The sequence below is a fragment of the Saccharopolyspora mangrovi genome, from assembly GCF_035320975.1.
GTDB lineage: Bacteria > Actinomycetota > Actinomycetes > Mycobacteriales > Pseudonocardiaceae > Saccharopolyspora > Saccharopolyspora mangrovi.
Genome location: NZ_JAWLNX010000001.1, coordinates 463038 through 519739, shown reverse-complemented (window position 1 = coordinate 519739; position 56702 = coordinate 463038). Strand labels below are relative to the sequence as shown.

The following is a 56702-nucleotide window of genomic DNA, read 5'->3' as shown; positions in this document are numbered from 1 at the left end:
CCAGCAGGACCAGCTGCATGGCGGGTTCGTGCTGGGTGTCGTGCTTGATCACGAACGCGGCGAACAGCGTCAGGAACCCGGTGAGCACCCGGATCCCGCCGTTGCCCCACAGGGCCACCACGACGTGGTCGCTCAGCGGCACCTTGCGCGAGCGCCCCGGATCGCCGATGGAGGTCTGGACCTCGCCCTCGGTGCTCTCCACCCAGCCCGGGATGCGCAGGCACAACCACACCCCGCCCGCGGCCATCGCGGCCATGAACCACAAGGCCCCTTCGGAACCCCACAGCCAGGCGAAACCGGACGCGATCGCGCCGAAGACGCCACCGGCCGCCAGCCCGAACGCGGTGAGCCGCGAGTTGGCTTTGGTCAGCGTGATCTGGTTCGGCAGCACCCGTGGCGTCATCGCCGCCTTGAGCACGCCGAAGGACTTCGACAGCACCATGCAGCCCAGCGCGGCCGGGTAGAGCAGCCAGCTGTTGAAGTTCAGCGCCATCACCGCGGCCAGCACGACGCGCACCGCGAAGGACGCGGCCAGCGCCAGCCGCCTGCCCTGCTGCAGCCGGTCCAGGGCCGGGCCGATCACCGGCGCGATCACCGCGAACGGCGCGACCGTGATCAGCAGGTACAGCGCGACCTTGTCCTTGCTCTCGGCCGTGGCGGCCGAGAAGAACAGCGTGTTGGCCAGCGCGACCGCCATCGCCGCGTCGACCGCGTAGTTGCCCATCCACGCGTAGGTGAACTTGGCCAGCCCGGAGCGGTCGGCGCCGTCGGCGTGCGCCAGCGAGAAGAACAGCCGGATCATCCGCTGGGTCAGGTCCCGGCTGCGCCACGCGGCGACCCGGGTGACCGTCAGCTTCTTCGGCGGCGTCGTCCCCCGCGGCTGCTCGGGCTCGGGCTCCTCGGCCTCCGGTGCGCCGGGGTGGTCCTCGGGCAGCGGCGGCAAGGGGCCCGTTCCGCCGCGCGTGCGCTCGTAGTCGGGATCGTCCTGCCAGGGATAGCGCCGCTGGTCGGCGTCGCTAGGCGGCGGCTCGAACCGCTGCCCGGACCGCTGCTGATCGGCGTACCAACCGCGCTTTCCGCGCTGCCCGGCGCCCCAGCCCGGACGGCCCTGCGGCTCGTCCGACTGCTGGTCACGTCCCCGCGTCCCCATGTCCGCCATCCTGCCCCACCTCCTCTCGCCGAGTCCGGCCCGCGTCGAAGTCCGATCCGGGCCCGCTTCGCAACGCCCTCACGAACAAGGAGGCGGAAACCCCGCCGAGAAATACAGCTGGACACGATCAGGCGACAAAATAGAGGCAGAGATCACTCCGCCGAGCGGTCTTCAGCTCATGCGGGCACGAAGCGCACCCGGAACATCGACGGCCAGTTCTTCCCGGTGATCAGGAACTCGTCGGTCCCGGGCACGGCCGCGATGCCGTTGAGCACGTCCGCCCCCGCCCGCTGCTCCGGCGGCAGCAGGCCTTCGGCGTCCACGACGGCCGTGACCTGCCCGTTCGTCGGATCGATCCGCACGATCTCGTCGCTGCCCCACACGTTCGCCCACACCTGGCCACCGGCGCACTCCAGCTCGTTGAGCTCGTCGACCGACGAGCCCTCGCGCGTCACCTCGACCTCGCCGAGCGGCGCGAACGTCACCGGATCGCGGAAGGTCAGCCGGTCGCTGCCGTCGCTCATCACCAGCCGCCGCCCGTCGAAGCACAACCCCCAGCCCTCGCCCGGGTACTCCACTCGGCGCAGCTCGCGCAGGCTCGCGCGGTCGCGCTCGAACGCAACCCCTTCCTGCCAGGTGAGCTGCCAGATACGGTCACCCGTGACGGTGATCCCCTCACCGAAGAACTCGGCAGGCAGCCGCACCTCGTGCCGCCCCGCGCCGCTGGCCGGATCGGCGGCGCGCAGCAGCGAGGAGCCGCGCAGGCCGGTGCCTTCGTAGAGGGTGCCGCCGGCGATTTCCAGGCCCTGAGTGAACGAGGAGCGGTCGTGCGGGAGCACGTTGATCACCTCGATTCGAAGGTGTGGCAGGCTTCCCGCGTGCCCTACGCCCTGATCGGTTTGCTCGCGGTCGCCCTGGCCGTCGTGCTGCGCTGGCACCTGCGCCGTGCACGCAACGCCGAGTCCGACGGTGAGCAGCACCGCGCACAAGAGACGTCCAGTCTGAGCAAGTCGCACCCCGAAAGCTTGACACGCCCGATCACTCCGAGTGCCGCTCCGCTCCGGATCAGCGGTTCGACCGCCGCGGCGGAGGCACAGCCGACTGCGGCGCGGAGCACGTACGGCACAATCGAGCATGTGACGCCTATGCCTGCTCCGATGACCAGCCCAGGCGCGGGTGCCCCGTACGACGATGCCGGGCAGCCTGCGGCCGAGCCGTTGAACCCGGAGCTCGCGGCGGCCGAGGAAGTCGCCCGAGCCGCGGCGGAGGACGAGGCTCGCCCCGGCGGCGACCCGATCGGCTCGCCGGTGCTGACCCTGGACACCACCACGGGTGATGTCTCCGACTCCACGACGTCGCCGGTCGGCGCGCACGTCGGTGTCGAGGCCGAGGGGCCGCACGCGGTCACGCACTTCTTCGAGTCGAACTACCCCGGCTACGTCGGCTGGCGCTGGGCCGTGACGGTCGCCAGCGTCGGTCGGGGCGAGCCGGTGACGGTCAGCGAGGTCGTGCTGCTGCCCGGACCGACGGCGTTGACGGCCCCGGACTGGGTCCCGTGGCGCGACCGCGTCCAGCCCGGCGACCTCGGTGCCGGTGACCTGCTGCCGACCAGCCCGGACGACCCCCGGTTGGCTCCCGGCCACCTGACCGCCGACGACGAGCAGTTCGGCGACGTGGCGAAGGACGTCGGCCTCGGCCGCAAACGGGTGCTGAGCTTCGAGGGCCGCTCCGAGGCCGCCGAGCGCTGGCACGCCGGTGACTTCGGCCCGGGCGCCGATGCCGCCAAGCTCGCTCCGGCAGCCTGCGGTACCTGCGGTTTCTTCCTGAAGCTGGCGGGTTCGATGGGCGGTGCTTTCGGCGTCTGCGCCAACGAGTACGCCCCCGCCGACGGCCGCGTGGTCAGCGTCGAGTTCGGCTGCGGCGCGCACTCCGAGGTCGACGTGGACGTCTCGTCCACGGTCCCGGTCGCCGAGATCGTCTACGACGACGCCACGCTGGAGTTCGAGCCGCGCGGCACGGAGCGCGGGTGAGCGAGCCGGACCGCTTCGGCGCGGTTGGACTGCGGCGCGCAGTGGTGCAGTCTTGGGAGACCTCGCCGACCCGGTTCCGGGAGGATGCCAACGCCGAAGAGGACCTGCGCCTCGGCGGCTACCGCGATCGGCTGCTGGTCGAGCTCGCCCAGAACGCCGCCGACGCCGCCGGTTCCGACGGCGTGCTCAGCGTCGAGCTCGTCGACGACGAGCTGCGGGTGGCCAACACCGGTTCCCCGCTGACCGCCGAGGGCGTGGCCGGGCTGGCCTCGCTGCGCGCGTCGGCCAAGCGCGAAGGCGCCTCGGTCGGCCGCTTCGGCGTCGGTTTCGCCGCCGTGCTCTCGGTGTCGGAGGAACCCAGCGTGCTGTCGACGTCGGGCGGTGTGGCGTTCTCCGCGCAGCGCACCCGGCAGGCCGCCGCGCAGCTGTCCGGTCCCGCGGAGGAGCTGGCCCGCCGCGAAGGCGCGGTGCCGGTGCTGCGGCTGCCGTGGGAGGTCGACGGGACTCCGCCGGAGGGCTTCACCACAGAGGTCCGGCTGCCGCTGCGCTCCGAAGTGGACGCCGCCGGGCTGCTGGACTCCTGCGCCGACCAGGCCCCCGGGCTGCTGCTGGCGCTGCCCGCGCTGAGCGAGATCAGGATCGGCCGCCAGACCTGGCGGCGGGTCGACGAGGACATCGACCGCGTCGTGGTGCACGGGCCGGTGCGCAGCGACCGCTGGCTGGTGCACCGCGCGTCGGGCGCGCTGAGCCACTCGGTGCTGGCCGGACTGGGCGCGGAGAGCCGCTCGGCGGCGCACTGGCAGGTCACGTGGGCGGTGCCGCTGGATTCCGAGGGCACGCCGATCCCGCTGGCCGAGGACGTGCTGCACACCCCGACCCCGACCGAGGAACGGCTGTCGTTGCCGGCCCGGTTGCTGGCGAGCGTTCCGGTCGAGGCCGACCGGCGCCGCGCGGCGGCGTCGCCAGCGACCGACGAGGTGCTGACCTTCGCCGCCGAGTGCTACCCGGCGCTGGTCGACAAGCTGCCCGGCGAGCACCGCACCGCGCTGGTGCCGCTGCCCGGGTTCCCGCTGTCCGATGTGGACGACAAGCTGCGCCAGGAGGTCAACGACCGGTTGCGGGTCTCGGCCTGGTTGCCCGGGGCGGGGGACAAGCCGGTCGCGCCGCTGGAAGCCCGCGCGCTGGAGCACTTCTCGCCGGAGCTGGTGGAACTGCTCGACGACGTGGTGCCCGATCTGCTGGCCCCGGAGTTCTCCGACGCCCGCCACCGCCGTTCGCTGCACGCCCTGGAGGTCCGCAGGCTCGGTGCCGCCGAGATCGTCGAGGCGGTGACCGGGCTGAGCCGCGAACCCAGCTGGTGGTACCGGCTCTACAGCGCCTTGGCGCCGGTGGAGGAGGCCGACCCGCAAGCCCGCGAGGAGTTCACCGCGCTACCGGTTCCGCTGGCCGACGGCCGCACCGTCAGCGGCGTGCGGGACGTGCTGCTCAGCCACCCGGACAGCGACCTCGACCCGGCCGCGCTGCTGTCCACGCTGGACATCTCCGGGCTGCGCATCGCGCATCCCGATGCCACCCACCCGCTGCTGGAGAAGCTCGGCGCGCACCCGGCCGGACCGGCCGAGCTGCTCGACGCGCCGCCGCTGGCGGAAGCCGTGCGCAGCAGCGTTTCCGACGCCTTGGCGGGCGTCGACGTGCGACCGCTGGCGGATGCGGTGCTGCGACTGGTCGAGGAGTCCCGACCGCGCGGCTGGTTGGGCGCGCTGGCTCTGCCCGACGACGAGGGAGACTTCCGCCGCGCGGACGAACTGCTGCTGCCCGAGGCCGCCCTGCTGTCGGTCATCGACACCGAGCACCTCGGCGAGGGCGCCCCGCTGTCGGTGCTCGACGCCGAGGTCGCCCAGCGCTGGCCCACCGAGCTGCTGACCTCGATCGGCGTCCTGGACGGTTTCGGCGTGCACGTCGAGGACGACCCGGTGGAGCCCGACGAGCGGTTCCCGGACGCGCGGCAGTGGTGGGCCGAGCAGGAGGCCGACCGGCCCGAGGAGTGGCCGCCCGCGAGGTTCGTCGGCATCCGCGACCTCGACCTGGTTGCCGACGACGCGTGGCCCGCCGCGATCAGCCTGCTCACCCGGGACCCGGAGACGTTGCGCGCGCTGCGCGAACCGCACGGCTACTCGGCCTGGTGGATCGCCCGCGCCGCGCTGATCGAAGGTCACCCGCCGCGGCACTGGCGGCTGCCCGGTGCCGAAGAGCTGACAGGCCTCTACGACCCGGTGCCGGACGTCGAGCTCGACGGGGAGGCGCTGCGGCTGGCCGGTGTTCGCGCCGAGCTGCGCATCGACGACGGCGAGGACGCCGAGGACCTGCTGGAGCGCCTCGGTGACCCGGACCGCGCGATCCGCGCGGGAACGGCCCTGCGCGCCCACCAGGTGCTGGGTGAGGCGGTGGCGGCAGGAGTGGTCGATCCGTCCGAGATGGACCCGCCGGAGATGGTGCGATCGGTGTCCGGCGCGGTGGTCAGCACTGCGCGGGCGGTCGTGCTCGACGAGCCGTGGATGCTCGGCGTTCTGGAGGCTCCGCTGGTCATCGCCGGTGGCAGCCCGGAGCAGTTCGACGCCGAAGCGCTCGCAGAACTCCTGGACCTGCCGCTGGCGTCGGAGGAGAACACGCTGCGCGTCCCGGATCCGGGGCGCAGCCAGCGCTGGTCGGAGGTCGCCAGGGTCTCCTCGAGCTGCGAGCTGCTGGGCATCGAGGTCCCGGACGGGGAGATCGCGCTCCACGACAAGCTGCGCGTCCAGGCCTCGACGGGTGATCACCAGGTCCACTGGTGGGTCGAGCCCACCGGCAAGGTCCACTCCGAGCGCACCCCGGACGGTCTCGCCAGAGCGCTGGCGTGGGCCACGGGCGCTTGGCCCCACCGCTTCGCCCTCGCGGCCCTGCTGGCGGACCCGGAAGCCACGACCCTGCTGCGCTAGTCCTGCTCGCCGGTGAGGGGCCGCGAGAAGCGGTTCCGTCCCCCGCTAGGGGTCAGGTGTCGAGGCCGGAGAGGCCTTGCCAGGAGCCTCGGGAACCCCGGCGGGCGGCGCTGCGCTGCCAGCGGAAGACGCCGTAGCCGATGATCCCGAGCGTCGTTCCGGCGATGCAGCTGAAGAACTGGATGTCGAAGGTGCCGTCGGCGAGGTCGCGCCAGCCGAACGCCACCACACCCGCGAACCACAGCGCCGTGCCGAACAGCACCACCGGCGTCGGGTCCGCGAGCCTGCGGGGCAGCGGGGGGACCGATCGGTGAGCAGCTGCGTCGGAGGGGGTGCGTTCGCCGTCTTGTGCCACGTCAGGCAGGCTACTCCCGGTAACAACGGCCCGCGCGCAGGCCACCGTGATTGGAAAGTTCGAATGGTGGAGAGAACCGAGAGCAAGACTTCGCTGCTGGACCGCTACTTCAAGATCAGTGAGCGCGGATCCAGCGTGGGCCGAGAACTTCGAGGTGGGCTGGTCACCTTCGTGACCGTCGCCTACATCATCGTGCTCAACCCGCTGATCCTCGGCAGTGCTTCGCCGACCGACGCCGGTGCCAAGCACGACGTGCTGGGCAACATCCTGCCGATCCCGCAGGTGGCAGCGGCCACCGCGCTGGTCGCGGGTGTGATGACGATCCTGTTCGGACTGATCGCCAACTACCCCTTCGCCATCGCCACCGGCCTGGGCATCAACACCCTGCTGGCGGTGACGATCGCGCCGCAGATGACCTGGCCCGAGGCGATGGGCCTGGTCGTCGTCGACGGCATCGTGATCCTGATCCTGGTCGCCACCGGGTTCCGCACCGCCGTGTTCAACGCGGTGCCGGCCGATCTCAAGGCCGCGATCGCGGTCGGCATCGGCCTGTTCATCACCTTCGTCGGCCTGGTCGACGCCGGTTTCGTGCGGCGCCTGCCGGATTCCGCGGACACGACCGTCCCGGTCGGCCTGGGCATCGACGGCTCGATCGGCTCCTGGCCGACCGCGGTGTTCGTCTTCGGCCTGGTGCTGACCTCGATCATGGTCGCCCGCAAGGTGCGCGGCGGAATCCTGATCAGCGTCGTGGTCACCACGATCCTGTCGATCATCGTCGAGTCGGTCTTCCACGCCGGTTCCTCCAGCGACTCCGGTCCGACCGGCTGGAACCTGGGCTACCCGGCGCTGCCGGAGCAGATCGCCGGCCTGCCGGACCTGTCGCTGGTCGGTGACATCTCCTTCGGCGCCTTCACCCGGCTGCCCGCGCTGGCCGCCGCGATGCTGGTGTTCACGCTGGTGCTGGCCAACTTCTTCGACGCGATGGGCACGATGACCGGCCTCGGCAAGGAAGCCAACCTCACCGACGAGGACGGGAACCTCCCCGGCATCGGCAAGGCGCTGGCCGTCGAGGGCCTGGGCGCGGTCGCCGGTGGTGCCGGTTCGGCGAGCTCCAACACCGTCTTCGTGGAGTCGGCCTCGGGCATCGCCGAGGGCGCCCGCACGGGTCTGGCCAACGTGGTCACCGGTGTGCTGTTCCTGGCCGCGATGTTCCTGACCCCGCTCTACCAGGTGGTTCCGGTGGAGGCCGCCGCTCCCGCGCTGGTCGTGGTGGGTGCGATGATGCTGGCGCAGATCCGGCAGATCGACCTGTCGGACTTCACCGTCGCGCTGCCGGCTTTCCTGACCATCGCGGTCATGCCGTTCACGTACTCGATCGCCAACGGCATCGGCGCCGGGTTCGTCAGCTACGTGCTGCTGCGCACCTCCACCGGCAAGGCCCGCGAGGTGCACCCGCTGATGTGGGTCGTGGCGGCCGCCTTCGTGCTGTACTTCGCCTCCGGCCCGTTGAGCGACCTGCTCGGCATCTGATCTCGCGCGAAGAGGCACCCGCGTCCAGGAATTGTTGGACGCGGGTGCCTCTTTTCGCGTTCCCAGGAGGGGAATTGTCCTAGACCTCTTGGTCTGACCAGTCACTTTGGTCCCAAATGCGCCCTGCCGGGGTCGGGGCTGGTTAAGGTATGCGACCACTGGTCCTGGGATCAGTTTGTCCGAATTCCCGAGATAGTTTGGTAGACTAACGACGTGTCCGATATCGCGGAGCGCGAGCGCACCCTGGCAAGCCGCCTGCGGCTTGCGGTCGTTCGCCTGAACCGGCGGTTGCGCGCGCAGCGGGCCGATTCGGCCCTCACGCTGTCCCAGCTGTCGGCCCTCTCGTGCCTGCACAAGGCCGGCTCGATGACGCCAGGTGAGCTGGCGGCCAAGGAAGGTGTCCAGCCACCGTCGATGACCAGGGTCATCGCGGCGCTGGAGGAGAACGGGCTGGTGGTCCGGCGGGCTCACCCCACCGACGGCCGGCAGGCCATCGTCGAGGTGACCGAGTCCGGCAAGGCCCGCGTGGAAGAAGAGGTCACGATCCGCGAGCGCTGGCTCGACCAGCACCTCGCGGAACTGGACGCGGAAGAGCTGGCGGTGCTGTCGCGCGCCGCCGAGATCATCGACCGGCTGGCCAGTCGATGACGGAGTGCTGAGAGGCGGTACGCGGAAGCGTGGCTGATCGGAGGTCTGCGGGGAGCGAAGGGACCGAAGGCCAGGTCGACCGCCACGCGCGCTCCGCAGATCGGAAGGTGGGCACCGGCGGAGGGATGTTCCGCTCGCTGCGCGAGCGCAACTACCGCTACTACGCCTCCGGCCAGGTCGTCTCGCTGACCGGGACGTGGATGCAACGGGCCGCGCAGGACTGGCTCGTGCTCGAACTCTCCGGCGGCAGCCCGGCCGCGCTCGGCGTGGCCGTCGCGCTGCAGTTCCTGCCGACCCTCGCGCTCACGCTGTGGGCGGGGGTGTTCGCCGACCGGTTCGACAAGCGCAAGATCCTGATCGTCACGCAAAGCGCCCTGGGCCTGTGCGGCTTCGCGCTGGGGACGCTCGACGTGACCGGGATCGTCGCCCTCTGGCACGTCTACGCGCTGTGCTTCGTGCTCGGCTGCTTCTCGGCGGTGGACGCGCCGGTGCGGCAGTCCTTCGTGGTGGAGATGGTCGGTCCCGCGCAGCTGACCAACGCCGTCGCGCTGAACTCCATGACCTTCAACCTGGCCCGCATCGTCGGGCCTGCGATCGCCGGCGTGGCCATCACCGCCATCGGCACCGGGTGGGTGTTCCTGGCCAACGGGCTGAGCTCGGTGGCCGTGGTGGCCGGTCTGCTGCTGATGGACGCCTCGCTGCTGCAGAAGGCCAAGGCGGTGGGCAGGGAGCGCGGTCAACTCCGGGCGGGCCTGCGGTACGTGCGCGGACGCCCGGACCTGGTCGTGGTGATGGTGCTGATGTTCTCCGTCAGCACCTTCGGGATGAACTTCGAGAGCACCTTCGCGGTGATCGCCCGCAACGTCTTCCACCACGACGCCGACGGCTACGGAATCCTCATCACGATGCTCGCGGTGGGCACGCTGACCGGCGCGACGCTGGCCGCGCGCCGCAGCGCCAAACCCGGCTCCCGGCTGCGGCTGATGCTCATCGGCGCGGGCGTGTTCGGAGCGCTGGAGGCGGTCGCCGGGGTGATGCCGTCCTACTGGCTGTTCGCGGTCGTGCTGATCCCGGTCGGCATCGCGGTGATGACCTTCACGACCAGCGCCAACTCCACCGTGCAGCTGGCCGTCGACCCGACGATGCGCGGCCGCGTGATGGGCCTCTACATGCTGCTGTTCATGGGCGGCAAGCCGCTCGGCGGGCTGGCCTCGGGCTGGCTGGCGGAGGTGTTCGGGCCGCGCTGGCCGGTCCTGCTCGGCGGCCTGCTCTCGCTCGCCGCCGCGGTGGGCGGTGCCGTGGCGCTGTCGCAGCAGCGCAAGAGGGGGTTGATCCAACCACTAGGTTAGGCTAACCTAATACTCGTCCGCTTCGTGGTGGGAGCGGTAGTCAGTTCGGGAACAGATCGAGCCCCGGCCTCCTTCGGGAGACCGGGGCTCGATCATTTCCGGCGGCGAGAAGCTTTGTCGGAGCACCCACCGCCGAGCTGGGAGTTCACGATTTCAATGGAAATCTTCGACTTCCATTGAGATCCGGTCAGGCCGTGGGCAGGCGCAGGCCGTTGAGGCCCTTGCGGGCGTCGTCGAAGCGCTGGGCGACCTCGTCCCAGTTGACGACGTTCCACAGCTGCTTGACGTAGTCCGCCTTCACGTTGCGGTACTGCAGGTAGTACGCGTGCTCCCAGATGTCGAACACCAGCAGGGGAGTGGTGGCGATCGACAGGTTGGAGTGGTGGTCGCGCAGCTGCTGGGTGATCAGCCGCTGACCGACCGGGTCCCACGCGAGCACGCCCCAGCCGTTGCCCTGGATCGTGGTGGACACCGCTTCCATCTGGGTGCGGAACTTGTCGAACGAGCCGAAGTCCTGGTCGATGGCCGCGGCCAGCTCGCCCGTCGGCTTGTCGCCGCCGTTCGGGGACAGGATCTTCCACCACACCAGGTGCATCGAGTGCCCGGCGAGGTTGAACGCCAGCGTGGTCTCCAGGCCGACGATCGAGGAGAAGTCGCCCTTGTCGCGGGCCTCGGCGATCTTGTCGATCGTGTCGTTCGCGCCCTTGACGTAGGTGGCGTGGTGCTTGCTGTGGTGCAGCTCGTTGATCTCCCCGGAGATCGCCGGCTCCAGCGCCGCGTAGTCGTAGTCCAACTCCGGCAGCACGTACTCGGGCACCGAAGTCTCCCTCCGTAGTCGACACCATCTGGTTGTTGCCACTCTATTGCAATTGCTCAAGGGTGGCTACAGGTGTCCGCAGTGGAGGATCAACCGGCGGGCCAGCTGTGCACCGGATCGCCGTTGTCGGCCAGCTCGATGTAGCGGCGCAGCATCCCCGCCAGGGCTGCGTGGCGGTCGGCGCCATCGGCCTCCAGTCGAGCGACCGCGTCCCGCTGCCAGGACGCTCCGTTGCGCCTGGCCAGGCAGCGCTGCTCGATCACGCCGAGGTAGCGGGAGCGCGCCTCGTCGGAGACGCCGCACGCCCGCAGGCCCTCGTGGGCCATCGGCAGCAGGCGGCGCAGGACCAGCTCGTCGGGAGTGACCCAGCCCGCGCCGGGCCAGTAGAGGTGGGAGTCGAAACCGTGCCGGGCGCCCGCGTAGAAGTTCTCCTCCGCGGCGGCGAACGACATCTGCGTCCAGAGTGGACGGTCTTGCTCGGTCAGCGCGCGCTGCGCGCCGTAGAAGAACATCGCGTTCGCGACGATGTCGACCACCGACGGCCCGGCGGGCAGGACGCGGTTCTCGATCCTGAGGTGGGGCACGCCCTCCACCAGGTCGTAGACCGGCCGGTTCCAGCGCCAGATCGTGCCGTTGTGCAGGCGCAGCTCGTTGAGCTTCGGGGCGCGGCCGTTGTCCAGCGCGGCCACCGGGTCCTCTTCCTCCGGCTCCGGCAGCAGGGCCGGGAAGTAGCGGACGTTCTCCTCGAACAGGTCGAAGATCGAGGTGATCCAGCGCTCGCCGAACCACACCCTCGGCCGCACTCCCTGGTTGCGCAGCTCCGTCGGGCGGGTGTCGGTGGCCTGCAGGAACAGCGGGATCCGGGTCTCGTGCCAGAGCGCCTTGCCGAGCAGGAACGGGGAGTTCGCGCCGATCGCGACCTGCACGCCGGCCAGGCACTGCGCGGCGTTCCAGTGCGCCGCGAAGTCCTCCGGCGCCACCTGCAGGTGCAGCTGCACCGACGTGCACGCTGACTCCGGCGCGATCGAGTCCGCGTAGGAGCGCAGCCGTTCCGGGCCGCCATCGGCCAGCGGGATCCCCTCCATGTCCAGCAGCATCTCTTCGCCGCGGGCCAGGATGATCTGGTCGTTGAGCACCGAGTAGCGCGGATTGCTCGTCAGCGTGGATGGGTCGAAGTGCAGGCTCCGCAGCGTGGGTAACGAGCCGATCATCGCGATCTTCGCGCCCACGTCGTGCGCCCCGGCGTCGGCTCTGCGCAGCGCGGCCCGCAGGCCTTCCTCCAGGCGCAGCGCGCTGTCGCCGGCCAGCACTCGCGGTTCGACGTTGAGCTCGATGTTCTGCTGCCCCAGCTCGGTGGTGAAAATCTCCTCGCTGATTTTCTCCAGCACCACCGTGTTGTTCATCGACGGCCGCATGTGCTCGTCCACCAAGCACAATTCCATCTCCAGCCCCATCTGTTGATGCGGGAAGGAGAATTCGCCATCGGCGAGCATCCGGGCCAAGGCGTCGAGGCCGCGTTGCATCTTGTTCCGATAGCGTTGGCGATCAATCGGTTTGAAGGATCGATCGTCCACGTGCCGTCCCATGCCGTCTCCCCTTAATCGGCAGCACGTCAGCGCCCAGCGCTGGGGGAACCACCGTGACACATCCCCACCAGGTGGGCCAGCGGCCAATACGGTGTCAGCCACCACCGCGCTCCCGGCCATGAAGCGGAAGCGGCATTCAGCCTTTCCGGCTCGGCTGAAGTGCGCGGAAATCGTCCGCCGGGAGCAGGGGCGAGAGCTGTTCGGTGTTGCGCGCACGGGCAATCGGGGCAGTCGTGATGAGAAGCGGACGACAACCAGTCCAATGCGATCGAGGACGTTCCAGCATCACGCAGCGTCGCCCTCTCGTCTGTTGGGGCGAGAACTTTCCCACGATTTTTCCTTCGAGCAGTCGCTAACACCACGGCGCGCACTCCCGGGGAGGTCTGAACAAATCGTTCACGCGAATCCGAAATCGTGCACAACGACACGAACTTTCCCCATTCCCGCCCACCCGAAACCGCGAGCCGGAGGAAGGGAACCTTCCTGCCGCCGGGACGACGTGCGCGTGGGAAGCTTCCTTCACTTCGGCCCGGGGCGGCGTGCGCGTGGGAACCTTCCTGTCATCGGGTGCCCCGGCGCGGATGGGAGAATGCCGGTGTGGCGCAGATGGTCGAGATCAGCGACGTCGACGATCCCCGGGTCGACGACTTCCGCGATCTGTCCCGCGCGGATCGCCGGCCGGACCGGCCGGGCGGGCGCGGGTTGGTGATCGCTGAGGGCGTGGTCGTGGTCGAGCGGTTGCTCGCCTCGCCGTACCCGGTGCGGGCGCTGTTCGGCGTTCGCCGCCGAGTCGAGGACCTGGCCGAGGCGACCGCCGGGCTGGACGTGCCCGCCTACGTCACCGACGCCGACGTGATGGCCCGGGTCGTCGGGTTCCACCTCAACCGCGGGGTGCTGGCCGTGGCCGACCGCGCGCCTGTCGTCGACCCGGCGGAGCTGATCGGGCGCTCGCGGCGGCTGGCCGTGCTGGAGGGGATCGGGGACCACGAGAACCTCGGGGCGCTGTTCCGCAACGCCGCCGCGCTCGGCGTGGATGGGGTGCTGCTGGGCGCCGGGTGCCCGGACCCGCTCTACCGGCGCAGCGTGCGGGTGTCCATGGGGCACGTGCTCAGGGTTCCCTTCGCGCACCTCGAGTCCTGGCCAGGTGATCTGAAACTGCTGCGCGACGAGGGCTTCCGCGTCGCCGCGCTCACCCCGCGAGGGGACTCCCGGCCGCTCCGCGAGGCCGGGCTGGATCAGGGCAAGGTGGCCGTTCTGCTGGGTTCGGAAGGCCCAGGACTGACCGATGGGGCCATCGAGGCCGCCGATGTGGCGGTGCGGATCCCGATGGCGGGAGGGGTCGATTCGCTCAACGTCGCCACGGCCGGGGCCATCACCTTCCACGCGCTGAGCGGGACCTGATGGACACCGGCTGGGAGTTGCACGCGCGGTCCGGGCGGGCCGTGCTGGTGCGCGGCGGCGGGCCCGAGCACGATCCGGCGCGACTGCGGCTGCCCGAGGCGCTGGTCACGGCGCTGCACGAGTGGGCGGGCGTCGCTGAGCTGGTGCAGACCGGCGAGTCCGCGCAGACCGGCGAGATCGTCTCCCGACGTGGGCGGCAGCTGGCGATGCGCCTCGCCGCCGAGACCGGCGGCCGCATCGGCTACGTCGACCCGGTCAGCGGCGAGCTCGCCCAGATCGGGCGGCCCCGCTCGGCGCACGCGGTGCAGCGAGGCGGAAAACCGGTCGCACCGGTGCACCCGACGCCGTGGGGGACCGGGCTGACGATCAGCGCAGTCGTCGCCGTGATCGTGACAGTCACCGTCAGCGTGGTGTCGCAGGGGCTGGCCGACGTCAGCGGATTCCTCGCCGTGTTCGTCAACATCGCCATCGCCGCCGGGTTCGCGCCCTCGATCTGGCTGGGCCGCAACGTCCCGGTCTGGCGCTGGGTCGCCTTCGGCACCGCGGCGGGGCTCGCCGCCTCCTGGCTGGCCGGGCTCCTCAGCCTGCTCGGACCGGGCTAGAACGACGAAGAACGGCCAGGCCGCAGCGGGCCTGGCCGTTCTCGGTCGGATCTGCTCAGCGGTGCGAGCGGACTCCCAGCAGCACGTCTTCCCACGAGGGCACTATCGGGTGGCTCTTGCGGGCGTTGCGCTTGGGTTCGGTCTTGGTGTCCTCAGCGGACTCGGTCTCCGGCTTGGCCGGGTCCTCGGCGGGCTCCGGGGTCTCCAGGTCCAGCGTCGGCTCGGCCGGTTCGACGGGCTCGGGCTCCGGCGGCTCGACCCGCTGCAGGGTCGGTTCGGCGCGGGCCACCGGGGGCTCGGGCAGCACCGGCTCCGGCTCGGGCTCGACCTGCTCCGGAGCGACCTGCTGATCGAGCTCCAGCGCCTCGCGGGCCAGCTCGGTCACCGGGCGGACCGTGCGCAGCGGCCGGTTCGGCGACGGGTCGAGCAGGTCCACCGCGTGCTCGTCGATCGAGGCGACCGTGCCGCCGTGCGCGCCCGGGTGGAACACCCAGTGCGCGTTGTTCTCCGAGCGGCCGGCCTGCCAGGCCAGCTGCACGACCCACTTGTTGTCGTCGCCGCGCCAGGCGTCCCAGTTGGCCTCGGCGTAATCGTGGCCGCGCATCCCGAAGGTGTGCGCGATGACCTCGCCGAGCGTCTGCACGTCCGGCCCGTCCTCGCGGACCGGGTGGGCGCGCTGCGCCATCTCCGCGATCTGGGCGCGTTCGAGCAGCACCGGGTACGCGTAGCGCTCGATGCGGTGCTCGGGCAGGCCCGAGGTGGCCGCTATCTGCGCGACGGACGCTCCCGATCGGATGCGGGCCTGGATCTCGCGCGGCCGCATCTGCTGTTCCATCTCGATCTGCACCTGGCCCAGCCGGGTGAGGTCGCCGCGGGAAGCCGCACGCAACCGCTCGTCGGCGGGCACGGTGAATCGCTCACCGTTCTCCGGGTCCTCGCAGATGACGGATTCACCGTCCTCGTCGAGCCCGACCACTCGCAGCGCTCGCATAACGCCAGCCTCCCGCCGACCTACATGTCACCAAGCTGTGACAGTAACCCGGCGCGCCGCCTTGACGCGGGAGGCACGCCGGGTACTCGTGTCGTTTGTTGGTCGCCCTGTCGGCTTCGATCTTGCCCTACGCGGGCGGGTCGCGCGAATGAGTTGAACTACTCAACTCCTGCGAGTATCACCCAATGTGATCAACTTCGTCGCGGATCGCGACCGCGAAACGGCAACGGCCGCCGAGAAAACCCGCAGGTCGCGGATCTGTCTCGGCGGCCGCATACCGCGATCAGGAGAGCTGCGAAACCACCCAGTCGATGGACTTGGTCAACTGGGTGATGTCATCCGGCTCGATCGCCGGGAACATGCCGATCCGAAGCTGGTTGCGGCCCAGCTTGCGGTACGGCTCGGTGTCGACGATGCCGTTGGCGCGCAGCGCCTTGGCAATCGCGGCGGCGTCGATCGAGTCGTCGAAGTCGATGGTGCCGACGACCTGCGAGCGCTTGGCCGGGTCGGTGACGAACGGCTTCGCGTACTCCGAGGCCTCGGCCCAGCCGTAGAGGCGCTGCGAGGACTCCTTGGTGCGGGAGTCGCACCAGGACAGACCGCCCTGGCCGTTCATCCACTCGATCTGGTCGGCCAGCATGAACAGCGTGGCCACCGCGGGGGTGTTGTAGGTCTGGTCCTTGCGCGAGTTGTCCAGCGCGGTCGGCAGCGACAGGAACTCCGGGACCCAGCGGTCCGAAGCGCCGATCTCGTTGATCCGCTCGATCGCGGCCGGGCTCATCGCGGCCAGCCACAGCCCGCCGTCGGAGGCGAAGGACTTCTGCGGCGCGAAGTAGTAGACGTCCACATCGGCGGCGTTGAACGCCAGGCCGCCGGCTCCCGAGGTGGCGTCCACCGCGATCAGCGCGTTCTCCGAGCCCGCCGGGCGGGACGGCGGCAGCATGACGCCGGTGGAGGTCTCGTTGTGCGCCCAGCCGATCAGGTCGACGCTCGGGTCCGACACCGGCTCCGGGGCGTCACCCGGGTCGGAGGAGACCACGACCGGCTCACCGATGAAGGGAGCCGTCTTGGCGGCCTTGGCGAACTTCGAGGAGAACTCGCCGTAGGTCAGGTGCAGCGAGCGCTCGCGGATCAGGCCGAACGTCGCCGCGTCCCAGAAAGCGGTGGTGCCGCCGACGCCGAGCACGACCTCGTAGCCCTCGGGCAGCGAGTACAGCTCCCGCAGTCCCTCGCGAACCCGTCCGACCAGGGACTTCACCGGCTTCTGCCGGTGGGAGGTGCCCATCACCGCGGCACCCTCGTTCGCCAGCCGGGCCAGCTGCTCCGGGCGGACCTTGGAAGGTCCGCAACCGAAGCGACCGTCCGCGGGCTGGAGTTCGGCGGGCAGCTTCAAGGTGGTCGGGTCGGTGGTCTCGGCCTGCGTCATTCCGGCGCCTCCGGGCGTTGTTGTGGTGACTGTGCGGGGTGAGGAGGTTCGAACCCGTCCCCGCGCGCCAGTGGCCAGGTCCGCCGGCGCCATTGCCGGCTCGGCTCAAGTGTTGCAGCAGGGTTACCGCTCGGTGTCCGGCGGCCGCTGCCGCACCGCAACTTACTGCCGTTCGCGTCCCCGGCCAACACCACTGTGGCCCAGAAGGCCCGTTCGAGTCGGTGCGATCAGGCGAACCCGGGCGCTCCGCAGCACTTCTTGTACTTGCGTCCCGACCCGCACCAGCAGGCGTCGTTCCGGCCCGGTGGCCAGGGCAGATACCGGCTCGCGTGGGCCTCCTCGAACGCGTAGTCGGCCGGGATCTCGGGGTCGTCGGACCGGTGCCCGACCGCCTCGGCGAACTCCTCCACCGCGGCGACCGTGGTGGGGACCAAGCACGCGCCGGTCGCGACCTCGCCGAGCTCCCGCTGAACCCCGCGCCGGTAGTCGTCGTGGGTGGTGCCCTCCTCCCACCACTCGGGGTGCCGGCGCTTCGAGAGGGCGAACTCCTCGGCGGTCCACAGCGGGACCGCGTAGCGGGTGAGCGAGAGGTTCCCGTCCTCGTCCACGAGATCGGCGATGTCGTCCTCGCCGCGGCGGCCCTGGAGCTGGCTGGCGAGCTCCTCGCCGTGCTCCGCGCACTTGTCGAAGAACTCGTCCATCGCGTCGGCCGGCAGTCCCGCCTCGGACCTCGCGTGCCGTCGCTCCAGCAGCAGGTCGTAGCCCGGATCGGCGGGGCTCAGGGGCTCGTCGAGCGAGGGGATGAGGTGGTTCGCGCCCGCGTTGAGCCAGCGCAGGCCTTCGAAGACGTCACCGGTGGTGGAGTAGCCGAAGTGGACGTCCATGTAGGTCATCGCGACCTTGCTCGGGTTCCGGCGCAGCTCGTCGAGCAGCGGCGCGGCCTCGTCAGCGCGGCCGTGGGTGAGCAGGTAGGCGAGGTAGGCGCCGCGGCCGCTGAGCGGTCCGGAGTCGTCGTCCAGTTCGAGCGCCCTGGTCACCGCCGCGAGCTCGCGCTCGTGCTCGTCGGCCTTGTGCCAGTGCTCCGAGGCCTCCACCAGCTCCGAGCACGGGCTCTCGCTGCCCGCGGCGTCCTCCTCGAGGGCCTCGGCGTACTGGACGTGCAACTTCGCCGAATCTGTCACGCGGCCCAAACTATCCCCTGGTGGGCCGGCCGCGCGGCCGACCCACCAGCGGGCTCACACCGGGGCGATGATCTGGGTGACGGTGTCCCAACCGGCCACGTCCTGCGGCGAGCGCGGGGCCGGGCCGATGTACTGCGCCGACGGTCGGACCAGGCGTCCGGTCCGCTTCTGCTCCAGGACGTGCGCCGACCAGCCGGCGAGCCGTGCGGCGGTGAACATCGAGGGCATCATGGCCGTCGGGACCGCGGCGAAGTCCAGGATCACGGCGGCCCAGAACTCCACGTTGGTCTCGATCTGGCGATCGGGTCGCCTTTCGCGCAGTTCCGCCAGCGCCGCCTGCTCCAGCTCGCGGGCCACCTCGAAGCGCGGGGCCTTGAGCTGGTCGCAGGTGTTGCGCAGGACGCGGGCGCGCGGGTCCTCGGCGCGGTAGACGCGGTGGCCGAAGCCCATCAGCCGGTCGCCGCGGTCGAGGATGTCGGCCACCACGCGGCGAGCGTCTCCGGTGCGCTCGACCTCCTCGATCATCGGCAGCACGCGAGCCGGGGCACCGCCGTGCAGCGGGCCGGACATCGCGCCGACCGCGCCCGACAGGCAGGCGCCCACGTCGGCGCCGGTGGACGCGACGACCCGGGCGGTGAAGGTGGAGGCGTTCAGCCCGTGCTCGGCGGCGGAGGTCCAGTAGGCGTCCAGCGCCTGCACGTGGGCGGGATCCGGTTCACCGCGCCACCGGGTGAGGAACTGCTCGGTGGTGGTCGTGGCCTCGGCGATGCGCGCGTGCGGTACCGGCGCCTGGTCACCGCGCGCGGACTGGGCGATGTAGGACAGGCCCAGCGAGCAGGCCCGGGCGAGCTGCTCGCGCACCTGCTCGGCCTCGATGTCCAGCACCGGCTGGAAGCCGAAGGCGGGCGCGGTCATGGCCAGCGCGGCCTGCGCGTCCGCCCGCACGTCGCCGGTGCGCACCGGCAGCGGGAGGTCCTCGGCGAGCGGCAGTCCGCCACCGAACTTCCCGTCCACCAGCAGCGTCCAGACATCGCCGAAGGAGACCGTGCCCACGAGGTCCTCGATGTCCACGCCCCGGTAGCGCAGGGCGCCACCGTCGCGGTCGGGTTCGGCGATTTCGGTCTGGAAGGCGACGACACCTTCCAAGCCGGGGCGGAATTCGCTCATAGCTGCCTCGTCTCCTGGTCGTAGGGGGTTGCGCGCGTGCGCGTGGGCTGGGCGACGTGGCGGGGTTTCGGAGCCAACAGTGCACCCCGAGGGGAAGAAAGGGCAATGGCGGCTCGATGGAAAAAATTCCGAGATGAGTTGACGTGCGGTGAATGGGGGCTTTTGCCGTCTCGTGAAAAATCCAGGAAAAATTGTTGTTTCGCAACCGGGCAGTCCGGTTAAAACCGGCGTTCGAGCAGGGGCTGAAGCCGCACCCGTGTGTTAAGGAAAAACCATGCACCTCGCCCCGCACGAGCGCGACAAGCTGCTCGTCTACGTCGCAGCGCAGCTGGCCCGCGAACGGATGGACCGCGGCCTCAAGCTCAACTACCCCGAAGCGGTCGCGCTGATCACCCACCACGTCACCGAGGGCGCCCGCGACGGCCGCACCGTCGCGGAGCTGATGCGCAGCGGCCGCGAGGTGCTGCGGGCCGACCAGGTGCTCGACGGGGTGCCCGCGATGATCCACGACGTGCAGGTCGAGGCCACCTTCCCGGACGGGACCAAGCTCGTCACCGTCCACGACCCCATCACCTGAGCAGGAGCCCGCATGCTTCCCGGCGAGATCATCACCGCCGACGAGCCGATCCCGCTGAACCCCGGCAGGCAGCGCGTCCGGCTCACCGTCGTCAACCGCGCCGACCGGGCCGTGCAGGTCGGTTCCCACTACCACTTCGCCGCGGTCAACCCGGGCCTGGAGTTCGACCGGGCCGCCGCGTGGGGCCACCGGCTCGACGTGCCCTCGGGCACCGCCGTCCGCTTCGAGCCGGGCGTGGAACGCGAGGTCGACCTGGTGCCCGTCGGCGGTGCCCGGTTGGTGCGCGGCCTGCGCCCGGAGTTCGCCGGTGAGCTCGACCAGCGCGACCACCGGGCCAGCGAGTTCGCCTACGGCGAGGAAGGCGAGGGGACCCGTTGAGCACGCCCTCCATCGACCGGTCCCGGTACGTCGAGCTGTTCGGCCCCACCACCGGCGACCGCATCCGGCTGGCCGACACCGACCTGCTCGTCGAGATCACCGAGGACCGCAGCCAAGGCCCCACCGGCTCCGGTGAGGAGGCCGTCTTCGGCGGCGGCAAGGTCATCCGCGAGTCGATGGGGCAGGCGGTGGCCACCCGCGCCGAGGGAACCCCCGACGTGGTGATCACCGGAGCGGTGATCCTGGACCACTGGGGCGTGGTCAAGGCCGACGTCGGCATCCGCGACGGACGCATCGTCGGCATCGGCAAGGCCGGCAACCCCGACGTCACCGACGGGGTCGACCCGGCGCTGGTCATCGGCCCGTCCACCGAGATCGTCGCGGGCAACGGGCGGATCCTCACCGCCGGCGGCATCGACTGCCACGTGCACTTCATCTGCCCGCAGGAGGCCGACACCGCGCTGGCCAGCGGCATCACCACGCTCATCGGCGGCGGCACCGGACCGGCCGAGGGGAGCAAGGCCACCACGGTCACGCCCGGCGCCTGGAACCTGGCGCGGATGCTGCAGTCGATGGACCACGTGCCGGTCAACGTGCTGCTGCTCGGCAAGGGCAACACCACGCGCGGCGAAGCACTGCTGGAGCAGCTGCGCGCCGGGGCGGGCGGGCTGAAGATCCACGAGGACTGGGGCGCGACCCCGGCCGTCATCGACGCCTCGCTGCGCGCGGCCGAGGAGACGGGCGCGCAGGTCGCCATCCACACCGACACGCTCAACGAGACCGGTTTCCTGGAGTCGACGCTGGCGGCCATCAACGGCCGGTCGATCAACGCCTACCACGCCGAAGGCGCAGGTGGCGGGCACGCTCCGGACATCATCAAGGTCGCCGCGGCCGCGAACGTGCTGCCCTCGTCGACGAACCCGACCCGGCCGCACACGGTCAACACCATCGACGAGCACCTGGACATGCTCATGGTGTGCCACCACCTCAACCCGTCGGTGCCCGAGGACCTGGCCTTCGCCGAGAGCCGCATCCGGCCCTCGACGATCGCGGCCGAGGACGTGCTGCACGACATGGGCGCGATCTCGATGATCAGCTCGGACGCGCAGGCGATGGGCCGCATCGGCGAGGTGGTGCTGCGCACCTGGCAGACCGCGCACGCTATGAAGCGGCGCAGGGGAGCCCTCGACGGCGACGGCCGCGCGGACAACAACCGGGCGCAGCGCTACGTCGCGAAGTACACGATCAACCCGGCGTTGGCGCACGGCATCGCCGGCGAGGTCGGTTCGGTGGAGGTCGGCAAGCTCGCGGACCTGGTGCTGTGGGAGCCGCAGTTCTTCGGCGTCCGGCCGCACGTCGTGCTCAAGGGCGGGTTCGCCGCGTGGGCGGCGATGGGCGACGCGAACGCGTCCATCCCGACCCCGCAGCCCTACGTCGCCCGGCCGAGCTTCGGCGCCTCGCCGCGCGCGGCGGCCGCGAGCAGCGCGTGCTTCGTGGCCCCGGCGTCGTTGGAGGACGGCCTGGCCGAGCGGCTGGAGCTGAGCTCGCGGATGCTGGCGATCGAGAGCACCCGGGGCGTCACCAAGGCCGACATGGTGCGCAACTCGGCAACCCCGGACATCCAGGTCGATCCCGACAGCTTCGCCGTGCACGTCGACGGCGACCTCGTCGAGCCCGACCCGGTCACCGAGCTGCCGATGGCGCAGCGCTACTTCCTGTTCTGATGGGGCTCGCGGTACTGGCGCTGGCCGACTCCCGGTTCCCCGGGGGCGGTCACGTGCACTCCGGAGGCGTCGAGGAAGCCGCCTCGATGGGACTCATCAGCAGCACCGCCGACCTGCGAGAATTTCTGCACGGCAGGCTCTTCGGCGCGGGCTCGCTGCAGGCGGTCTTCGCCGCCGCGGCGGCCCACGCCGCGCTGCGCGGAGTCCACTGCGGACACTGGCAGGACCTGGACGTCGAGCTCGACGCCCGAACCCCGTCCCCGGCGCAGCGGGAGGCCTCGCGCGCGCAGGGGAAGGGGATGATCCGCGCCGGACGGGCAGCGTGGCCCTCGCCGGTGCTCACCGAACTGGTGGCCGCGACGACGCGACCACACCACCCGATCGTGCTGGGCGTGCTGGCGGCGACCGCCGGTTCGCAGCCCCGGGAGGCCGCGCTGACCGCCGGATACCTGGCGATCAGCGGTCCTGCCTCCGCCGGGGTCCGGTTGCTCGGGCTCGACCCGTTCGCGGTCAACGCGGCCCTCGTCGAACTCTCCGCGGAGCTCGACGAGATCGCCGACGGAGCCGCCCGGGTCGCCGGCCTCGCACCGGCGGAGCTGCCCGCACCGGGTGCCCCGGCGCTGGACCTGCTCGCCGAGGCCCACGATCGTCATCACCGGGAAGAGGTGCGTCTCTTTGCCTCCTGAACACGGCCACGGACACGGCCACACGCATCCGGTCGGCTTCGACCCGACCGCCGCCGGACCCGACCCGCACGCGGCCGCACCGCAGCGGGGCCGGCCGTTCCGGCTGGGGATCGGCGGCCCGGTGGGGAGCGGGAAGACGGCCCTCACCGCCGCGCTGTGCCGGGCGCTCGGCCAGGAGATCGACCTGGCGGTGGTCACCAACGACATCTACACCACCGAGGACGCCGACTTCCTGCGCAAGGCGGGCGTCCTCGACGTCGACCGGATCGAGGCGGTGCAGACGGGAGCCTGCCCGCACACCGCGATCCGCGACGACATCACCGCCAACCTCGACGCGGTGGACCGGCTGACCGACGAGCACCCCGGTCTGGAGCTGGTCATCGTCGAGAGCGGTGGCGACAACCTGACGGCCGTGTTCAGCCGGGGCTTGGCCGACCGGCAGATCTTCGTCGTCGACGTCGCCGGTGGCGACAAGGTCCCGCGCAAGGGCGGCCCCGGTGTCACCACGGCCGACCTGCTGGTCATCAACAAGATCGACCTCGCCGAGCTCGTCGGCGCGGACATGGCGGTGATGACCTCCGACGCCCACCGCATGCGTGGGAACCTTCCTGTCATCACCCAGTCCCTGACCCGCACCCCGAACGCCCCGGACGTCGCGGCGTGGGTGCGCGAGCAGGTGAAGGTCGGCCTCGGTGCGTGAGAAGTCGGCAGCAGGGCGGTTCTCACCCGAACCGCCCGGGGGCGAAGTCCATTTCGTCCGGTCGGTTCCGGCCCCGTGCCGGGGTGGACGAGCATGAAGGCCACTGCTGCGCTGACCGTCGAGCTCTCCGGCGGGCGCAGCGTCGTGCGGGAACTGCGCTCGCAGGCCCCCATGACGCTGGTGCCTCGCCGGACCTCGACCGCCAGCGACGGGACCGCCGTCGTGCACCTGGTGAGCTCAGCTGCCGGGCCGATCGGCGGTGACCTCGTCGACCTGCGGGTGCGCGTCGGAGCCGGGGCCAGGCTCCGGCTCTCCGGGACGGCGGCGACCGTCGCGCTGCCCGGCCGCGGGAGCAGCCGTTCCAGCGTGCGCATCGAGGTCGACGAGGGCGGCACGGTCGAATACCTGCCGGAGGCCAGCGTGATCAGCTCGCGGGCCGATCACGCCGCGGACCTGGCGGTCGAGCTGGCGGCCGGTGCGCGGGCCCGGTGCAGGGAGACTTTGGTGCTCGGTCGATGCGGGGAACCTTCCGGTCAGCTGACCGCGACGACGCAGGTCACGAGGTCCGGGAGGGCGCTGCTGCGGCAGCGTCTCGACCTCGGCGATGCGCGGATGGCGGCCAGCACCGCCTATCTCGCGGGCGCGCGCGTGCTGGCGACCGAGGTGGTCGCGTGGGACCGGGATCCGTCCGACCCCGCCAGCGGCCAGTGGTGGTCGCTGGCCCCGCTGGCCTCCGGGGGAGCGCTGGCCACCGCGCTCGCCGACGACGCCGTGACGGCCGGGCACCGTCTCGCGGAGGCCCTCTCCCACCATCCGGACGTCGAGTACCTGCTCCTGCCGACGTGGTGAACTGGGGTGAGCGAAAGGCTCCCACGCTCTTCTCGCAGCGCAACGGCTGATCGGGTGACGTGCCGGCGGTGTGGGAACGATCACTGCATCGGTTGCGGAATCGATCGTGACCTATCGTCGATTCGGCTCCCGTTCTGATCCCGTTTACCGTCGTAACGAATGGCCGGCCGCATCGCGCGCGTCGGCCTCGTCCAACCCGTACCGTCCGGCGCTGGGCCGGAATGTCGAAGTCGAGTCGTGCCGTTCGCCGGGCGAGTCAGGGAGGAAGAGGATGTCGGAGGCCAAGGTCGCGTTGCCGTCCATGCGCGTTTCCTACGAAGCCGGGGCGCTGCACGAGGACTCGCTCGCCGGCACCTGGCACGAGCAGCTGCAGCTGTGGTTCGACGAGGCCATCGCGGCCGAGCTGGTCGAACCCAACGCGATGGTGCTGGCCACCGCCGACCCGGAGGGCTTCCCGTCCTCGCGGACCGTGCTGTGCAAGGGCTTCGACGAGCGTGGTGTGGTGTTTTTCACCAACTACACGTCCAACAAGAGCCACGACCTGAAGTCGACGCGCGTTGCGGCGGCGACGTTCCCGTGGCTGGGGCTGCAGCGCCAGGTCAACGTGCGCGGTGAGGTGGAGAAGGTCAGCTCCGCCGAGACCGCCGAGTACTGGGCCGAGCGCCCGCGCGGCTCGCAGCTGGGCGCCTGGGCCTCGCCGCAGTCGCGGGTGGTCAACGGGCGTGAGGCGCTGGAGAACTCGCTCAACGGCATCGAGCGCCGCTTCGGCGAGGCCGAGAAGGTCCCGGTCCCGCCGCACTGGGGCGGTTGGCGGATCCGCCCGGACTTCGTCGAGTTCTGGCAGGGCCGTCCCGACCGGCTGCACGACCGGCTCCGCTTCCGCCGCAACGACGACCGCTGGACCGTCGAGCGACTGGCTCCGTGAGCGACCGCCGGGGAATGGCGTAGACCTCCGTCACACGGGCGGAAAACGAGTGGTCCATTAGCTTCGCGAAGGACTAGGCTGCTGCTCTCGTGCGGCAGACCAGCGGAACCATTCCCCGGCGCAGCTTCAAGTCCTTGCTCGGCAAGGTCTTCATCGACACGCGTCCGCTGCAGTACCCCGCGTACCGCCGCCTGTGGGTGTCCAACATCGTCACCGCCGTCGGCGCGCAGTTCTCCGCCGTGGCCGTGCCCAAGCAGCTCTACGACATCACCGGATCCTCGTTCTACGTCGGGCTCGCGGGCATCTTCGGCCTGGTCCCGCTGCTGGTGTTCGGCCTGTGGGGCGGTGCGATCGCCGACGCCGTCGACCGGCGCAAGCTGCTGATCATCACCAACGGCGGGCTCGCCGGAACCTCCGTGCTGCTGTGGCTGGTCGCCTTCGCAGGCATCCCCTCGGTGTGGCTGGTGCTGGTGCTGTTCGCGCTCCAGCAGACGTTCTTCGCGGTCAACTCGCCGACCCGCGGCGCCGCCATCGCCCGGCTGATCCCCACCCACCTGCTGCCGTCCGCGCAGGCCTTGGGCGCCACCGTCTTCCAGCTCGGATCGATCGTCGGGCCGCTGCTGGCGGGCGTGCTGCTGCCGCTGCTGGGCCTGTCCGTGCTGTACCTGGTGGACGCGATCGCGCTGTGCCTGGCGCTGTGGGCGGTCTTCCGGCTGCCCGCGCTGCCGCCGCAGGACGGTGCGCCGAAGAAGGCCGGTCTGCGCTCGGTCCTCGACGGCTTCCGCTACCTCGGCCTGCACGCGGTGCTGCTGGCCTCGTTCCTGCTGGACATCATCGCGATGGTCTTCGGCATGCCGCGCGCGCTGTTCCCGGAGATGGCCGAGCGCACCTTCGGCGACCCGCCCGGTGGTGGTGCCGCGCTGGGCTGGCTGTACGCCGCGATCCCGCTGGGCGCCTTCTGCTTCGGGCTGTTCTCCGGCTGGCTGCACCGCATCACCCGGCACGGCGTGGGCGTCACGCTCGCCGTGGTGGCCTGGGGCGTGGCGATCATCGGTTTCGGCTTCGCCGACTCGCTGTGGCTCGCGGTGGTCTTCCTGGCGCTCGGTGGCGGTGCCGACCTGGTCAGCATGGTCTACCGGAGTTCGATCCTGCAGGCCGCCGCCACCGACGAGATGCGCGGCCGGATCCAGGGCGTGTTCACCGTCGTCGTCGCGGGCGGGCCGAGGCTGGCCGACACCCTGCACGGCCTGGCCGGTGCCGCGCTGGGCACCGGGACGGCGGTGTTGATCGGCGGAGTGCTCGTCGTGCTCGCCGCCGGGCTGTCGGCGGCGTGCCTGCCGGCGTTCTGGAAGTACAAGGCGCCCAGCGGTAACGGCATGTGATCTGATCTGTGCGGATCGTGCGGATTGGGCACTCCGCCACGCTTGCGACACTCGTCGGAGTGCGTTTCGACCAGGGGTGGGCAGACAGCCGCCGGAGCCACCCTGCACACTTCTCCACTATGGCCAACGAAACGACCGACATTGCGCCCGGCGGTGCGCAGGAGCCTGGCCTCAAGAAGGTGATGGGCCCGAAACTGCTGCTGTTCTTCGTGGTGGGAGACATCCTCGGGACCACGATCTACTCGCTGACCGGGAAGGTCGCCGGCAAGGTCGGCGGAGCGCTCTGGGTTCCGTTCCTGGTCGCTTTCGTGGTCGCCTTCCTGACCGCGTTCAGCTACCTGGAACTGGTCGGCAAGTACCCCAAGGCCGGGGGCGCACCGCTGTACGTGCACAAGGCCTTCGGCATCCACTTCGTGACGTTCCTGATCGCCTTCGCGGTGATGTGCTCCGGCATCACCTCGGCCTCCTCGGCCGCGCAGGCGTTCAGCGGTGACTACCTGACGGGCATCTTCGGCGACGGCGTCGAGCCCTACTCGTGGCTGGTCGCCCTCGGCTTCCTGCTGCTGCTCGCCGCGATCAACTTCCGCGGCGTCGGCGAGTCGGTCAAGATGAACGTCGTCCTGACGTGCGTGGAGCTGACCGGTCTGGCGATCGTGATCGTGTTCGGCCTGATCGCCATCTTCGGCGGCAGCCACAGCGCCGACATCGCCCCGGACCCGAGCCGGTTGACGCAGTTCGACGCCGACACCTCGCCGCTGCTGGCGATCACCTCGGCCACCGCGCTCGCGTTCTTCGCGATGGTCGGCTTCGAGGACTCGGTGAACATGGCCGAGGAGACCAAGGACCCGGCGAAGAACTTCCCGCGCGCACTGCTGCTGGGCCTGGTCATCACCGCGACGATCTACCTGGTCATCGCGCTGATCACCTCGACGCTGGTGCCCACCGCGGAGCTGGCCGAGTCCGACGGCCCGCTGCTGTTGGTGGTCAAGGCCGCCGCCCCGTGGTTCCCGCCGATCCTGTTCTCGCTGATCGCGCTGTTCGCGGTGACCAACACCGCGCTGATCAACATGCTGATGGCGAGCCGGTTGGTCTACGGCATGGCCAACGAGGGCGTCGTGCCGGGCGTGTTCGGCAAGGTGCACCAGGCCCGTCGCACCCCGTGGGTGTCGATCCTGTTCACCAGCATCATCGCGGTCATCCTGGTGAGCTCGCTGGAGATCTCCGACCTGGGCAGCACCACCTCGCTGCTGCTGCTCGTGGTGTTCGCGGTGGTCAACGTCGCGGTGCTGGTGCTGCGCAAGGACGAGGTCGAGCACGAGCACTTCCGGGCCCCCACCTGGGTCCCGGTGCTGGGTGCGCTGACCTGCGCGTTCTTCGCCAGCCCGCTGTCCGGGCGGCCGGCGACGGAGTACATCATCGCCGGGATCCTGCTGGGCATCGGCGTGATCTTCTGGCTGATCAACTACTTCCTGAAGGGCAAGACGGACTTCGAGGCCGAAGCCCTGAGCAAGTAGGTCGTTCGCCGATCGGGAGGCGGTCCGGGGCGCTGTTCGCGGTGTCCGGGGCCGCCTCCTGGTCGTAGAGTGGCGGCGTGCATGATCCTCTTCCCGCCACCGGCCGGCAGTTCGAGATCACCTCGGGGACCGCGAAGGCGGTCATCACCGAGTTCGGCGCCGCGCTGCGCGCGTTCACCGTCGACGGGGTGCCCTTCACCGAGACCTTCGACGCCGACCGGCTCCCGCCGTCCGCCGCGGGGGCGGTGCTGGTGCCGTGGCCGAACCGGGTCGCCGACGGGCGCTGGGCGCTCGACGGCGAGCCGCAGCAGCTCGCGCTGACCGAGCCCGACCGCCACAACGCCATCCACGGCCTGCTGCGGCACGAGCCGTGGGCGATCGTCGAGCACACCGACTCCGCCGTGGTGCTGCAGGCGACCGCCTCGCCGCGGCCGGGCTGGCCGGTGCCGCTGCTGACCTCGATCGGCTACGCGCTCGACGGTGATGGCCTCACCGTGACCCACACCGTGGAGAACCTGGGCGGGCGCGCAGTTCCGTTCGGCGTCGGGGTGCACCCGTACCCGCGCGCGGGCAACGTCGAGACCGACGAGTGCACGCTGCGCCTGGCCGCCTCCTCGGTGCTGCCGGTGGACGCCGACCGGCTGCTGCCGGTGCGGCCGCCGCGCGCGCTGGAGGGCGACGAGGTCGACTTCCGCACCGGCCGCCGCCTGGCAGGCGTGTGGCTCGACACGGCCTTTGGCGGCGCGGCTCCGGCGCCCGACGACCCGGCCGGCCTGGTCCGCCACTCGCTGACCGGCCCCGACGGCCACGGCGTGCAGCTGTGGGCGGATCCGGTGTTCAAGTGGGTCCAGGTCTACACGGCCGAGGAGTTCCCCGAGCGCGGCCGCGCGATCGCCATCGAACCGATGACCTGCCCGCCGGACGCCCTCAACTCCGGCACCGACCTCATCACCCTCCAACCGGGCGAGGCCTGGACGGCCCACTGGGGCCTCACACCACTCTGACTTGCGGTGTCCCATGTGGCACCGGGTTTCCATGGAAGTCGCGTTCCCGATTTCAATGAAAATCAGGAACCCGACTTCCATGGAAATCGCGTGCACTCCCCGCGGGACGGGTGGAGGGGAAGCAGGACCGGTCGGGTGGGGTCAGCGCTGGGTGAGGTGGCGGGCGATGACCAGTCGCTGGATCTGGTTGGTGCCCTCGAAGATCTGCAGGACCTTGGCCTCGCGCATGTACCGCTCGGCGGGGAAGTCGCGGGTGTAGCCGGCACCGCCGAGGACCTGGACCGCGTCGGTGGTGACCTTCATGGCTGCGTCGGTGGCCACCAGCTTCGCCACCGACGCCTGCTCGCCGAAGGGCAGACCGGCGTCGCGGCGGCGGGCGCCGTCGAGGTACATCGCGCGGGCCGAGTGCACGGCGGCGGCCATGTCGGCCAGCAGGAACTCGATGCCCTGGAACTCGATGATCGGCTGCCCGAACTGCTTGCGCTGCTGCGCGTAGTCGACCGCGAGGTCCAGCGCCGCCTGGGCCAGCCCCACCGCGCACGCGGCGATGCCGAGCCGGCCGGAGTCCAGCGCGCACAGCGCGATCTTGAGTCCGTCGCCCTCCTCGCCGATCAGCCGCTCGGCCGGGACTCGGGCGTCCTCGAAGTACAGCGGGGTCGTGGGTGACCCGGTGAGCCCCATCTTGTGCTCGGGCGGTCCCGCCGTCAGACCGGAGGTGGTCGAGTCGGCGAGCAGGCAGCTGATGCCGCGCGCGCCGTCGCCGGTGCGGGCCATCAGCGTGTAGAAGTCGGCTTCGCTGCCGTGGGTGATCCACGCCTTCTGCCCGTTGATCACGTACTCGTCGCCGCCGCGCTCCGCCCGGGTGCTCAGCGCGGCTGCGTCGGAGCCCGCGTGCGGTTCGGACAGCGCGTAGGCGCCCAGCAGCGAGCCGCCGATCATCTCGGGCAGCCACCGCTCGCGCTGCTCGGCGGTGCCGAAGTGGGCGAGCGGGAAGCAGCTCATGGTGTGCACCGACAGGCTCACGCCGACGGTCATCCAGGCGCTGCTGATCTCCTCCAGCACCTGCAGGTACACCTCGTAGGGCTGCGCCCCGCCGCCGTGTTCCTCGGGGTAGGGCAGGCCGAGCAGCCCGGCCTCGCCGAGCAGGCGGAACGCGTCGCGCGGGAACTTCGCGGCGGCCTCGTCCTCGGCGGCACGGCCGGCGAGCTCGTCGCGGGCGATCTCGCGGGTCAACGCGAGCAGATCGGTGGCTTCCTCGGTCGGAAGCAGGCGGTGAACGGTCATGTCGCGCTCCCACGGTCCAGTGTGCGCAGCGGGCTGCTGTACTGCAATCAGTACTATAAGCGGTACTACAGTACTGTGAACAGGTCTGCTCGGACGATTCAGAATCCTGTGGCAGGCTTCTTCCGATGAGCACCTCCCGAGCCGAGCGGACGCTGAACCCCAGACGAGCCGAACTCCTGGACCGCCTGCGCGATCTGTTCCTGGCCGAGGGGTTCGCCCACTTCACCCTCGACGAGCTGGCGGGCAGGCTGCACTGCTCGAAGTCGACGCTCTACACGCTGGCCGGCAGCAAGGACCAGCTCGCGGTCCGCGTCGTCGCGCACTACTTCAAGAGCGCCACCGAGGACATCGAGCGCCGCACCGAGGCAGCCGAGGACGCCCGGGAGAAGGTGCGCGCCTACCTCGACGCCGCCGCCGAAGCGCTGCAACCGGCGTCGCGGGAGTTCATCAACGACATGGGTGCCAACCTCGCGACCCGCGCCACCTACGAGGCCAACGCCCACGCCGCCGCCGACCGGCTGCGCGGGTTCATCTCCGAGGGCGTGCGCCAAGGCGTGTTCCGCGAGGTCCACGCGGGGTTCGTCGGGGAGATGGTCGGTCGCACCATCGCCGGCATCCAGCGCGGCGAGGTCGGCGAGCGCACCGGGTTGTCCGACGCCGCCGCGTTCGCCGCGCTGTCGCAGTTCCTGCTGGGCGGTCTGGCCCAGGATGAGAAGTCCAATTCGGACACAGTGGAGGAAAATTGATCGTCATCGGCGGTGAGGCCCTGGTCGACCTCGTGCCGGATCCGTCCACCCCGGACGGAGAGCTCGGTCCGCTGCACCCGCTGCTCGGCGGTGGCCCCTACAACGTGGCCATCGCGCTGGGCAGGCTCGGCGTGCCCGCCGCGTTCTACGCGAAGCTGTCCACCGACCAGTTCGGCGACCGCATGCTGCAGCGGCTCGCCGAGTCCGAAGTGGACACCTCCCTGGTCCAGCGCGGCCCGGAGCCGACGACGCTCGCCGTGGTCGGGCTGGAGGCGGGCGGCTCGGCCCGCTACAGCTTCCACACCGAGGGCACCGCCGCGCGCTTCGTCGCCGACCAGCCGCTGCCGGCCGAGACCACCGCGTTGTGCCTGGGCACGCTGGGCATGGTGCTCGAACCCGGTGCCTCGACCTACGAGAAGGCGCTGTTCCGGGAATCCGAGCGGGGCGTGTTCGTCGCGCTGGACCCCAACATCCGGGCCGACCTGATCGCCGACCCGGACGCCTACCGCGCGCGCTTCGAGTCCTGGCTCCCCTCGGTCGGGCTGCTCAAGGTCTCCGACGACGACGCCGAGTGGCTGGCCCCCGGTCGCGACGTCGTCGAGGCCGCTCGCGAGTGGCTCTCGCGCGGACCGGCCGCGGTGGTGCTGACCAGGGGAGCCGACGGGCTCACCGCGGTCACCGCCGACGGCGAGATCACCGTGCCCGGCCGGGAGGTCGAGGTCGCCGACACCATCGGCGCCGGCGACACCGTGCAGGCCGCGCTGCTGGCCTGGCTGCACCGCCACGACGCCCTGTCGCCGGAGGCGGTTCGCGCCCTCGACGCCTCGCGGTGGGAGCAGGCGCTCGCGTTCGCCGCCTCCGCCGCGGCGGTCACGGTTTCCCGTCCCGGCGCCGAGCCCCCGTGGTCAGCGGAGCTCGACGGGTGACCGGAATCCATTCGGTGGTGTCCGAACACGCCCTGTGAGCGCAGAAGCCTGACTGCGGAAGAAGGAATCCGGATTAGACCGATCGGATTTCACTCGTGGTCACGATGGTGGTGTCAGACGGTGGCGGAGCGTCGACAATGGCGCTCGCGCTACCGGTAAGTGTGATGTGATCGTGGTCCCACCTGCAAAAAAGAGGAAACGCGATTGCTGCGCGGGGACCCTCTTGCGGTCTAGCGTGACTACTGACAGGACCCCAACGGGGTGGTGCTGCGACGGTTCGGACACCCCGACCGGAGCGCGGGCGACACGGAGCCCTGCCGCTTGGCTGGGCAATCGCGGTCGTCACCACGCACCCCTTGACGAGCGCGAGAGGTTCCCGAATGCCCGACGACGTGACCGCCAAACGTACCGTCGCGCTGCGCTATGACGCCGGCGAGCACGAAATGCAGGTGACGCAGCCGACCGAGGGTGCGCCTGGCGTCGATCTCGGCAAGTTGCTGGCTCAGACCGGTTTGGTGACGTTGGACCCGGGCTTCGTCAACACCGCAGCCTGCAACTCCGACATCACCTACATCGACGGCGACGCCGGAATCCTCCGGTACCGCGGCTACCCGATCGAGGAGCTCGCGGCGAAGTCGAACTTCATCGAGGTCAGCTACCTGCTGATCTACGGTGAGCTGCCGACCCAGCAGGAGTACGACGAGTTCTCCGAGCGCATCCGCCGGCACACCCTGCTGCACGAAGACCTCAAGCAGTTCTTCGACGGATTCCCCCGCGACGCGCACCCGATGCCGGTGCTGTCGTCCGCGGTCTCGGCGCTGTCGACCTTCTACCAGGACAGCCTCAACCCGTTCGACAAGGACCAGGTCGAGCTGTCCACGGTCCGCCTGCTGGCCAAGCTGCCCACCATCGCGGCTTACGCCTACAAGAAGTCGGTCGGCCAGCCGTTCCTGTACCCGGACAACTCGCTGGGCCTGGTGGAGAACTTCCTCCGGATGACCTTCGGCTTCCCCGCCGAGCCCTACGAGGTCGACCCGACCCTGGCCCGCGCGCTGGACCTGCTGTTCATCCTGCACGCCGACCACGAGCAGAACTGCTCGACCTCGACGGTCCGCATGGTCGGCTCGTCCGAGGCCAACATGTTCGCCAGCGTCTCGGCCGGCATCAACGCCCTGTTCGGCCCGCTGCACGGCGGCGCCAACAGCGCGGTGCTGGAGATGCTGGAGGGCATCAAGAACAACGGCGGCGACGTCGACGCGTTCGTCGAGCGCGTGAAGAACAAGGAGCCCGGCGTTCGCCTGATGGGCTTCGGCCACCGGGTCTACAAGAACTACGACCCGCGCGCGGCGATCATCAAGAAGACCGCCGACGAGGTGCTGTCCAAGCTGGGCGCCAACGACCCGCTGCTGGACATCGCGCTGCGGCTGGAGGAGCGGGCGCTGTCCGACGACTACTTCGTCTCGCGCAAGCTCTACCCGAACGTGGACTTCTACACCGGTCTGATCTACAAGGCGATGGGCTTCCCGACGAAGTTCTTCACCGTGCTGTTCGCGCTCGGCCGGCTTCCCGGCTGGATCGCGCACTGGCGCGAGATGATCGAGGACCCGGCCCGCAAGATCAGCCGTCCGCGCCAGGTCTACACCGGTGCCGCCGAGCGTCCCTACACGCCGATGGACCAGCGCTGATCTGAATCGTTACCTGAATCAAGTCGGAGGCCACGGCCTCGGACCACGCATTGGGCCCCGGAGAGCCCGGCCGAAAAGGCCGGCCCCCGGGGCCTTTCTGCGCCCACCCCACCGCCACTGAAACCCGAGCATCACCACCCCAACCAAGACGCGGACCACCACCCCAACCCGGACCACCGCCGTATTCCGCACCCCGATCACCGCCGCAATCGGGGCACGGACCACCGACGGACCCGGATTACCGCGGTATTCCGAACCCGGAATACCGCCGTAATCGGGGTGCGGGGCGCCGCTGGACCCGGATTACCGCCGTAGTCGGGGTGCGGATTACCGCCGTAATCGGGCGACTTCGTGATGGGGGCGTCAGGGGTCGATTCCGGCGAGGGCTCGGTTGACGAGGTTCTCGACCTGGGGGAGTGCTGCGGCCCGGTCGTCGGGGTTGAGGCCGAGGCGGGTTCTGCGGTCGAGGACGTCGTCGGCGTCGAGGGCGCCTTCGTGGCGGACGGCCCAGAGGACTTCGGCGGCGGTGACGTGAAGGCCTTCTGCCACCGGCTCGGCCAGGTCCGGGTCGAACTCGGTCAGGGCGGCCACGCGGGCGGCTTCGGTGCCGTACTTGCCGATGAGGGTGGCGGGAGCCTCGATGTCGGTGAGGTGGCGTCGAGGGGCCGCCCCGACCAGCGCGATCTCGGTGGTGCGGGACGGTCCGGCGGCCAGTCCGCAGGTGCGCACAGCGGTGTCCACGGCGTCGGCGGCCATCTTCCGGTAGGTCGTGAGCTTGCCGCCGACGACCGTGATGACCCCTTCACCGGAGGTGAGCACCGCGTGGTGGCGGGACAGATCGGCCGAGCTCTTGCCGTCCTGCTGCAGCAGCGGCCGGAGGCCCGCGAACGATCCGAACACGTGCTCGCGGGTCAGCGGTGCGCCGAGCACGTCGCGGATGCCCGCGAGCAGGAAGTCCACATCGGACTCCGGGACCTCCGGGACTCGCGGGATCGGGCCGGGAGTCGGCTCGTCGGTCAGGCCGAGGATCGCGCGGCCGTCGGGCAGCGGGATGAGCAGCAGGAACCGCCCCGACTCGCCCGGCATCGGCGCCACGACGGCGGTTCCCGCCACCCCGGCCGCATCGGCGTCGACGACCAGGTGCGATCCGCGCGAGGGGCTCAGCCGGACCTCCGGCACCAGCTCTCCGGCCCAGACGCCGGCGGCGTTGACCACCGAGCGCGCCCGGATCCGCAGCGACTCGCCGCTGCGCGCGTCCACCACGTCGGCACCGCCACCGTCGAGGGATCGGACCTGGCATCGGGTGAGGACGCGCGCGCCGAAACCGGCCGCCGTGCGCGCCAGCGCCACCACCAGCCGCGCGTCGTCCACCAGCTGGCCGTCGAAGCTCAGCAGCCCGCCGCGGAGCCCCGCCGGGCGAAGGCCGGGAACGAGCGCGAGCGCTTCGGCTGAAGGGATCCTCTTCGGCGGTGGCAGGACGTCGGAAGGGGTCCGCGCCGCCCGCCGGAGCACGTCACCGGCCCGCAGGCCCGCGTGCAGGACGACTTCCTGCCGCCGGGACGTGCCCTCGTGCAGCGGGATGAGCTGCGGCAGCGGGCGCACCAGGTGCGGCGCCGTGCGGGTCATGAGCACGTTGCGCTCGACCGCGCTCTCCCGGGCCAGGGCGACGTCGCCGTGCGCGAGGTAGCGCAGTCCGCCGTGCACGAGCTTGCTGGACCAGCGGGACGTTCCCCACGCGAGGTCCTCGGCCTCCACCAGCGCCACGGACAGCCCCCTCGCCGCCGCGTCGAGGGCGACCCCGGTGCCGGTGACGCCGCCGCCGACGACGAGGAGGTCGACTTCCTGCTCCGCCGCCGCGTGCAGGTCGGTTCGCAGCCGCGCGGAGTTCAGCGAGGTGGCGCGCAGCGAGCCGGCGGGAAGCGGTGTGGTGATCATGAAGGGCTCCTTGGCTTCAGGGCGCCGTCGAGGAGGAGGGCCAGTTCGTCCGTCAGTGCGTTGAGGTCGAGGTCCTTGGCCGCTGGGCCCGCCGAGATGACGAAGGACTGGGTCAGCAGCAGCAGCGAGCGGGCCTGCACCGCCACGTCGCCGGGGCGGATCGACCCGTCGGCGTGCCCGGCGGCCAGATACTCGCGAAGGAACCCGTCGGCCGCCACCTGGGTGCTGCCGAGCCGTTCCACCAGGTAGGGCAGCAGCAGTTCGGCGTCGGTTTCCAGGACGCGTTGCAGCAGGGGTGCCTCGTGCAGCAGTCTGATGCCGCGCACCATCCCGGTCACCAGCCGTTGCCGCGCATCGCCGTTTCCCTCGGCCTCGCGGGCCTGGTGCAGGACTTCGCCGAACTCGACCGTGACGAGGGTGGTCACCATGCTGCCGACGTCGGGGAAGCGCCGGTAGAGCGTCATGCGGCTGACCCCGGCGGTGCGGGCGACCTCGGTGAGCGTGGTGCGCCGGACGCCGTTGACCAGCACGCATTCCCGCGCCGCGCGCAGCAGGGCGGCGTCGTCGACCCGGTTGGCGGCCGGGCGCCTGCCGGGTCCGGCCACCCGCTCAATGCTGTGACAATCCAACTCCATGTGTCACACTCTAGCCGTGACCGGCCAGATCGAACACACCCTCCGCGGCAGCTGGACCCCTTCGGGGGCCGCCGCCGCGCAACTGTCCCCGGCCGCGCTGCGCTGGCTGCGGCAACGCATCGGGCTCGCCGAGACGACCACCCCGGCGGTGCCCTCGTCCCTGCTCGACGTACCCGAGAGCACGCTCGCCGACACCCCGCGCGCGGAACTCGAGGCGCTGCTCGGCGAACGGCACGTGCTCGTCGACGCCGCCGCACGCCTGGGCCGCGCGGGCGGGATGTCCTACAACGACCTGATGCGCCGCCGCGAGGGCTCCGAGCTCGCCGTGCCCGACGCCGTGCTGCTGCCCGCGGAACCGGAACTGGTGCAGGGCGTGCTGGAGATCTGCGCCCGCCACGACATCGCGGTCGTCCCCTTCGGCGGCGGCACCTCCGTGGTGGGCGGGGTCGACGCGCTGCGCGGCGGCAAGCGCGCGGTGGTCGCCCTCGACCTGGTGCGGCTGGACCGGCTGGTCTCGCTCGACCCCGACTCGCGGATCGCCGTGCTGCAGGCCGGGATGCGCGCCACCGAAGCCGAATCGCTGCTGGCGGCGCACGGTTTCACCCTCGGGCACTTCCCGCAGTCCTTCGAGCGGGCCACCATCGGTGGGTTCGCCGCGACCCGCTCGGCGGGCCAGGCGTCCTCGGGCTACGGGCGCTTCGAGGACATGGTCGAGGGCGTGCGGCTGGCGACACCGGCCGGTGAGTGGAAGCTCGGCGTCGCACCGGCCTCGGCGGCGGGACCCGATCTGCGGCAGCTGGCGATCGGCAGCGAAGGGGCCCTCGGCGTCATCACCGAGGTCGCCCTGCGGGTCCGGCCCGCGCCGAGGCGCAGCCGCTACGAGGCGGTCGTGGTCGACGGGTGGCAGGCCGGCAGCGACGCGGTGCGCGCGCTCGCGCAGGACCGCGTGCTCGCCGACGTGACCCGGCTGTCCGACCCGGAGGAGACCGAGGTGCAGTTCGCGCTGGCCGGGCAGCTCAAGGCCCACGCGATCGGGAACTTCCTGCGCGCCAAGGGCGTCCGCAACCCGTGCCTGCTGGTGCTGGGCTGGGAATCCGGTTCCCGCGCCGAGCTCAAGCGGCGTCGCGCGGCCACCATGCGCGCGCTGCGCGACGTGCGGACCGTGCGGCTGGGCCGGGCGGTCGGGGAGTCCTGGAAGTCGCACCGGTTCTCCGGGCCCCGGCAGCGGGACGCCCTGCTCGACCGGGGCGTGTGCGTGGAGACGCTGGAGACCGCGACGAGTTGGAGCGGGCTCAGCGAGCTGCGCTCGGCCGTGCGCACGGCGCTGGTCCGCAACCTGCAGGCCGGCAACAGGCCGCCGATCGTGATGTGCCACGTTTCGCACGCCTACGAGACCGGTGCCTCGCTGTACTTCACGGTGCTGGCCCCGCGCGACTCCGAGCAGGCCCTCGCCCAGTGGCAGCGCGCGAAGGAGGCCGCGTGCGAGGCGATCGCCGGGCGCGGCACGATCAGCCACCACCACGCCGTGGGCGTCGACCACCGGCCTTGGCTGGGTTCGGAGATCGGCGACATCGGCACCTCGGTGCTGGCCGCGGCCAAGCAGGCGGTCGATCCGACGGGGATCCTCAACCCCGGCAAGCTCATCCGCGACTAGCGGAGATCGCGGTGCACCGGTACCCGAGGCGCCGGTACACCCGCAGCGCCGGTTCGTTGTCCGCGTCGACCATCAGGGCGATGTCGCCGAGCCCGGCGAGCTCCCTGGTCAGGAACGCGCACACGCGCGTCGACAGCCCTCGCCCGCGGTGCTCGGGGCGGGTGGCGACGCCGGAGATGTAGCGCACTCCCGGCGCGGGCCAGGAGTCCCCGGCGACTGAGATCGGGGTGCCGTCGTCGTCGCGGACACCCGCCCAGCGCACCGCGCCCGGGTCGTCGGGGAACAGGTACGAGCCGGGGTTGGCCGCGCGCAGCAGCGCGTCGATCGCCGGTCGGTCGGCGTCGGTCAGCCACTCGACGCCCGGTGCGGGCCGCTGCGGCGGCTCGGCGTCCAGGTGCATCCAACCGAACGTCGCCAGCACCTCGTGGCCGAGCCGATCGGCGACCCGAGCGGCCAGCGGAGCCGCCGCCAGCAACCGGACCTTCTGCCCGGACACCGACGGCAGGACCTCCTCCAGCAGCGCGACGACGTCGTGCTCCTCGCCGGCGTGGACGAGCCGGTCGGCGCGGTTGAGCCCGGGCGCGAACACCGCCACCGCGCTCCGGTGCCGCCACGCGCTCCCGCGCTCGTGCGGATACCCCGGCTCCAACGCCTGCGCGGCCCACCGCAGCATCAGGTCGGGCGTGGCGTCCGCGACCTCGGCCGCGCTCCTCAACTCCTGCACACGCGCAGGGTAGGGATTCGAACTTCGCGCGAAATTCGAACCCCGAACGCAAGCCTCGAACTTCGCGCGAAATTCGAACGGTGCCGCGCTCAGGGCTTCTTGCGGCGGGGGAGGAAGCCGGTGGGGAGGCGGGGTTTGGCGATGGCGTCGCGGAGGGCTTCGAAGGCCTCGTGGACCGCCAGGCGCGACTCCGAGGGCGTGGCGTCGGGCGCGTTGCGGTCCGGAGTGGGGATGCCCGAGGAGCGCAGCCAGCGCTCGTCCCAGACGACCTGCATCGCCGCGGTCCAGCGCTGCTTGACCTCGGCGACGAGCTCGTCGCGGACCTGCTCGGACTCCTCCTTGCACTGGTTGCCGGTCGCCACCTGCTCGCCGAGCTCCTCGGCGGCCTCCCGCTCGTGCTTGCGCATCGCCTTGCCCGCGGCCGTGGCCAGGGCCGTCAGCTCGCGGTAGCGCTCCGCCGCGGTCTCAGTCACCGGCTTCCTCCCGGACGTTGGCTTCGGGCTCGGTCGACCGCTGCGCCGGGACCGCCGGCGATCCGCCGAGGTCGAACGGCAGCACCACCTCGGGACGCGAGTGTACCGAGCGGTCGAAGAACAGGCCGCGACGCGAGCGCGGCGACCAGTTCACCGGCTGACCGGCGGCGAAGGTGCTGAGCTCCTGACCGTGCACGTCGAAGGCCACCCACGCGCCGATGTCGTCCACCGGCCCCATGCCGAGGGTGTTCTTCACCCGCTGCACGCTGCGCCACCAGCCGATCACGTGCACCCGCGACTCCGGCCCCTGCTTGAGGATCGTGCGCAGCGAGTCCAGCGCGCAGGCCCGGGTCACCGGGTCCTTGCGCTCCAACGTGGTGTGCGCCGCGTCGACCGCGTAGAGCACGACGCAGTGCCGGACCGGGGCGGCGCCGGCGTCGATGTCGGCGGCGATGCCGTCCAGCGTCGGGGAGATCTCGTCCAGCCCCACCACGTCGACCTCGTGACCGCGTTCGCGCAGCTCCTCGGCCACGGCGCGGGCGTCGTCGTCGACGTCGTCGAGCAGCGCGCCGATGGTGAACCGAATCTTGCCCGGTTCGTGCTGCCGGGACAGCGACAGCGCCGCCGCGCCCAGCGCGCTGGTGGTGTCCTCGCGGACCGAGCCGATCACCGCGATGTTGCGGCCCGGCGAGCGGGACAACCGCACCGCCGCGGCCGTGCCCTCGACGTCGATGATCTGCCCGAGCAGCGCGCGCGGCGTGCTCACGTGCGCGGTGAGCTTCCGGTAGTCCTCCAGCGCCGAGAGCGTCGGCAGGTTGGAACCGTCGAACAGCCGAGGCGGGTGCGAACCGGCCGCGCGGCGCTGCCAGAGCCGTTGCTGCAGCTCGTGGAACGTGTCGCGGGCGGTGGCGTCCGGGATGCGCGCGATCTCGTTGCCGTGCTTGACACCGGACTCGTGGTTGACCACCGCGTGCCAGCGCGGCAGCTCCATCGCCGCCTGGTTGTGCTCGGTGAGCACCCGCCGCGCCTTCGGCAGCGCGATGCGCAGGATGAACTGCTCGAAGATCGCGGGCTTGCCCCAGAACGCCTCGATGCCGGAGACGTCCTGGGAAGCCAGCACCAGGTGGATGCCCTGCGAACGTCCGCGCCGCGCAACGTCTTCCAGCAGCTTGGTGGCCTGGGCGGTCACCGGATCGCGGTCGGCGAACAAGTACTGGAACTCGTCGATCACCGCCACGATCCGCGGCCACCGGCCCTCGGGATCCTCGGCCCGCAGCTCTTCGAGCTTGGTGACCTCGTGCTCCTTGGCCTTGTCGGCGCGGCGCCGCATCTCGTCGGCCAGGAACCGCAGCAGCGCCAGCCCGAACTCGCGGTCGGTGTTGACGTTGACGCCCACCAGCTTGGCGTGCGGCAGCCAGCTCGGGTCGCGCTTGCCCGGCGTGAACTGGGCGAACGACACGCCTTCCTTGAAGTCCAGCAGGTACAGCTCCAGCTCGTCCGGCGAGTACCGGGCGGCCATCGCGCCGAGCATGCCGTAGAGGAAGTTCGTCTTGCCCGCCCCGCTGGGTCCGCCGATGAGCGTGTGCGGGCTGGCGTCGCCGAGCCGCACCCACACCTCTTCTCCCTCGTCGAACCCGACGGGAGCCTGCAGCTCGGACCGCGAGTGGCACTGCCACAGCTCGTCGGGCAGCAGGTCGTCGAAGGTGCGCACCCGCGCCCGACGCAACTCGAACTCGGCCGCGATCGCCGAGCACGCCTTCGCCGCCTGGCCGCGCGAAGGCGGATCGTCCAGCGCCACAACGGCTTCCGGTCCGGTCATGCTGGTGCGGGCGCGGTTCTCGCCGATCAGCGTGACCGATTCGATGGAGCTGTTGACGGTCAGCGGGAGGTCGACGGTGATCAGCTGGATCCCGCAGGCCAGGCCGTTGCGGGCGATCCGCTGGAGCTGTTGCTGCTGCTCCTCGCGCAGCGGCTGGCCGTCGCCGAACAGCACCGCGATCCGCCACGGTTCGCCGCGCCTGCCGTGGGCGGCGGCGAGCGCGCGCAGCGTGGTGTGCTCGCCGAGCAGCGCGCCGGAGTGGATGCGCTTGATGTGGTCGGAGAGCACGTCGAGCATGTCGCCCAGCCGCGTCGGGTCGTGAGCGGTGAGCAGTCCGGCGCTGGTCAGCGGGTGCAGGTCCGGCAGCGTTCCGGTGAGCCGGGCGACGTCCCAGCTGTGGATGCGCACTTGGCCGGGCGGGAAGTGGCTGATGATTCGCAGCAGCAGGTTCTGCACCAGGGTTTCGGCGGTTTCGGGCACCTCGTCGGTGGTGATGCGCAGGTGCGCGAAGTCCAGCGCCGGGACGACCGCGGGGAAGGACGGTGATCGGGGGGAGTCCGGGATGGTCGCGGTGCCGATCCGCCACAGCTCGGGCGGGTGCGCGGCATCGCCGTCGCCGAAGCGGCCGATCCAGTCGTCGAAAGCCTCCGACGCGCTGCCGGGTGAGTTGGCGGCGACCAGCTTCTCCAGCGACGGCGGGCCCTGCTCGGTCCAGTCCTGGAAGATCTCGTCACGGTCGGCGAGCGCACGGGCCAGCGCGGCCTGGAAGTGCGGGTCGGCCGGGTCGTCGATGATCTGCTCCGGCTCGCGCTCGGCCTTGGCCGCGCCGAGCTGGGCGATGCGCAGCGCGTGCTCCTGCTCGGCGCAGGTGTCGAGCACTTCCTGGTGCGCGTTCTCGGCGGCTCCGAGTGCGGCGGAGATGCTGCTGCGCAGGTGCTCGAAGGCCGATTCGATGCGACTTCGCCGGTCACTGCGTTTCACAACACGCCACCTCGGCAACCGAGTTACGGAACGTGATCAAGGTACCACCTCGAAATAAGCCCCGCCTAACCCATGCGCGGGCGTGAATACCGCGCAGTGGGACGGTGTTCTCCGGATCTTCGCCCGCCCTACAGGCGGGTGCTGAAGTCGCGGATCGTGTTCAGGACGAGCTCGATGAGGCGCTGCGCTCGTTCCACCTGGTCATGCGTTCGGGGGAGTCCCGGGGGCAGGACGGTCTCCGGGTGCTCGGGGTCGAGTCGCACCAGCGCCTGTCGCGCTTCGTCGAGCTTGCCCTGGCAGGTTCCCAGGTGCGCCCCGGCCTCTTCGAGCTGGCGCTCGACGCCCTGCAGGACCTGGAGGAGTTCGTCGAGGGAGGACACGGCTACAGCCGCCCGGCGTAGCTCTCGGTGGAGGAGATCGTCGCCTGCAGCGAGCCCTGCGCACCGCTGAGCGTCTGCAGGACCTCGGCGAGCATGCCGTAGGCGTGCTGCATCTCGTCCTGCGCGGTGCCCTGGATCGCGCCGGAGAGCGCGGCTTGCGCTTCCTCGAGGACGAGGGCCGTCTGCTGGAGGGCTGCGACGCCTTCCTGCATCTTCTGGTTGGCCAGCGAGATGCCTGCGCGAACTTCTTCGACGCCTGCCATTTGGATGCGGTCCTCTCCAAGGGCGGTACGACTCTGTAACGGTTCACAAGGTAGTGCCCGGGCGCGATCGGCTCGCGGGCACCCCGCCTTGTTGATCACTGTTCGGTCTTACCTGGCAGGCATGTTGGAGTTAGTTGTCTACTGTGGATTGTTGGTGATGCGGAGCTCGCTCGGCCTCTTGCGACCACGCCTCGATGAGCAACCGCTCGCCGGCCGGGACGAGCTCGCCCACCAGCTCGGGGTCGTCCACCACCGCCCAAGCCGTCGGCGGTGCGCAGGCCACCCGGTAGCGCGCGTAGCCCGGCCCCAGCTCGCGGAGGAAGTTGCGCACCACGCGCGAGAGCGCGGCCACGTGCCAGCCGGTCTCCCCGGTGCCGCGGCTCATCGTCAGCGACCAGCAGCCCGGCTCCTCGTCGGAGCAGTCGCCGACGGTGACGACCTGGCCCCCGACGCGCCTGAGCAGGTCATCGCAGGCGGAGCGGGCGGAGGGCTCGTCCTGGGCGCCGACGACCACCGTGATGAGCAGTTCGAGCTCGCTGTGTGCGTCCATCGCGGAAGATTCTTCCGCATGGCCACCCGAGTTCGAACGCCTGACGAGATCAGAGGTTGATATCGGTCTCGTCGGGCTCGGCGAGGCCGTAGTAGGCGTAGAGGTCGCGTCCCTCGGTGTCGGTGAGCCGGCCGCCCTCGGCTTCGACGCGCGGGGCGTTGCGGACCCGGTCCCGCGACACCGGGAGCTCCAGGCGGTTCTCGGCCTTGATCGCGCCGTCGAGCGGCGCGAAGGTCTCCTTGATGCCCAGCATCCCGATCCGCACCGTCACCCACTCCGGCTGGTTGGTGTGGTCGTCGACGTAGACGTTGCCCACCCGGCCCACGCGGTTGCCCGCGCTGTCGAAAACCGGCGTCCCGATCAGGTCCTGCGCGCGCTCGACGTTCATTGGCAGCCCCCCGCTCTCCGGACTTCAAGCTGCCCGCGAGGGTCCAGGGCTGCAACCGCGCAAGCGACACGCCTCACCCGATCGAGTAGTGATCGTCAGTATTAGTAGCGGTTCTAAGAATTCAGCGCTCGCCCGATGAAGTTGCGGACATCCGTCATGACCTCGGTCTTGTTGGTCTCGTTGAACAGCTCGTGGCGGGCACCGGGGTAGATGTGCTCGTGGAACTCGTTGCCCCGGATGCGGTCGATGCCGGTGCGCGTGTCGGCCTCGGGGACCAGCTCGTCGTCCTCGCCGTGCACCCACAGGGTCGGGATCTCCAGCGTCGGACCCTCGTTGATCGCCAGCAGGCAGTCGTCGACCGCGCGCAGCGTGGCGCGCTTGAACGGGCCGTGCCAGACCAGCTCGTCGGCCAGGTACGCGGCGCCGACCTCCGGGTCGCGGGACAGCGTCGCCGGGTCGATCGGCGTGTCCGGGATCTCGTCGTGCTCCAGCAGGTCCAGCACGTGCCAGGTGCCCAGCACCGGGCCGGACAGCACCAGAGCGGCCAGGCGGCGCTGGTGCTCCTGGGCGTAGCGGGCGGCGAGCATGCCGCCCATCGAGTGCCCGATCAGCACCACCGGCAGATCCGGGTGCTGCGCGGTGACCTCGCGGCGGAGCGCTTCCAGGTCGGCGACCAGGTACTCGGCGTCCTCGTAGTAGACCCGGTCGCCCGGTGAGCGGCCGTGGCCGATGTGGTCCGGCGCGCAGACCAGCGCGCGTGCCTGCAGCAGCTGGTCGGCGACCCACTGGTAGCGCCCGGAGTGCTCGCCGTAGCCGTGCGCGATCAGCGCGATCCACCCGGGGTTGTCGCCCGACCACTCCCGCACGGTCAGGGTCCCCAGGCTCCCCGCGACCTCGCGATCCGTTGACTCGATCATTCCGCCACCCCAGCACACCGCCGCTGATCCGGCCAGCACCTCCGGGGTGATCGAGACGTCGCGTCCGGGTCAGCCCTGGTGGTAGGCGTCCTCCTCGATGGCTCCGCCGCCGCAGACGGCGTCGCCGGTCCACTCGACCGGCAGCCAGTCGGTCTCGTCGGGCGGGATGACCTGCAGGCCCTGGGCCACCGGCTGGCACGGGTCGCCTTCGCCCCCGTGCGGGACCGCGGTCCAGTGCAGCGTCGTCGAGGCCGACTCGCCCGGGTCGAGTCCGATGAGCGTCGGGCCCGGGTTCGCGGTGCGGGTGACCTCGGTGGGCAGCGGGTTGCCCGCGGCGTCCACCAGCTGCATCCCGCCGTAGCCGTAGAGCGTGCAGTGCGCGTCGCTGGAGTTGATCAGCGTCACGTCGGCGTAGCGCTGGCCCGCTCCCGCCTCGACCGGCGACATCGCGCCGGTGAGCTGCGAGGTGTGGCAGCGCGGATCGCGCGGCTGAGCCGGCGCGTCCTGCGCCTGCGCCGGCAGGCTCGCGCTCGTCAGAGCTCCAGCGGCCAGCAGTCCTGCGGACGTCTGCAGAATGCGTGCTCCGATGCGCCGGTTCACGGCCATCACCCCCGTTCCCGCCGCCCCCAGCGGGTTGGTTTGCGTCAGTGCTCTGCTGTTGGGAAGACGTCCGCCGGCGGAAATGGTTGCCCGCGCCGGGAAATCGGCGGTGCTTCCGGGTCCGCCACCACTGTGCATCGTGTGAAGAAAACTCGCGACTAGGATCAGTGGCTCACTGGAACAGGCGAGTGGAATGCCCGCACCGATTGCGTTGCGTATGACTTTCCTTGGAGCTTTCGGTCCTTGATCTTAACCCGAACGGCGGAGCTATCGGTTTCTCCGACTTCGATAGTTTGAGCAACGGCAGAGGCCAGCAGTTCAGGGGGTAAATCATGGCCGAACGCATTCCCGGTATCGATGTCGCGCGATACCAAGGCGAGCCGGACTGGGGAGCCGTGCGCGGCGCCGGCTACGCCTTCACCTACATCAAGGCGACCGAGGGCATCGGGTACGTCAGCCCGACGCTCGACGCGCAGCTCAACGGGGCGCGCGGGGCGGGCATGGTCACCGGGCTGTACCACTTCGCCCGTCCGGACACCAACACCCCGCAGCAGGAAGCGGCCGACTTCGCCGCGCAGCTGGCGCGCACGAACTCCGCAGGCCCCGGCAACCTCCCGCCGTGCCTGGACATGGAGACCGACGCGCCCAACCTCGGCGGCTGGATCAAGGGCTTCGTCGACGCCGTCCGCGGCCACACCGGCCGCAACGAGGTCGTCGTCTACGCCTCCAGCTCCTGGTTCCAGGACAAGATCGCGCCGGAGACCTGGGTGGACCCGGGCGTGTTCCTGTGGGTCGCGCACTACGGGCGCAACCCCGGCGAGCCCGGGTACATGACCGACCGCGTCGTGATCCACCAGCACGCCTCCGACGGGCAGGTGCCCGGCATCGGCGGCGACACCGACCTCAACGTCTCGCTGGTGCCGCTGGAGGTGCTGACCGGAGCCGGTGCACCGCCGCCTCCGCCGCCCGCGCCGCCGCAGGAGACCTACGTGGTGCAGCCGGGGGACACGCTGTCCGACATCGGCGCCAAGCTCGGTGTCGACTGGCGCGAGATCGCCCGGGTCAACGGAATCGCGGACCCCGACCTGATCTACGTCGGCCAGGTTCTCAAGATTCCTCGCTGAGATTTTTCTCAGATATGGGTCCGGCACCGAGTTGCGAAAACCGGTGCCGGGCCTCCGTTCCCGCGATTTCATTTCCTTTCGGAAAAGGTTCGCGGCCGAATAACCGGTTGCCGGTTCCTCGGCGATCAACACGCGTTACCGTTTTCGTGAACATCACCCGAGGTGGAGGTGAACGCGATGGCGGACGTCGCTGCGCTGGTCCGGACTCACTGGACCCGCGGTGAACCCGGCCGGGAAGCGCCGACCGAACTGGTCTCGGCGTTGTATCGCTGGTGGGTCGTCGCGATGGTGCTCAAGATTCTCGGTGCCACGTGGGACATCTGCTGGCACTTCCGCTGGTTGCGGGACGACCTCGCCCCGCCGCACCTGCTCAACACCGTCGGCACGGTGATGGTGATCGGGCTCGTGGTCTTCCACAGCTACACCGGCATCGGCGTCGACAAGCCCACCCTGCGCTGGATGCAGTGGGGCCTGGGGATCTTCCTGGTCGCCGCGCCGCTGGACGTGATCAACCACCGGGTCAACGGGCTGGACATCACCGCCTGGAGCCCGTCGCACGCCCTGCTGTACCTGGGCACCGGGATGATGAGCATCGGACTGCTGCTGGGCTGGAACCGCCGCGGCCGCACCAGCCGGTACTTCCACCCGGTCCTGTACTTCCTGTGGTTCACCGTGCTGGACAACTTCATGTTCCTCAACCAGCACCAGGAGTACGGCGTGCTCGGGCTGGCCGCGTGGGAGCGCGGGACGCCCTACGCCGAGGACAGCCTGCTGCAGTTCGCGGCCGACCAGCTGCACCGGCCGCTGGACTACATCGCCGTGGAGAACTTCACGCTGCCGATGCCGGACTGGGTGTACCCGAGCTGGGCGGTGCTGACCGGGCTGGGCACGCTGCTGCTCGCGCGCGTCCTGGTGGGACGCCGCTGGACGGCCACCACGATCGCGGTCGGCTACCTGGTCTTCCGCAGCGTGGCGTGGGCCTTGCTGGCCGCGGCCGGGTTCCCGATCTCCACGGTGCCGTTCTTCCTGCTGATCGGTGCCCTGGCCATCGACCTGTCCTTCCTGCTGGTCACGCGGCTGCGGCCGCTGACCGGTGCGGTGGCGGTGACCGCGTCCGCCTACGCGGCGCTGTGGCTGCAGCACGCCTACATCGCCGCGCCGCCCTCGGACTACGCCTCCGCGCTGTACGTGGTGGTGCTGCTGGCCGGTCTGTGGTGGCTGTTCGAGCACCTCAGCTCCGGCGGGGTGCGCCGCATCGAGCAGCACCTGGCAGCGGTGCGCGAGTGGCGCGGGCTGAGCCCGCGCTGAGAGCGATCAGACGATGACCGGGGCGCGGGAGAGGACGACGCCGAGCCCGTAGGCGATGCCCATCACCGCGACCTCGACGGTCACCCACGTCAGCAGTGCGGTCCGCCCCTGCCGTGCGATGCGCGGCAGGAGCCGGAACCGCATCTGGGCTCCGATCACGCCGAGCAGCGCCAGGCACGCGGTCTTGCCGACGAGGATCTGGCCGTACTGGGTGGTGACCAGGCCGATCAGGCCCACGTTCGGCGTGATGATCAGCTCCATCAGGCCGTTGAACAGCCCCGATGCGCCGACCACGAGCAGCGCCAGCCCGGCGAGCTTGGAGAAGCGCGGAAGGGCCTCGGCGAGCAGGCCCCTCCGGGGTGCGACGAACAGGGCCACCGACGCCAGTCCGCCGACCCACATGGCCGCGCCGACCACGTGCAGCTCCATCGAGATCATGCTGAAGTCGTGGTACTGCCAGTCGGTGGCGTGCCCGGTCAGCGGCATCGGCAGCAGCCCGAGCAGGGCGACGATGGTGCGCAGCTCGGTGGGCACGGATTCGCCGAAGCGCACCGCCAGCAGTCCCACCACCGCGCACAGCAGGCCCCCGCCGGCGCTGGCCAGCAGGCCGGGCCCGGCCGGGACGTTGTTGACGTAGTCGACCAGCAGCCCGGTGGTGGCCGGGGTGCCGGGGCTGGCCTCCATCGCCTGCAGGACCAGCGAGACCAGCGCGCTGAGCATCCACACCAGGGCGGTGATCACGGTGATCTGGCGGGCCTTGGCCAGCAGCGGCTCGGTGCGCGCCGGCTGGTCGAAGCCGACCAGCTTGGGCAGCATCGAGAGCCCGACGGTGGCCAGCGCGGCCAGGTCCAGCATCGCTCTGGCGAGCGGGAGGCCGAAGCGGACCAGCGGGGGCAGTTCGGGCAGTCCGGGGATGGTGCCGATGTCGGTGTAGGCCGTGGCGGCCAGCGCGGTCAGCAGCGCTGCGCCCAGCAGGGTCACGACGACCAGCGCTTTCGCGGTGCGCGGACGATCCTGCTCGGCCTGTTCGTTCCCGGATACCGCTTCGTGGACAGCCACGTTCCGCATGATCTCACTCGAACGTGAGCTGGTAGGCGGGAGTCGCATCAGATCACACCTCGTGACGGAAATGTTCCCGAGAGCGAGGGGCGGAGACGGGCGTGACGTTCTCCCCATGTCGTTTGGGTCACCGTTTCGGGGGAAGGAATGTTGATCTTCATTTTCCGCGATGTGCCTGCTCCAAAGGCGTCTCCAGCGTGCAGTTTCCAATCCGCGGCAATTGCCGGGTGCGGGCTGTCGGCACTCCCGGTCCGGTTCGTGATGTGTTGCTGACAAAGTCCTCAGCGATGTTGTTCTAGAGTCAGCGGTGTGATTCCGGCGGATGACGCGCTTGCGCACGCGAAGTGCGCTAGCGGCGTGCGCGATTCGCCGCGGCGTCGCGGACTGTTCACCGGATCGGTTCCCGCGAATTCCGCTAGAAGTTGGACTCGCGGTGAACAATTCGTGCTTTGCTGTGGCGCCAGGTCGGCGGAACTGCGGGATCGCCCGGGGTTCACCCGGAGCGGCTCGGGGAACTCTCGGGGTACCCCTGGGCTCGGTCTTCGCAGCCAGACGCCGGGCGCGCGGCAGGTCGGCGCTTCGCGGCCGGCAGCGGTCGCTGAAATGCGGGGCTGATTCGCCTCAGGGAAATTGGGGGCCCGGCCCCGGATGTGTGCCGGGCTCGCGGACGCGAGATTGAACGGTGTGGACGGACAGACAGTCATGCAACGCGCGCTAGGGCGTGATCCGCGATGACCGCACTTGCGGTGGTGCTGGCGGCGCTGGGCGCCTGCGGATACGCGTTCGGGGCTCGCCTGCAGCACGCTGCCGTGCACGCCACGATGGACGGTGGCGGGCTCGGCCTGCGCAACCAGGCGCAACTGGTGCGCAACCCGCGCTGGCTGGCCGGACTGGCCGCGCTCGGCGGCGGCGCGGTGCTGCACGTCTGCGCTCTGGGGCTGGCACCGCTGAGCGTCGTGCAGCCGATCGGTGTGCTCGCCCTGCCCATCACCGTGCTGCTCAACCTGCGCGAGCAGGGCTACACCCGCCGCGACATCAACCGCAGCATGGTGCTGGCGGTGCTGGCCGCGACCGGTGGCCTGGCCGTGTTCGTGCTGCTGGCCGCGGGCAGCGCCACCCCCACCCCGGTCGGCGACGACGACCAGTTCACCGCCACACAGATCATCGCCGTGGCCGTGCTGGTGATCGGCGTCGCGGCCGCCGTGACCCGCTCGAAGCTGCGTTGCGTGCTCTTCGCCGCTGGCTGCGCCGTGGCCTACGGGTACGTGTCGCTGATGGCCCGCGCCGTCGCCCAGCAGGTCGGAACCTGGGACCTGCTCTCGATCAACCTCCTGTCCGTCCTGGGCATCGCCGTGGCGATGGTCGTGGGGGCCTGGCTGCTGCAGCACGGCTACGCCAGCGGTCCGCCCGACCTCGTCGTGGCCTGCCTGACCGTCATCGACCCGCTGGTGGCCGTCGGCCTGGGCATCGGCCTGCTCGGCGAAGCCGATCGGGTCAGCGGCTGGGTCGCCGCCGGCGAGGCGGTGTGCGCGCTGGTGGCCTGCGCCGGGGTGTTCGCCCTGGCGCGCCACCACCCGGACACGACCGAACGCCGCACGTCGGAGAGGGAGGAGGCCCCGCCCGGGGCCGAGATGCCCACGACCGAAGTTCCCGCCGGTACCGCCGGACACCGCACGTCCCATCGTCCTAACGGGAGTTCCTCTTGACTTCGCAACCGTCGCGCAGGCGCCCGCTGCGGATCGTGGTCGGTGCGACCACCTACCCGCCGCACGTCAACGGGGCCGCCAACTTCGGGCACCGGCTGGCCACCGGCCTGTCCGCCCGCGGGCACGAGGTGCACGTGGTGTGCCACTCAGACACCCGCGAACCGCGCACCGAGGTCGAGGACGGCGTGCTGGTGCACCGGGTCGGCTCCTACGGCTCGCCGTTCCACCCGTCGATCCGCGGCCTGATGCCGTGGCAGGCGCGCCAGGCCGACGCGATGCTGGAGGAGATCCAGCCCGACATCGTGCACGTGCAGTCGCACTTCTTCATCTGCCGCGGCCTGATCGACTCCGCCCGCCAGCGGGGCATCGGGCTGGTGGCCACCAACCACTTCATGCCGGAGAACATCTTCGGCTACTTCAAGGTCCCCCCGATCCTGCAGAACGCCGCCGGTCGCCTGCTCTGGCACAACCTGGTCAAGCACTACCGCAAGGCGCAGATGGTCACAGCGCCCACGCCGCGCGCCGTCCAGCTGCTGCAGGACAACGGCTTCGACCGCACCGCGCTGCCGGTGTCCTGCGGCATCGACGTCGACCGCTACCGGGGTCCGGCCGAGCGCTACCGCGAGCAGAACCCGGACCCGGAGACCCGGACCGTGCTGTTCGTCGGCAGGCTCGACGAGGAGAAGCACATCGACGACCTGCTGCGCGCCATGTCGTTGCTGCGCACCGAGGCCCCGACCCGGCTGGAGATCGTCGGCAACGGTGCTCGCCGCGAGACCTTCGAGCAGCTCGCCGTCGAGCTCGGCATCGCCGATCGGGTCCACTTCCACGGCTTCCTCAGCGACGAGGAACTGCTGGAGGCCTACGCGAGCGCCGACCTGTTCTGCATGCCCAGCATCGCCGAGCTGCAGAGCCTGGCCACGATGGAGGCGATGTCGGCGAGCACGCCGGTCGTGCTCGCCAACGCGATGGCGCTGCCGCACCTGTGCCGCCCGGGCGAGAACGGCTGGCTGTACGCGCCGCGCGACGTGCACGCGCTGGCCGCCGCGATCGACGACGTGCTCGGCGACCGCGCCACCATCGACCGGATGGGACAGGCCAGCCAGCGGCTGGTCTCCCGGCACGACATCGACCAGATCCTGGGCCGGTTCGAGTCGCTGTACCACCACGTGATCGACCCGGACAGCGCTGTGGAGCTCGACGAGATCAGCACCGAACTGGCGAGTTGACCATGACCGTTCCGGACCTGCACCCAACGGAGCGTGTAGCGCGGATCAACGGCTCCGACCTGCACTACTGGGTCTACCGCGAGGAACTGGGTTCCTCGGCCGAGACGGTGCTGATCGTGCACGGGTTGCGCGGCACCCACCACGGCCTGGAGCTCATCGCGGCCGGCCTGACGGGCAAGCGCGTCGTGATCCCGGACCTGCCCGGATTCGGGGACTCCGGGCCGATGGCCGTGAAGCACGACGTCGCCGGCTACGCCGAGGCGATCACCGAGCTGATCGGCCGGCTCGGTGGTGCCGAGCAGCCGATCGTGCTGATCGGGCACTCCTTCGGTTCGATCGTTGCCTCCCGTCTGGCGGCGATGCGCCCGTCGCTGGTTCACCGGTTGGTGCTGATCAACCCGATCGCCCAGTCCGCGCTGCGCGGACCGCACGCGGCGCTGGCCGGGCTGACCGCGGCCTACTACAGGCTCGGGGAGCGGCTGCCTTCCCGAGCGGGTCGTTCACTGCTGACCAACAAGTGGGTGGTGCTGGCGGCCAGCAGGGCGATGACCCGGACGCGGGACAAGCGGCTGCGCGGGTTCATCGACGACAACCACCTGCGGCACTTCAGCCGCTTCCACTCGCCCGCCGTGGTCAACCAGTCGTTCCAGGCGTCGGTGACGCACACCGTGACCGACTACGCCGACCGGTTGCGGATGCCGGTGCTGCTGGTGGCCGGTGAGCACGACGAGATCGCTCCGCTGCCGGGGCAGCGCGAGCTGGCCGCGCGGCTGCCCGACGCCGAACTCGTGGTGATCTCCGATGTCGGTCACCTGGTGCACTACGAGACCCCCGACGCTGCGGCGGCCGAGATCCTGCGGTTCCTGAACCGCGCCCAGCGCACGCCGGAGGCGATCCAGGAGCAGAACCGATGAAACTCGTGGTCGACGCGCGCTGGACGCGCACCGACCAGCACGACGGCATCAGCCGTTACGGCGCCAGCCTCATCGAGGCGCTGCACCACCTCCATCCCGTGACGATGCTGATCCACGACGAGCAACAGCTGGACCTGCTGCCCGACGGGGTTCCGCACGTGCTGATCAACAGTCCGCTCTCGCCGCGTGAGCTGTGGGTCTCGCGCACCCTGAACCGGCTCGGTGCCGACGTGGTGTTCAGCCCGCTGCAGATCATCGGCGGGTTCCGGCGCGACTACCGGCTGGTGCTCACGCTGCACGACCTCATCTACTACCGGCACCCGGAACCGCCGGGGTTCCTGCCGGCGCCGGTGAAGCTCGCCTGGCGGCTCTACCACAAGGCGTTCTGGCCGCAGCGCGTGATGCTCAACCGGGCTGACGCCGTGGTGACCGTCAGCGAGACCACGCGCCGTCTCATCGAACAGCATCGGTTGTCCCGCAGGCCGGTGACGGTCGTGCACAACGCGCCCCAGCCGCAGCTCGTCCCGGACGCACCGGAAGTTCCGGCCGGTGGACCGCGCGAGCTGGTGTACATGGGTTCGTACATGCCGTACAAGGACGTCGAAACGCTGCTGGCGGGCATGGCCTTCCTTCCTGGTCGCCGGCTGCACCTGGTCAGCCGGATCGCGCCGCAGCGCGAGGCCGAGCTGGTCGAGCAGGTGCCGCCGGGGGCGGACGTGGTGTTCTGGCGGGGGATCGGGGAGGACGAGTACCAGCGGCTGCTAGCACGGGCGAGTGCGCTGGTCACGGCGTCGCGGGACGAGGGTTTCGGGTTGCCGGTCATCGAGGCGATGAACGCGGGGACGCCGGTGGTCTGCAGCGATCTCGAGATCTTCCACGAGGTCACCGGCGGGCACGCGAAGTTCTTCGAGTCGGGGAGGCCGAAGGACTTCGCCGATGCCGTGCGAGCGCTGGAGGACGATTCGGTGCGCGCCGACCTGGTCGCTGCGGCCCGGACCCAGGCGGCGAAGTTCACCTGGCAGAACTCCGCCGAACGGCTCCTGGATCTGATGCGCGGCCTGGCCGACCGGGGTCAGTGACTCCAGACCTGGATGGCCCGGGCCACGTAACCGGCCTGCGGGGTCAGCGAACCGGTTGGGTGCGTGTCGAAATCGGCCTCCTCATCGCAGTGCGGGTCCTGGTAGACCGTCACCGGATGGCCGGTGTTGTTCGCGAAAGACTTCACCTCCCAGGTGGTTTCGAGGGTCACGCACCTCTCGACGCCGGTGGTGCGCAGCGCCAGCTCCCGTGGCTGACCGCCGAACCCGGTCTCCGGCCAGACGCAGAACGACCCAGCGGGGCAACGGTTTTCGGGCACGCCGGCGTCGGCGGGCGGGCCGGCCAGCAGTGCGGCCAGCGACAGCATCGCCGAGAGCACCAGCCCCAGGGCGAGCGGCCATCGGGAGCGGAACCTGCCCGTCGCGAACCGGGGCAGGGCGTAGCTGGACATGGTGGAATTCCTTTCGCCGGAGGGGGATTCGTCGCGGGTGCGGCGTCGTCCGCCGCGCTGCAGCAAGATTGGCGGCATCGAGCACCCGTTTCCAGCGAATTGGCCGGATGCACCACCTACGGGTGGATTCCCACGCGTGGAAGGGCATTCCGATCTGGTGGCAGATCGACTCGCCATCCCTGCCGGATACACCACGATTGAGGTATAAAGTCCACCACTACCCGTCGGTAATAGCGGAGGTCGGCGATGTCGCTGGACGCTGATGTGATCGTGGTGGGCGCGGGCCTGGCGGGCCTGGTCGCCACCGCGGAACTGGCCGATGCCGGCCGCCGCGTGGTGCTCCTCGACCAGGAGCCCGAGGCCTCCCTGGGCGGTCAGGCGCACTGGTCCTTCGGCGGGTTGTTCCTGGTCGACTCCCCGGAGCAGCGCAGGCTCGGCGTGCGCGACTCGCACGAGCTCGCCCTGCAGGACTGGATGGGCACCGCCGCCTTCGACCGCGACGAGGACCACTGGCCGCGCAAGTGGGCCGAGGCCTACGTCGACTTCGCCTCCGGCGAGAAGCGCGCCTGGCTGAGCGCGCAGGGCGTGAAGTTCTTCCCGCTCGTGCAGTGGGCCGAACGCGGCGGCTACCTCGCCCGCGGCCACGGCAACTCCGTGCCGCGCTTCCACATCACCTGGGGCACCGGCCCCGGCGTGCTGGAACCGTTCCTCCGCCGGGTGCGCGCCGCCGAGGCCGAGGGCCTCGTCGAGCTGCGGTTCCGGCACCGCGTGACCGAACTGATGACCACCGACGGGGCGGTCACCGGGGTGCGCGGCGAGGTGCTCGTCCCCAGCGACGCCGGACGCGGCCAGCCGAGTCCGGGCGAGGCCGAGGGCGAGTTCGAGCTCGGCTCGCAGGCGGTGGTCGTCACCTCCGGCGGCATCGGCGGAAACCTCCCGCTGGTGCGCAAGAACTGGCCGAAGCGCCTGGGCGAGCCGCCGAAGAACATGATCGCGGGCGTGCCCGACCACGTCGACGGGCGGATGCTCGAGGTCGTGTCCAAGACCGGCGGCCGGATCATCAACCCGGACCGGATGTGGCACTACACCGAGGGAATCCGCAACTACGACCCGGTGTGGACCGAGCACGGCATCCGCATCCTGCCCGGCCCCTCCTCGCTGTGGCTGGACGCGAACGGCAACCGGCTGCCCGCACCGCTGTTCCCGGGTTTCGACACCCTGGGCACGCTCGAGCACATCGCGGGCACCGGTCACGACCACACGTGGTTCGTGCTCAACCGGAAGATCATCAGCCGTGAGTTCGCGCTGTCCGGGTCCGAGCAGAACCCCGACCTGACCGGCCGCAGCGTCCGCCAGCTGCTGCAACGCGGCGGCGGTGCCACTCCCGGACCGGTGATGGAGTTCGTGCGCCGCGGTGCGGACTTCGTCGTCCGCAACGGCGTCGCCGAACTCGCCGCCGGGATGAACGAGCTGGGTGACGGTCACATCGACGCCGCTGAGCTGGAGCGCACCATCGTCGAGCGGGACCGCCAGGTGGCCTCCGGGCTCGGCAAGGACTTGCAGGTCAACGCGATCCGGGCGGCCCGCCGCTACGCGGTGGACCGGCTGATCCGGGTGGCCGAGCCGCACCGGCTGCTGGATCCGGCAGCCGGGCCGCTCATCGCGGTGAAGCTCAACCTGCTGACCCGCAAGACCCTCGGCGGCCTGGAGACCGACCTGGACGGCCGGGTGCTCAAGGACGGGGTGGAGCCGCTGGACGGGCTCTACGCGGCCGGAGAGGTCGCCGGCTTCGGTGGCGGCGGCGTGCACGGGTACCGCGCCCTGGAAGGCACCTTCCTCGGTGGCTGCCTGTTCTCGGGCAGGAAAGCGGGAAGGGCCGCCGCAGCAGCGGTGCGGTGAAAAGGGGAATCAGACGAAGCAGCCGCTCACGAAACCGGACACGTGGCTGCGTTCGTTGGTGAGGTCGACCCATTCCGAAACGGTTCGGCCATCACCGCAGACAATGCTTTCGCCGACGACCCGGCGGTGAATCGTGGCCGTGTCACCGGGATTTCCGATACCGCGCACCGACGCGCCGGTACCGGGTTCAGAGCGGATTCGCGTCCCGAAGGCGAGGAAGTCGGTGGCGTCCTGGTCAGTTTCCGCGTGCGCGGCCTGGACCAGCGCGTTCTTGATTTCCAGGGCGATGGTCGCGACTTGGGTTCCGATCCCGGAGATGGGCACGATCGCGGCCACCGCCACGCCTAACAGGGCATTCCGAAGATTGCGCATCACAACCCCCCCATTTGGCCCGCCAGCCGTTCTTCGACCGGATTTTCGGCGACGATTTCTGCTGGCCGGGTCGGTTCCCAGTTTATGGATCGGAACCCGGTTCCAGCAGTATCCGATCGGGTAAGGCGAATTCGTGGCGGACAGCCACGAGCACCGGTGACGCAGGGCGTTCGGAACTCGCCGGCCAACCCCTCCGATGAGTGAGTTCCCGGGGAACATCGACGCGTTCCGCGACGACGAAGGGCGCCATGGGAACAAGCGGTCCCATGACGCCCTCCGCGTTCGATTTTCGCTGGTCAGCCCGTGCGCGAGCCGATCCCTGTGAGGGAGCGGACCTCCATCTCGGCCTGCCGTTCGGAGTCCCCCTCCGGTTTGCCCACGAAGGTGCCGATGGCGGCGAACAGGAACGAGATCGGGATCGAGACGATGCCCGGGTTCTTCAGCGGGAAGAACGCGAAGTCCACGCTCGGGATGATCGAGTCCGACGAGCCGGACACCACCGGGGAGAAGAGCACCAGCACCAGGCAGGAGATCAGACCGCTGTAGATGCCCCACAGCGTGCCGGTGGTGTTGAACCGCTTCCAGAACAGCGTGTACAGCAGCGTCGACAGGTTGGCCGAGGCGGCGAAGGCGAATGCCAGACCGACCAGGAACGCCACGTTCTGCCCGATCACCAGGATGCCGCCCAGGATCGA

53 protein-coding genes (2 of these 53 cut by a window edge) are annotated in these 56702 nt (G+C 70.6%); 28 read left to right on the top strand and 25 right to left on the bottom strand.

Features of this window, described 5'->3' with window-relative positions; all coding sequences use genetic code 11:
* Both R4I43_RS02575 and R4I43_RS02570 read right to left on the bottom strand, forming a co-directional pair.
* Positions 1 to 1150, bottom strand: the 5' portion of a protein-coding gene (locus tag R4I43_RS02575) for an MFS transporter (protein WP_324263868.1). 497 nt of this gene lie to the left of the window's left edge; only the first 1150 of its 1647 coding nucleotides appear in the window; the start codon lies at positions 1148 to 1150; its stop codon lies beyond the left edge, outside the window.
* Positions 1151 to 1326: 176 nt separating this feature from the next.
* A complete protein-coding gene (locus R4I43_RS02570; RefSeq protein ID WP_407691182.1) occupies positions 1327 to 2127 on the bottom strand; it encodes a glutaminyl-peptide cyclotransferase in 801 nt (266 codons plus the stop codon).
* Between the two features lie 180 nt (positions 2128 to 2307).
* Here R4I43_RS02570 and R4I43_RS02565 point away from each other — a divergent pair, with 180 nt between their 5' ends.
* Together R4I43_RS02565 and R4I43_RS02560 are read left to right on the top strand one after the other, a co-directional pair.
* Positions 2308 to 3180 (top strand): DUF3027 domain-containing protein, encoded by an 873-nt coding sequence (locus R4I43_RS02565; RefSeq protein WP_324263839.1) that lies wholly within the window; start codon positions 2308 to 2310, stop codon positions 3178 to 3180.
* On the top strand, positions 3177 to 6155 hold the full coding sequence (locus R4I43_RS02560) for a sacsin N-terminal ATP-binding-like domain-containing protein (protein WP_324263838.1): 2979 nt from the start codon (positions 3177 to 3179) through the stop codon (positions 6153 to 6155). Before R4I43_RS02565 ends, R4I43_RS02560 begins: the two co-directional genes overlap by 4 nt.
* A 52-nt stretch (positions 6156 to 6207) precedes the next feature.
* Here the strand turns inward: R4I43_RS02560 and R4I43_RS02555 are convergent, their stop codons facing one another.
* A complete protein-coding gene (locus R4I43_RS02555; RefSeq protein ID WP_324263837.1) occupies positions 6208 to 6510 on the bottom strand; it encodes a DUF2530 domain-containing protein in 303 nt (100 codons plus the stop codon).
* A gap of 63 nt (positions 6511 to 6573) precedes the next feature.
* Here R4I43_RS02555 and R4I43_RS02550 point away from each other — a divergent pair, with 63 nt between their 5' ends.
* The 3 genes from R4I43_RS02550 to R4I43_RS02540 all read left to right on the top strand — a co-directional run bounded on the left by R4I43_RS02550 (position 6574) and on the right by R4I43_RS02540 (position 10037).
* Positions 6574 to 8040 (top strand): NCS2 family permease, encoded by a 1467-nt coding sequence (locus tag R4I43_RS02550; RefSeq protein ID WP_324263836.1) that lies wholly within the window; start codon positions 6574 to 6576, stop codon positions 8038 to 8040.
* Between the two features lie 213 nt (positions 8041 to 8253).
* On the top strand, positions 8254 to 8688 hold the full coding sequence (locus R4I43_RS02545) for a MarR family winged helix-turn-helix transcriptional regulator (protein WP_125091158.1): 435 nt from the start codon (positions 8254 to 8256) through the stop codon (positions 8686 to 8688).
* Between the two features lie 125 nt (positions 8689 to 8813).
* Positions 8814 to 10037, top strand: a complete 1224-nt coding sequence (locus R4I43_RS02540; protein ID WP_324263866.1) for an MFS transporter — start codon at positions 8814 to 8816, stop codon at positions 10035 to 10037.
* Positions 10038 to 10224: 187 nt separating this feature from the next.
* Here R4I43_RS02540 and R4I43_RS02535 read toward each other — a convergent pair whose 3' ends face one another.
* Entirely contained in the window at positions 10225 to 10854 is a 630-nt protein-coding gene (locus tag R4I43_RS02535; protein ID WP_324263835.1) for a superoxide dismutase, read from the bottom strand.
* An 89-nt stretch (positions 10855 to 10943) separates the two neighbouring features.
* Positions 10944 to 12440, bottom strand: a complete 1497-nt coding sequence (locus R4I43_RS02530; protein ID WP_324263834.1) for a glutamate--cysteine ligase — start codon at positions 12438 to 12440, stop codon at positions 10944 to 10946.
* A gap of 597 nt (positions 12441 to 13037) precedes the next feature.
* Here R4I43_RS02530 and R4I43_RS02525 point away from each other — a divergent pair.
* Complete coding sequence (locus tag R4I43_RS02525; protein WP_324263833.1) at positions 13038 to 13841, top strand: TrmH family RNA methyltransferase; 804 nt, start codon at positions 13038 to 13040, stop codon at positions 13839 to 13841.
* Complete coding sequence (locus tag R4I43_RS02520) at positions 13841 to 14443, top strand: DUF2537 domain-containing protein (protein WP_324263832.1); 603 nt, start codon at positions 13841 to 13843, stop codon at positions 14441 to 14443. The genes R4I43_RS02525 and R4I43_RS02520 overlap by 1 nt, the downstream gene beginning before the upstream one ends.
* A 55-nt stretch (positions 14444 to 14498) precedes the next feature.
* Here the strand turns inward: R4I43_RS02520 and sepH are convergent, their stop codons facing one another.
* The 4 genes from sepH to R4I43_RS02500 all read right to left on the bottom strand — a co-directional run bounded on the left by sepH (position 14499) and on the right by R4I43_RS02500 (position 19208).
* Positions 14499 to 15434, bottom strand: a complete 936-nt coding sequence (gene sepH / locus R4I43_RS02515) for a septation protein SepH (protein WP_324263831.1) — start codon at positions 15432 to 15434, stop codon at positions 14499 to 14501.
* Positions 15435 to 15717: 283 nt separating this feature from the next.
* Positions 15718 to 16860 (bottom strand): phosphoserine transaminase, encoded by a 1143-nt coding sequence (gene serC, locus R4I43_RS02510; protein ID WP_324263830.1) that lies wholly within the window; start codon positions 16858 to 16860, stop codon positions 15718 to 15720.
* A 227-nt stretch (positions 16861 to 17087) separates the two neighbouring features.
* Complete coding sequence (locus R4I43_RS02505) at positions 17088 to 18041, bottom strand: SEC-C domain-containing protein (RefSeq protein ID WP_324263829.1); 954 nt, start codon at positions 18039 to 18041, stop codon at positions 17088 to 17090.
* A 54-nt stretch (positions 18042 to 18095) separates the two neighbouring features.
* Positions 18096 to 19208: a citrate synthase 2 gene (locus R4I43_RS02500; protein WP_324263828.1), complete on the bottom strand. Its 1113-nt coding sequence runs from the start codon at positions 19206 to 19208 to the stop codon at positions 18096 to 18098.
* A gap of 274 nt (positions 19209 to 19482) precedes the next feature.
* Here R4I43_RS02500 and R4I43_RS02495 point away from each other — a divergent pair, with 274 nt between their 5' ends.
* The 10 genes from R4I43_RS02495 to R4I43_RS02450 all read left to right on the top strand — a co-directional run bounded on the left by R4I43_RS02495 (position 19483) and on the right by R4I43_RS02450 (position 28947).
* Positions 19483 to 19785: an urease subunit gamma gene (locus tag R4I43_RS02495; RefSeq protein WP_324263827.1), complete on the top strand. Its 303-nt coding sequence runs from the start codon at positions 19483 to 19485 to the stop codon at positions 19783 to 19785.
* 12 nt (positions 19786 to 19797) lie between these two features.
* The gene (locus R4I43_RS02490) at positions 19798 to 20163 is read left to right on the top strand and encodes an urease subunit beta (RefSeq protein WP_324263826.1); all 366 of its coding nucleotides are present in this window, start codon (positions 19798 to 19800) and stop codon (positions 20161 to 20163) included.
* Positions 20160 to 21887, top strand: a complete 1728-nt coding sequence (locus tag R4I43_RS02485) for an urease subunit alpha (RefSeq protein WP_324263825.1) — start codon at positions 20160 to 20162, stop codon at positions 21885 to 21887. Before R4I43_RS02490 ends, R4I43_RS02485 begins: the two co-directional genes overlap by 4 nt.
* Positions 21887 to 22573: an urease accessory protein UreF gene (locus R4I43_RS02480; protein ID WP_324263824.1), complete on the top strand. Its 687-nt coding sequence runs from the start codon at positions 21887 to 21889 to the stop codon at positions 22571 to 22573. The genes R4I43_RS02485 and R4I43_RS02480 overlap by 1 nt, the downstream gene beginning before the upstream one ends.
* Positions 22563 to 23273, top strand: a complete 711-nt coding sequence (gene ureG, locus R4I43_RS02475) for an urease accessory protein UreG (protein ID WP_324263823.1) — start codon at positions 22563 to 22565, stop codon at positions 23271 to 23273. Before R4I43_RS02480 ends, ureG begins: the two co-directional genes overlap by 11 nt.
* Positions 23274 to 23366: 93 nt before the next feature.
* The gene (locus R4I43_RS02470; RefSeq protein ID WP_324263822.1) at positions 23367 to 24122 is read left to right on the top strand and encodes an urease accessory protein UreD; all 756 of its coding nucleotides are present in this window, start codon (positions 23367 to 23369) and stop codon (positions 24120 to 24122) included.
* 271 nt (positions 24123 to 24393) lie between these two features.
* Complete coding sequence (gene pdxH, locus R4I43_RS02465) at positions 24394 to 25047, top strand: pyridoxamine 5'-phosphate oxidase (protein WP_324263821.1); 654 nt, start codon at positions 24394 to 24396, stop codon at positions 25045 to 25047.
* Positions 25048 to 25136: 89 nt separating this feature from the next.
* Positions 25137 to 26429, top strand: coding sequence for an MFS transporter (locus R4I43_RS02460; RefSeq protein WP_324263820.1), 1293 nt, complete (start codon positions 25137 to 25139; stop codon positions 26427 to 26429).
* 119 nt (positions 26430 to 26548) lie between these two features.
* A complete protein-coding gene (locus R4I43_RS02455; RefSeq protein WP_324263819.1) occupies positions 26549 to 27943 on the top strand; it encodes an APC family permease in 1395 nt (464 codons plus the stop codon).
* Between the two features lie 77 nt (positions 27944 to 28020).
* Complete coding sequence (locus tag R4I43_RS02450) at positions 28021 to 28947, top strand: aldose 1-epimerase family protein (protein WP_324263818.1); 927 nt, start codon at positions 28021 to 28023, stop codon at positions 28945 to 28947.
* Between the two features lie 141 nt (positions 28948 to 29088).
* Here R4I43_RS02450 and R4I43_RS02445 read toward each other — a convergent pair whose 3' ends face one another.
* Positions 29089 to 30231 (bottom strand): acyl-CoA dehydrogenase family protein, encoded by a 1143-nt coding sequence (locus tag R4I43_RS02445; protein WP_324263817.1) that lies wholly within the window; start codon positions 30229 to 30231, stop codon positions 29089 to 29091.
* Between the two features lie 125 nt (positions 30232 to 30356).
* Between R4I43_RS02445 and R4I43_RS02440 the strand changes: the two genes are divergently transcribed.
* The 3 genes from R4I43_RS02440 (at position 30357) to R4I43_RS02430 (ending at position 33588) form a co-directional block, all read left to right on the top strand.
* Positions 30357 to 30977: a TetR/AcrR family transcriptional regulator gene (locus R4I43_RS02440; protein WP_324263816.1), complete on the top strand. Its 621-nt coding sequence runs from the start codon at positions 30357 to 30359 to the stop codon at positions 30975 to 30977.
* Positions 30974 to 31903, top strand: a complete 930-nt coding sequence (locus R4I43_RS02435; protein WP_324263815.1) for a carbohydrate kinase family protein — start codon at positions 30974 to 30976, stop codon at positions 31901 to 31903. Before R4I43_RS02440 ends, R4I43_RS02435 begins: the two co-directional genes overlap by 4 nt.
* Positions 31904 to 32283: 380 nt before the next feature.
* On the top strand, positions 32284 to 33588 hold the full coding sequence (locus R4I43_RS02430) for a citrate synthase (RefSeq protein ID WP_324263814.1): 1305 nt from the start codon (positions 32284 to 32286) through the stop codon (positions 33586 to 33588).
* Between the two features lie 363 nt (positions 33589 to 33951).
* On the opposite strand, the gene R4I43_RS02425 is transcribed toward R4I43_RS02430, so the two are convergent.
* Positions 33952 to 35523: a glycerol-3-phosphate dehydrogenase/oxidase gene (locus R4I43_RS02425; RefSeq protein ID WP_324263813.1), complete on the bottom strand. Its 1572-nt coding sequence runs from the start codon at positions 35521 to 35523 to the stop codon at positions 33952 to 33954.
* Positions 35520 to 36158, bottom strand: a complete 639-nt coding sequence (locus R4I43_RS02420) for a TetR/AcrR family transcriptional regulator (RefSeq protein WP_324263812.1) — start codon at positions 36156 to 36158, stop codon at positions 35520 to 35522. Before R4I43_RS02420 ends, R4I43_RS02425 begins: the two co-directional genes overlap by 4 nt.
* A gap of 16 nt (positions 36159 to 36174) precedes the next feature.
* Between R4I43_RS02420 and R4I43_RS02415 the strand changes: the two genes are divergently transcribed.
* Positions 36175 to 37812: an FAD-binding oxidoreductase gene (locus R4I43_RS02415; protein WP_324263811.1), complete on the top strand. Its 1638-nt coding sequence runs from the start codon at positions 36175 to 36177 to the stop codon at positions 37810 to 37812.
* Here the strand turns inward: R4I43_RS02415 and R4I43_RS02410 are convergent.
* From R4I43_RS02410 to R4I43_RS02370, 9 genes are all read right to left on the bottom strand, one after another.
* Positions 37799 to 38536 (bottom strand): GNAT family N-acetyltransferase, encoded by a 738-nt coding sequence (locus tag R4I43_RS02410; RefSeq protein WP_324263810.1) that lies wholly within the window; start codon positions 38534 to 38536, stop codon positions 37799 to 37801. The genes R4I43_RS02415 and R4I43_RS02410 overlap by 14 nt on opposite strands.
* 89 nt (positions 38537 to 38625) lie before the next feature.
* Complete coding sequence (locus R4I43_RS02405; RefSeq protein ID WP_324263809.1) at positions 38626 to 39009, bottom strand: hypothetical protein; 384 nt, start codon at positions 39007 to 39009, stop codon at positions 38626 to 38628.
* On the bottom strand, positions 39002 to 41809 hold the full coding sequence (locus R4I43_RS02400; RefSeq protein WP_324263808.1) for an FtsK/SpoIIIE domain-containing protein: 2808 nt from the start codon (positions 41807 to 41809) through the stop codon (positions 39002 to 39004). The genes R4I43_RS02405 and R4I43_RS02400 overlap by 8 nt, the downstream gene beginning before the upstream one ends.
* A 128-nt stretch (positions 41810 to 41937) precedes the next feature.
* Positions 41938 to 42189 (bottom strand): hypothetical protein, encoded by a 252-nt coding sequence (locus R4I43_RS02395; protein ID WP_324263807.1) that lies wholly within the window; start codon positions 42187 to 42189, stop codon positions 41938 to 41940.
* A gap of 2 nt (positions 42190 to 42191) precedes the next feature.
* Positions 42192 to 42452, bottom strand: coding sequence for a hypothetical protein (locus R4I43_RS02390; RefSeq protein WP_324263806.1), 261 nt, complete (start codon positions 42450 to 42452; stop codon positions 42192 to 42194).
* Between the two features lie 130 nt (positions 42453 to 42582).
* The gene (locus tag R4I43_RS02385) at positions 42583 to 43002 is read right to left on the bottom strand and encodes a hypothetical protein (RefSeq protein WP_324263805.1); all 420 of its coding nucleotides are present in this window, start codon (positions 43000 to 43002) and stop codon (positions 42583 to 42585) included.
* Between the two features lie 49 nt (positions 43003 to 43051).
* Entirely contained in the window at positions 43052 to 43390 is a 339-nt protein-coding gene (locus R4I43_RS02380; RefSeq protein WP_324263804.1) for a PRC-barrel domain-containing protein, read from the bottom strand.
* Positions 43391 to 43503: 113 nt separating this feature from the next.
* A complete protein-coding gene (locus R4I43_RS02375; RefSeq protein WP_324263803.1) occupies positions 43504 to 44307 on the bottom strand; it encodes an alpha/beta hydrolase in 804 nt (267 codons plus the stop codon).
* 69 nt (positions 44308 to 44376) lie between these two features.
* Positions 44377 to 44907 carry a DUF4232 domain-containing protein gene (locus R4I43_RS02370; RefSeq protein WP_324263802.1) on the bottom strand — a complete coding sequence of 177 codons (531 nt, stop codon included), beginning with the start codon at positions 44905 to 44907 and terminating at the stop codon, positions 44377 to 44379.
* Positions 44908 to 45239: 332 nt separating this feature from the next.
* On the opposite strand from R4I43_RS02370, the gene R4I43_RS02365 reads away from it, so the two are divergent.
* On the top strand, positions 45240 to 46031 hold the full coding sequence (locus R4I43_RS02365; protein WP_324263801.1) for a GH25 family lysozyme: 792 nt from the start codon (positions 45240 to 45242) through the stop codon (positions 46029 to 46031).
* 177 nt (positions 46032 to 46208) lie between these two features.
* Entirely contained in the window at positions 46209 to 47339 is a 1131-nt protein-coding gene (locus R4I43_RS02360) for a hypothetical protein (protein WP_324263800.1), read from the top strand.
* A 6-nt stretch (positions 47340 to 47345) separates the two neighbouring features.
* Here R4I43_RS02360 and R4I43_RS02355 read toward each other — a convergent pair whose 3' ends face one another.
* Entirely contained in the window at positions 47346 to 48398 is a 1053-nt protein-coding gene (locus R4I43_RS02355; RefSeq protein ID WP_324263799.1) for a copper resistance D family protein, read from the bottom strand.
* A gap of 731 nt (positions 48399 to 49129) precedes the next feature.
* Here R4I43_RS02355 and R4I43_RS02350 point away from each other — a divergent pair.
* The 4 genes from R4I43_RS02350 to R4I43_RS02335 are packed head-to-tail and all read left to right on the top strand — an operon-like array spanning position 49130 to position 53326.
* Positions 49130 to 50104, top strand: a complete 975-nt coding sequence (locus R4I43_RS02350; RefSeq protein WP_324263798.1) for a DMT family protein — start codon at positions 49130 to 49132, stop codon at positions 50102 to 50104.
* Positions 50101 to 51333, top strand: coding sequence for a glycosyltransferase (locus R4I43_RS02345; RefSeq protein ID WP_324263797.1), 1233 nt, complete (start codon positions 50101 to 50103; stop codon positions 51331 to 51333). The genes R4I43_RS02350 and R4I43_RS02345 overlap by 4 nt, the downstream gene beginning before the upstream one ends.
* 2 nt (positions 51334 to 51335) lie before the next feature.
* A complete protein-coding gene (locus R4I43_RS02340) occupies positions 51336 to 52247 on the top strand; it encodes an alpha/beta fold hydrolase (protein ID WP_324263796.1) in 912 nt (303 codons plus the stop codon).
* Positions 52244 to 53326, top strand: coding sequence for a glycosyltransferase family 4 protein (locus R4I43_RS02335; RefSeq protein WP_324263795.1), 1083 nt, complete (start codon positions 52244 to 52246; stop codon positions 53324 to 53326). Before R4I43_RS02340 ends, R4I43_RS02335 begins: the two co-directional genes overlap by 4 nt.
* Here the strand turns inward: R4I43_RS02335 and R4I43_RS02330 are convergent.
* Positions 53320 to 53736 carry a peptidase inhibitor family I36 protein gene (locus R4I43_RS02330; RefSeq protein ID WP_324263794.1) on the bottom strand — a complete coding sequence of 139 codons (417 nt, stop codon included), beginning with the start codon at positions 53734 to 53736 and terminating at the stop codon, positions 53320 to 53322. The genes R4I43_RS02335 and R4I43_RS02330 overlap by 7 nt on opposite strands.
* 246 nt (positions 53737 to 53982) lie before the next feature.
* On the opposite strand from R4I43_RS02330, the gene R4I43_RS02325 reads away from it, so the two are divergent.
* The gene (locus R4I43_RS02325; protein ID WP_324263793.1) at positions 53983 to 55635 is read left to right on the top strand and encodes an FAD-binding dehydrogenase; all 1653 of its coding nucleotides are present in this window, start codon (positions 53983 to 53985) and stop codon (positions 55633 to 55635) included.
* A 9-nt stretch (positions 55636 to 55644) separates the two neighbouring features.
* Here R4I43_RS02325 and R4I43_RS02320 read toward each other — a convergent pair whose 3' ends face one another.
* Both R4I43_RS02320 and R4I43_RS02315 read right to left on the bottom strand, forming a co-directional pair.
* On the bottom strand, positions 55645 to 55977 hold the full coding sequence (locus tag R4I43_RS02320) for a hypothetical protein (protein ID WP_324263792.1): 333 nt from the start codon (positions 55975 to 55977) through the stop codon (positions 55645 to 55647).
* 326 nt (positions 55978 to 56303) lie between these two features.
* Positions 56304 to 56702: the 3' end of a solute symporter family protein gene (locus tag R4I43_RS02315; protein ID WP_324263791.1), read on the bottom strand. It continues 1200 nt past the right edge of the window; the window shows 399 of its 1599 coding nt (coding positions 1201-1599); the start codon falls outside the window, past its right edge; it ends in the stop codon at positions 56304 to 56306.

What these genes read in the sequence shown, in the direction of transcription:
- R4I43_RS02430 (WP_324263814.1), top strand. Translation starts at nt 32,284, where the DNA reads ATGCCCGACGACGTGACCGCCAAACGTACCGTCGCGCTGCGCTATGAC.
- R4I43_RS02420 (WP_324263812.1), bottom strand. Translation starts at nt 36,158, where the DNA reads ATGGAGTTGGATTGTCACAGCATTGAGCGGGTGGCCGGACCCGGCAGG.
- R4I43_RS02445 (WP_324263817.1), bottom strand. Translation starts at nt 30,231, where the DNA reads ATGACCGTTCACCGCCTGCTTCCGACCGAGGAAGCCACCGATCTGCTC.
- R4I43_RS02550 (WP_324263836.1), top strand. Translation starts at nt 6,574, where the DNA reads ATGGTGGAGAGAACCGAGAGCAAGACTTCGCTGCTGGACCGCTACTTC.
- R4I43_RS02340 (WP_324263796.1), top strand. Translation starts at nt 51,336, where the DNA reads ATGACCGTTCCGGACCTGCACCCAACGGAGCGTGTAGCGCGGATCAAC.
- pdxH (WP_324263821.1), top strand. Translation starts at nt 24,394, where the DNA reads ATGTCGGAGGCCAAGGTCGCGTTGCCGTCCATGCGCGTTTCCTACGAA.
- R4I43_RS02440 (WP_324263816.1), top strand. Translation starts at nt 30,357, where the DNA reads ATGAGCACCTCCCGAGCCGAGCGGACGCTGAACCCCAGACGAGCCGAA.
- R4I43_RS02330 (WP_324263794.1), bottom strand. Translation starts at nt 53,736, where the DNA reads ATGTCCAGCTACGCCCTGCCCCGGTTCGCGACGGGCAGGTTCCGCTCC.
- R4I43_RS02520 (WP_324263832.1), top strand. Translation starts at nt 13,841, where the DNA reads ATGGACACCGGCTGGGAGTTGCACGCGCGGTCCGGGCGGGCCGTGCTG.
- R4I43_RS02565 (WP_324263839.1), top strand. Translation starts at nt 2,308, where the DNA reads ATGACCAGCCCAGGCGCGGGTGCCCCGTACGACGATGCCGGGCAGCCT.
- serC (WP_324263830.1), bottom strand. Translation starts at nt 16,860, where the DNA reads ATGACGCAGGCCGAGACCACCGACCCGACCACCTTGAAGCTGCCCGCC.
- R4I43_RS02455 (WP_324263819.1), top strand. Translation starts at nt 26,549, where the DNA reads ATGGCCAACGAAACGACCGACATTGCGCCCGGCGGTGCGCAGGAGCCT.
- R4I43_RS02480 (WP_324263824.1), top strand. Translation starts at nt 21,887, where the DNA reads ATGGGGCTCGCGGTACTGGCGCTGGCCGACTCCCGGTTCCCCGGGGGC.
- R4I43_RS02325 (WP_324263793.1), top strand. Translation starts at nt 53,983, where the DNA reads ATGTCGCTGGACGCTGATGTGATCGTGGTGGGCGCGGGCCTGGCGGGC.
- R4I43_RS02390 (WP_324263806.1), bottom strand. Translation starts at nt 42,452, where the DNA reads ATGGCAGGCGTCGAAGAAGTTCGCGCAGGCATCTCGCTGGCCAACCAG.
- R4I43_RS02500 (WP_324263828.1), bottom strand. Translation starts at nt 19,208, where the DNA reads ATGAGCGAATTCCGCCCCGGCTTGGAAGGTGTCGTCGCCTTCCAGACC.
- R4I43_RS02540 (WP_324263866.1), top strand. Translation starts at nt 8,814, where the DNA reads ATGTTCCGCTCGCTGCGCGAGCGCAACTACCGCTACTACGCCTCCGGC.
- sepH (WP_324263831.1), bottom strand. Translation starts at nt 15,434, where the DNA reads ATGCGAGCGCTGCGAGTGGTCGGGCTCGACGAGGACGGTGAATCCGTC.
- R4I43_RS02380 (WP_324263804.1), bottom strand. Translation starts at nt 43,390, where the DNA reads ATGAACGTCGAGCGCGCGCAGGACCTGATCGGGACGCCGGTTTTCGAC.
- R4I43_RS02385 (WP_324263805.1), bottom strand. Translation starts at nt 43,002, where the DNA reads ATGGACGCACACAGCGAGCTCGAACTGCTCATCACGGTGGTCGTCGGC.
- R4I43_RS02425 (WP_324263813.1), bottom strand. Translation starts at nt 35,523, where the DNA reads ATGATCACCACACCGCTTCCCGCCGGCTCGCTGCGCGCCACCTCGCTG.
- R4I43_RS02375 (WP_324263803.1), bottom strand. Translation starts at nt 44,307, where the DNA reads ATGATCGAGTCAACGGATCGCGAGGTCGCGGGGAGCCTGGGGACCCTG.
- R4I43_RS02360 (WP_324263800.1), top strand. Translation starts at nt 46,209, where the DNA reads ATGGCGGACGTCGCTGCGCTGGTCCGGACTCACTGGACCCGCGGTGAA.
- R4I43_RS02490 (WP_324263826.1), top strand. Translation starts at nt 19,798, where the DNA reads ATGCTTCCCGGCGAGATCATCACCGCCGACGAGCCGATCCCGCTGAAC.
- R4I43_RS02530 (WP_324263834.1), bottom strand. Translation starts at nt 12,440, where the DNA reads ATGGGACGGCACGTGGACGATCGATCCTTCAAACCGATTGATCGCCAA.
- R4I43_RS02470 (WP_324263822.1), top strand. Translation starts at nt 23,367, where the DNA reads ATGAAGGCCACTGCTGCGCTGACCGTCGAGCTCTCCGGCGGGCGCAGC.
- R4I43_RS02495 (WP_324263827.1), top strand. Translation starts at nt 19,483, where the DNA reads ATGCACCTCGCCCCGCACGAGCGCGACAAGCTGCTCGTCTACGTCGCA.
- R4I43_RS02350 (WP_324263798.1), top strand. Translation starts at nt 49,130, where the DNA reads ATGACCGCACTTGCGGTGGTGCTGGCGGCGCTGGGCGCCTGCGGATAC.
- R4I43_RS02335 (WP_324263795.1), top strand. Translation starts at nt 52,244, where the DNA reads ATGAAACTCGTGGTCGACGCGCGCTGGACGCGCACCGACCAGCACGAC.
- R4I43_RS02365 (WP_324263801.1), top strand. Translation starts at nt 45,240, where the DNA reads ATGGCCGAACGCATTCCCGGTATCGATGTCGCGCGATACCAAGGCGAG.